41 protein-coding genes and 3 pseudogenes (2 of these 44 only partly in view) are annotated in these 57,671 nt (G+C 67.7%); 20 read left to right on the forward strand and 24 right to left on the reverse strand.

From position 1 onward, the window contains the following. Positions 1 to 3,149, reverse strand: the 5' portion of a protein-coding gene (locus ACZ63I_RS01490; RefSeq protein ID WP_469334261.1) for a CHAT domain-containing protein. It extends 2,059 nt beyond the left edge of the window; the window shows 3,149 of its 5,208 coding nt (coding positions 1-3,149); the start codon lies at positions 3,147 to 3,149; its stop codon lies beyond the left edge, outside the window. A gap of 140 nt (positions 3,150 to 3,289) precedes the next feature. Between ACZ63I_RS01490 and ACZ63I_RS01495 the strand changes: the two genes are divergently transcribed. Both ACZ63I_RS01495 and ACZ63I_RS01500 read left to right on the forward strand, forming a co-directional pair. Further along, complete coding sequence (locus ACZ63I_RS01495) at positions 3,290 to 4,003, forward strand: DUF3168 domain-containing protein (RefSeq protein ID WP_469334262.1); 714 nt, start codon at positions 3,290 to 3,292, stop codon at positions 4,001 to 4,003. Position 4,004: 1 nt separating this feature from the next. Further along, positions 4,005 to 4,682 (forward strand): RES family NAD+ phosphorylase, encoded by a 678-nt coding sequence (locus tag ACZ63I_RS01500; RefSeq protein ID WP_469334264.1) that lies wholly within the window; start codon positions 4,005 to 4,007, stop codon positions 4,680 to 4,682. Between the two features lie 163 nt (positions 4,683 to 4,845). Here ACZ63I_RS01500 and ACZ63I_RS01505 read toward each other — a convergent pair whose 3' ends face one another. After that, a complete protein-coding gene (locus tag ACZ63I_RS01505) occupies positions 4,846 to 6,090 on the reverse strand; it encodes a macro domain-containing protein (RefSeq protein WP_469334266.1) in 1,245 nt (414 codons plus the stop codon). Between the two features lie 161 nt (positions 6,091 to 6,251). Here ACZ63I_RS01505 and ACZ63I_RS01510 point away from each other — a divergent pair. The 5 genes and pseudogenes from ACZ63I_RS01510 to ACZ63I_RS01530 all read left to right on the forward strand — a co-directional run. After that, a pseudogene (locus tag ACZ63I_RS01510) lies at positions 6,252 to 7,354 on the forward strand (ABC transporter permease); the annotation flags it as partial. Positions 7,355 to 7,500: 146 nt separating this feature from the next. Further along, complete coding sequence (locus ACZ63I_RS01515; protein ID WP_469334268.1) at positions 7,501 to 9,912, forward strand: PA14 domain-containing protein; 2,412 nt, start codon at positions 7,501 to 7,503, stop codon at positions 9,910 to 9,912. Positions 9,913 to 10,297: 385 nt separating this feature from the next. Continuing rightward, the gene (locus ACZ63I_RS01520) at positions 10,298 to 17,281 is read left to right on the forward strand and encodes a glycoside hydrolase domain-containing protein (protein WP_469334270.1); all 6,984 of its coding nucleotides are present in this window, start codon (positions 10,298 to 10,300) and stop codon (positions 17,279 to 17,281) included. Between the two features lie 131 nt (positions 17,282 to 17,412). Next, positions 17,413 to 18,213: a class I SAM-dependent methyltransferase gene (locus ACZ63I_RS01525; RefSeq protein ID WP_469334272.1), complete on the forward strand. Its 801-nt coding sequence runs from the start codon at positions 17,413 to 17,415 to the stop codon at positions 18,211 to 18,213. 228 nt (positions 18,214 to 18,441) lie between these two features. Next, a complete protein-coding gene (locus ACZ63I_RS01530) occupies positions 18,442 to 18,912 on the forward strand; it encodes a VOC family protein (RefSeq protein WP_469334274.1) in 471 nt (156 codons plus the stop codon). An 8-nt stretch (positions 18,913 to 18,920) separates the two neighbouring features. Here ACZ63I_RS01530 and ACZ63I_RS01535 read toward each other — a convergent pair whose 3' ends face one another. The 7 genes from ACZ63I_RS01535 to ACZ63I_RS01565 form a co-directional block, all read right to left on the reverse strand. Then, a complete protein-coding gene (locus tag ACZ63I_RS01535) occupies positions 18,921 to 19,670 on the reverse strand; it encodes an SDR family NAD(P)-dependent oxidoreductase (protein ID WP_469334276.1) in 750 nt (249 codons plus the stop codon). 91 nt (positions 19,671 to 19,761) lie between these two features. Next, positions 19,762 to 20,385, reverse strand: a complete 624-nt coding sequence (locus ACZ63I_RS01540) for a TetR/AcrR family transcriptional regulator (protein ID WP_469334278.1) — start codon at positions 20,383 to 20,385, stop codon at positions 19,762 to 19,764. 223 nt (positions 20,386 to 20,608) lie between these two features. Next, complete coding sequence (locus ACZ63I_RS01545) at positions 20,609 to 21,118, reverse strand: DinB family protein (protein ID WP_469334280.1); 510 nt, start codon at positions 21,116 to 21,118, stop codon at positions 20,609 to 20,611. After that, a complete protein-coding gene (locus ACZ63I_RS01550; RefSeq protein ID WP_469334282.1) occupies positions 21,108 to 21,620 on the reverse strand; it encodes an SRPBCC family protein in 513 nt (170 codons plus the stop codon). The genes ACZ63I_RS01545 and ACZ63I_RS01550 overlap by 11 nt, the downstream gene beginning before the upstream one ends. A gap of 136 nt (positions 21,621 to 21,756) precedes the next feature. Further along, positions 21,757 to 22,503: a D-Ala-D-Ala carboxypeptidase family metallohydrolase gene (locus ACZ63I_RS01555; protein WP_469334284.1), complete on the reverse strand. Its 747-nt coding sequence runs from the start codon at positions 22,501 to 22,503 to the stop codon at positions 21,757 to 21,759. Between the two features lie 155 nt (positions 22,504 to 22,658). Further along, on the reverse strand, positions 22,659 to 22,928 hold the full coding sequence (locus ACZ63I_RS01560; protein ID WP_469334285.1) for a hypothetical protein: 270 nt from the start codon (positions 22,926 to 22,928) through the stop codon (positions 22,659 to 22,661). Between the two features lie 143 nt (positions 22,929 to 23,071). Next, positions 23,072 to 23,881 carry a hypothetical protein gene (locus tag ACZ63I_RS01565; protein ID WP_469334287.1) on the reverse strand — a complete coding sequence of 270 codons (810 nt, stop codon included), beginning with the start codon at positions 23,879 to 23,881 and terminating at the stop codon, positions 23,072 to 23,074. Positions 23,882 to 24,234: 353 nt separating this feature from the next. On the opposite strand from ACZ63I_RS01565, the gene ACZ63I_RS01570 reads away from it, so the two are divergent. Beyond that, positions 24,235 to 24,552 carry a hypothetical protein gene (locus tag ACZ63I_RS01570; RefSeq protein WP_469334289.1) on the forward strand — a complete coding sequence of 106 codons (318 nt, stop codon included), beginning with the start codon at positions 24,235 to 24,237 and terminating at the stop codon, positions 24,550 to 24,552. Between the two features lie 1,013 nt (positions 24,553 to 25,565). On the opposite strand, the gene ACZ63I_RS01575 is transcribed toward ACZ63I_RS01570, so the two are convergent. The 5 genes from ACZ63I_RS01575 to ACZ63I_RS01595 all read right to left on the reverse strand — a co-directional run bounded on the left by ACZ63I_RS01575 (position 25,566) and on the right by ACZ63I_RS01595 (position 32,371). After that, complete coding sequence (locus ACZ63I_RS01575; RefSeq protein ID WP_469334291.1) at positions 25,566 to 25,943, reverse strand: DUF7919 family protein; 378 nt, start codon at positions 25,941 to 25,943, stop codon at positions 25,566 to 25,568. A gap of 4 nt (positions 25,944 to 25,947) precedes the next feature. Next, positions 25,948 to 30,726, reverse strand: a complete 4,779-nt coding sequence (locus ACZ63I_RS01580; protein ID WP_469334293.1) for a putative T7SS-secreted protein — start codon at positions 30,724 to 30,726, stop codon at positions 25,948 to 25,950. Positions 30,727 to 30,764: 38 nt separating this feature from the next. Further along, positions 30,765 to 31,409 (reverse strand): hypothetical protein, encoded by a 645-nt coding sequence (locus tag ACZ63I_RS01585; RefSeq protein WP_469334295.1) that lies wholly within the window; start codon positions 31,407 to 31,409, stop codon positions 30,765 to 30,767. Next, the gene (locus ACZ63I_RS01590; RefSeq protein ID WP_469334297.1) at positions 31,409 to 31,942 is read right to left on the reverse strand and encodes a hypothetical protein; all 534 of its coding nucleotides are present in this window, start codon (positions 31,940 to 31,942) and stop codon (positions 31,409 to 31,411) included. The genes ACZ63I_RS01585 and ACZ63I_RS01590 overlap by 1 nt, the downstream gene beginning before the upstream one ends. A 177-nt stretch (positions 31,943 to 32,119) precedes the next feature. Further along, positions 32,120 to 32,371 carry a DUF6243 family protein gene (locus ACZ63I_RS01595; protein ID WP_469334299.1) on the reverse strand — a complete coding sequence of 84 codons (252 nt, stop codon included), beginning with the start codon at positions 32,369 to 32,371 and terminating at the stop codon, positions 32,120 to 32,122. Between the two features lie 253 nt (positions 32,372 to 32,624). On the opposite strand from ACZ63I_RS01595, the gene ACZ63I_RS01600 reads away from it, so the two are divergent. Both ACZ63I_RS01600 and ACZ63I_RS01605 read left to right on the forward strand, forming a co-directional pair. Then, entirely contained in the window at positions 32,625 to 34,073 is a 1,449-nt protein-coding gene (locus ACZ63I_RS01600) for a DEAD/DEAH box helicase (protein WP_469334301.1), read from the forward strand. Positions 34,074 to 34,094: 21 nt separating this feature from the next. Further along, the gene (locus ACZ63I_RS01605) at positions 34,095 to 34,433 is read left to right on the forward strand and encodes a thioredoxin family protein (protein ID WP_469334303.1); all 339 of its coding nucleotides are present in this window, start codon (positions 34,095 to 34,097) and stop codon (positions 34,431 to 34,433) included. Positions 34,434 to 35,398: 965 nt separating this feature from the next. On the opposite strand, the pseudogene ACZ63I_RS01610 reads toward ACZ63I_RS01605, so the two are convergent. The 4 genes and pseudogenes from ACZ63I_RS01610 to ACZ63I_RS01625 all read right to left on the reverse strand — a co-directional run. After that, positions 35,399 to 35,672: pseudogene (locus tag ACZ63I_RS01610) on the reverse strand (response regulator); the annotation flags it as partial. Beyond that, positions 35,669 to 36,964, reverse strand: a complete 1,296-nt coding sequence (locus tag ACZ63I_RS01615; RefSeq protein ID WP_469334305.1) for a sensor histidine kinase — start codon at positions 36,962 to 36,964, stop codon at positions 35,669 to 35,671. The gene ACZ63I_RS01615 and the pseudogene ACZ63I_RS01610, both read right to left, overlap by 4 nt. Positions 36,965 to 37,173: 209 nt before the next feature. Next, a pseudogene (locus tag ACZ63I_RS01620) lies at positions 37,174 to 39,406 on the reverse strand (MMPL family transporter). A gap of 172 nt (positions 39,407 to 39,578) precedes the next feature. Beyond that, the gene (locus tag ACZ63I_RS01625) at positions 39,579 to 40,451 is read right to left on the reverse strand and encodes an SDR family NAD(P)-dependent oxidoreductase (protein ID WP_469334307.1); all 873 of its coding nucleotides are present in this window, start codon (positions 40,449 to 40,451) and stop codon (positions 39,579 to 39,581) included. Between the two features lie 58 nt (positions 40,452 to 40,509). Here ACZ63I_RS01625 and ACZ63I_RS01630 point away from each other — a divergent pair, with 58 nt between their 5' ends. The 5 genes from ACZ63I_RS01630 to ACZ63I_RS01650 all read left to right on the forward strand — a co-directional run bounded on the left by ACZ63I_RS01630 (position 40,510) and on the right by ACZ63I_RS01650 (position 45,702). After that, on the forward strand, positions 40,510 to 40,962 hold the full coding sequence (locus tag ACZ63I_RS01630; protein WP_469334309.1) for a MarR family winged helix-turn-helix transcriptional regulator: 453 nt from the start codon (positions 40,510 to 40,512) through the stop codon (positions 40,960 to 40,962). A 220-nt stretch (positions 40,963 to 41,182) separates the two neighbouring features. Beyond that, positions 41,183 to 41,671 carry a hypothetical protein gene (locus tag ACZ63I_RS01635; RefSeq protein ID WP_469334310.1) on the forward strand — a complete coding sequence of 163 codons (489 nt, stop codon included), beginning with the start codon at positions 41,183 to 41,185 and terminating at the stop codon, positions 41,669 to 41,671. 67 nt (positions 41,672 to 41,738) lie between these two features. Beyond that, on the forward strand, positions 41,739 to 42,161 hold the full coding sequence (locus tag ACZ63I_RS01640) for a hypothetical protein (protein WP_469334312.1): 423 nt from the start codon (positions 41,739 to 41,741) through the stop codon (positions 42,159 to 42,161). A gap of 336 nt (positions 42,162 to 42,497) precedes the next feature. After that, on the forward strand, positions 42,498 to 43,634 hold the full coding sequence (locus tag ACZ63I_RS01645) for an AAA family ATPase (protein WP_469334313.1): 1,137 nt from the start codon (positions 42,498 to 42,500) through the stop codon (positions 43,632 to 43,634). Between the two features lie 1,141 nt (positions 43,635 to 44,775). After that, on the forward strand, positions 44,776 to 45,702 hold the full coding sequence (locus ACZ63I_RS01650) for a phosphotransferase family protein (protein ID WP_469334315.1): 927 nt from the start codon (positions 44,776 to 44,778) through the stop codon (positions 45,700 to 45,702). Between the two features lie 10 nt (positions 45,703 to 45,712). On the opposite strand, the gene ACZ63I_RS01655 is transcribed toward ACZ63I_RS01650, so the two are convergent. Next, positions 45,713 to 47,098, reverse strand: a complete 1,386-nt coding sequence (locus tag ACZ63I_RS01655; RefSeq protein WP_469334317.1) for a helix-turn-helix domain-containing protein — start codon at positions 47,096 to 47,098, stop codon at positions 45,713 to 45,715. 252 nt (positions 47,099 to 47,350) lie between these two features. Here ACZ63I_RS01655 and ACZ63I_RS01660 point away from each other — a divergent pair, with 252 nt between their 5' ends. The 3 genes from ACZ63I_RS01660 (at position 47,351) to ACZ63I_RS01670 (ending at position 49,249) form a co-directional block, all read left to right on the forward strand. Next, on the forward strand, positions 47,351 to 47,914 hold the full coding sequence (locus tag ACZ63I_RS01660) for a bifunctional DNA primase/polymerase (protein WP_469334319.1): 564 nt from the start codon (positions 47,351 to 47,353) through the stop codon (positions 47,912 to 47,914). 6 nt (positions 47,915 to 47,920) lie between these two features. Further along, positions 47,921 to 48,214 (forward strand): hypothetical protein, encoded by a 294-nt coding sequence (locus ACZ63I_RS01665; protein ID WP_469334321.1) that lies wholly within the window; start codon positions 47,921 to 47,923, stop codon positions 48,212 to 48,214. A gap of 702 nt (positions 48,215 to 48,916) precedes the next feature. Further along, positions 48,917 to 49,249: a hypothetical protein gene (locus tag ACZ63I_RS01670; protein WP_469334323.1), complete on the forward strand. Its 333-nt coding sequence runs from the start codon at positions 48,917 to 48,919 to the stop codon at positions 49,247 to 49,249. Between the two features lie 380 nt (positions 49,250 to 49,629). Here ACZ63I_RS01670 and ACZ63I_RS01675 read toward each other — a convergent pair whose 3' ends face one another. Further along, positions 49,630 to 50,487, reverse strand: a complete 858-nt coding sequence (locus ACZ63I_RS01675) for a DUF4062 domain-containing protein (RefSeq protein WP_469334325.1) — start codon at positions 50,485 to 50,487, stop codon at positions 49,630 to 49,632. 420 nt (positions 50,488 to 50,907) lie between these two features. Here ACZ63I_RS01675 and ACZ63I_RS01680 point away from each other — a divergent pair, with 420 nt between their 5' ends. Both ACZ63I_RS01680 and ACZ63I_RS01685 read left to right on the forward strand, forming a co-directional pair. Continuing rightward, complete coding sequence (locus ACZ63I_RS01680) at positions 50,908 to 51,357, forward strand: hypothetical protein (protein ID WP_469334327.1); 450 nt, start codon at positions 50,908 to 50,910, stop codon at positions 51,355 to 51,357. Between the two features lie 74 nt (positions 51,358 to 51,431). After that, positions 51,432 to 53,027, forward strand: a complete 1,596-nt coding sequence (locus ACZ63I_RS01685) for a hypothetical protein (RefSeq protein WP_469334329.1) — start codon at positions 51,432 to 51,434, stop codon at positions 53,025 to 53,027. A gap of 470 nt (positions 53,028 to 53,497) precedes the next feature. Here the strand turns inward: ACZ63I_RS01685 and ACZ63I_RS01690 are convergent, their stop codons facing one another. The 4 genes from ACZ63I_RS01690 to ACZ63I_RS01705 form a co-directional block, all read right to left on the reverse strand. After that, positions 53,498 to 54,238, reverse strand: coding sequence for a GntR family transcriptional regulator (locus tag ACZ63I_RS01690; RefSeq protein WP_469334331.1), 741 nt, complete (start codon positions 54,236 to 54,238; stop codon positions 53,498 to 53,500). Between the two features lie 650 nt (positions 54,239 to 54,888). Beyond that, positions 54,889 to 56,082, reverse strand: coding sequence for a helix-turn-helix domain-containing protein (locus ACZ63I_RS01695; RefSeq protein ID WP_469334333.1), 1,194 nt, complete (start codon positions 56,080 to 56,082; stop codon positions 54,889 to 54,891). Continuing rightward, positions 56,079 to 56,882: a hypothetical protein gene (locus tag ACZ63I_RS01700; RefSeq protein WP_469334335.1), complete on the reverse strand. Its 804-nt coding sequence runs from the start codon at positions 56,880 to 56,882 to the stop codon at positions 56,079 to 56,081. The genes ACZ63I_RS01695 and ACZ63I_RS01700 overlap by 4 nt, the downstream gene beginning before the upstream one ends. Before the next feature lie 657 nt (positions 56,883 to 57,539). Beyond that, on the reverse strand, positions 57,540 to 57,671 hold the 3' portion of the coding sequence (locus tag ACZ63I_RS01705) for a C39 family peptidase (protein WP_469334337.1). The gene runs 480 nt beyond the window's last position; only the last 132 of its 612 coding nucleotides appear in the window; its start codon lies beyond the right edge, outside the window; it ends in the stop codon at positions 57,540 to 57,542.

The raw sequence follows: 57,671 nt of genomic DNA on the forward strand, positions 1-57,671 counted from the left end.
GAGAAGAGGGCGGCCTCGGCGGCCCGCCGGGCCGCGCGGTCGCCGTCGGTCCTGGCCTGCTCCACCGCGTAGCGGCCGAGTTCCCCGCGGACCGACGGCAGGCGGTGGTGCCCGTGCGGCAGTGTCCGCTCCGCCTCACGCAGGTGTTCCAGGGCGAGCGGTACGGCCTCCCGGTCCTGGTGCGGCTCGCGGAGGCGGGCAAGGAGCGGACCGGTGGTTCCGGCCGCGGCGAGCAACTCGGCCCTGAAGGAGCCCACTTCCCCGGTGGGCGGAAGGAACAGCCCGCGCAGCCGGTCGCGTTCATCGGGATCGGCCGCCTCGGCGAGAAGGGTCGGCAGCGCGGGCGGGCGGACCCGCGGGGGCACTTGGCGCAGCAGCGTCCGGTACATCCCGTCCGCCGCTTCCAGATCCGTGTGGTCGCCCAGGAGCAGGTGGCGGTCGAGCAGCATGCCCGCTTGCAGGGCGGCGAGCCGGCCGGCGAGGGCGCTCCTCGGCCGGCCGGCGGTGAGAACGGCCGCCGCCTTCCGGACCATGCCGACGGCCGCGACGAGATCGCTGCCGTCCCGCTCCTGCAACCACCGGCGGTAGCGGACCATCGCCAGGACGACCAGGGTCGGTGCACCGGGCTCGCCGGGGCCGCCGGGGCCGCCGGGGCCGCCGGACAGCAGCTCGATCGCGCGTCCCGCTGGTACGGCGAAGGGATCGGGCGAACCGTCACCGACCAGGACGGCGGCCTGGAGGTCGAACTCCGGCGCTTCGGACCGGTCGCCGAGCACAGCGGGTACGCCTTCGCCGGCATCGCTGCCGCCCCCGCCAACTGCCTCGTCGGCGAGCGGGGCAGGCGGGTCGGGCCGGATGGCGGGGTCAGGTCGGGTGGCCGGGTCGGGTCGGGTGGCCGGATCGGGCCGGGTGGCCGGGTCGGGCCGGGTGGCCGGGTCGGCATCGAAGAAGCCTCGGACCAGGCCGAACAGGTCAGGCCGGCCTACGGTCCCGAGCATGCCGTCGATCCCCGCGCGCAGCGGCGTCTCGGGCGGCGCCACGTCACGTGCCTCGTACAGCGCCGCCGTGGCGGCGGCCGACTCGGTCGCCGACGCCTGCCCCCGGCGGGCGAGTTCGAGTCCGAAGGCGCCGGACAGCGCGAGCAACACGGCTCTGTGCGTCGACGAGTCAGGCTCCGTCAGATCCGCTGCGTGCCGCAGCCGTACCTGCCAGATCCGCAGCTCACCGGCCGGCGGGAGACCGCCGGGCGAGCGGAGCACGATCAGCAGGGCCCGCAGGAGGTCGTACCCCGGCTCGCGTTCGTCCTTCTGTGCGTCCAGCAGACCGTCCAGGAGCTGGAGGTCGTCCTCGACGCTGGCGAATCCGGTGACGTCCGGTATGCCCGGAGTGCCGTGGTCGGCGTGCGCGGCGTTGAACGGTGCGCTGTACCACACGGTGTACATCGTGCCGAGCAGGAAGATGCCGGTGAAGTCGTCGCCCCGCAGCTCGCTCCCGGCCGGCAGCCGCTCCAGAGCCGCTCGCAGCCGCCGCATGCCCTCGTGCAACTGCCCGATCCGGACCTCGGGCAGGCGTACGGCGAATTCCATGACCTGCAGGATGCCCAGCGCCAGGACGGAGCGGAGATACAGGTCGTTGTCGTAGTGGTAGAGACCGGTACCCGTACGGAGCAGCTCGACCGCGGTGCGCAACTCGGCGGCGACGCCGGGGAGTCTGCTGTCGAACGAGGGAACTCCGGCCGTATCGTCGCCCGTTGTCAGGCGGTTCGACAGCACTTGGACGTACGGCAGAGCCTGCGCGTGCACGCGGCGGCCCAGCGCGAGGCCGACCCGCAGCGTCTCCAGCGCCCGGTCCTCGTCGTTCAGGTCGATGAGCGCGATGAACTCCATGCCGCGGGTGATGAACCGGTCCAGTACGGACGCGTGGTCGGGGCCGTCGAGCCGCTGCCAGAGAAGCTCCATGACGGCGGTGAGGCAGCTCAGGCGGCCCTCGTCCGGCTCCATGGCGTCGACGAGGCCGTCGAGCAGATCCAGCGCCTCGGCCCGGTCGGTGCCGGGGTCGGGTTCCCCCGGCGTCTGTGCGCCGCTGTTGCGCTCCGCCCGCTCGGCCAGCGCCAGGCCCAGGCTGACGCCGATCTCGATGCCGGCCGCCGGGGCGAGTGCGGGGTGGGCCAGCGCGTCGCGGTACCAGTCGTACGCGACCCGCTGCGTCGGTTCGCCGACGGCGTACGCGCACAGGGCCTCGGCGATGTCGCCGCCCAGTTCGGCGGCGCGTCCTCCCTCCTCCTCCCGGTCGTCGAGCAGGGGGCGCAAGAGGTCGAGCAGCGGCCCGAGTTCCGCCGCGACCCGCTCGGGACCGTACGCGTCCGGGTCGGCCTCCCGGCGGTCGGACCAGTCGCAGAAGGAGAGCATCGCCAGGTCGAAGGCGACCAAGGAGCGCAGCCAGGGCGCGAGTTCGCCGTCGGTGTGGGCCGCGCGCAGATGGACGAGGGCGGCGGCGCGGTCGGCGAGGCGCTCGGGGTCGGCGTGGTCGGGGCCTCGCCAGCGGTCGGACAGCACCAGTCCCAGACAGCCGTGGCAGTACGCGGGGTCCTCGGCGGCGACGCCGTCGGAGCCGTCGAGGAGGGGGGTCAGCAGGCCGACGATCCGGTCCGCGTCGGGCCGTCTGTCCCCGGCCGGGGCGAGGGACCAGCGTGAGACGAGATTCAGGGCCAGCTCGCCCCGTGCGTAGCCGCTGTCGGCGTACTCCCACCAGGGATCGTCGGCGGCGAGGTCCTCGTCAGGAGCGAAGGCCGCGGCGGCCCTTTCCCACCAGCCGATGAGGGTGTCGAGGTCCTCCGGGCTGTCGGTGATCCCGTACCGGATCGCGGCGGCGTGGGCGGAGAGCACGCACAGCCTGCGGTACTCGCCTGAACCCGGCCCGGTGGCCCGCAGGTTGTCGATGAGCGACTCCGGTTCCGCCAGACCCCGCAGCGTGCCGACGGCGTCGGCACCGGAGTCGGGGCCGTCGGCGGAGTCCAGTAACGCCGCCGCGAGTTCTGCGCTGCGGCAGCGCCACAGGTATGACCCCTGGGGTGACTGGGCGACGAGGGAGCGCAGTTCGGCGATCATGGCCGCGCCGGGCCCGTCGTCAGCGTCGTACGGCTCTGACACGGTTGCACCCCTTGGCCCTATGACCGATGGCTTTACCGGAGCACGCCACACGGCGTACTTCCGAAGGCCGATTGCGCTTCCGATGGTAGCTGGCTACTGTGCGAATACATAGAACTTCCGCAATTCCCCGGGGGGAACGCGTGGATGAATCCGAGCAACAAATTCTGGCCGTCCTCGACCTAGATCCGGAAGGCTTACGCAGCCAGCTTTCGGATGCCGACAGGGAACAACTCGATTTCCTTCTGGGACTCTTCACCGCCGGTGGGGACGAGCGACGGGTCACCGGCGTCGCACGCGCGGTCGCGGCCCATCTGCTCCGTGCGCTGCCGCGGCTCGGCGAGGAGACGGGCGGGCGCCGGTTCACGGCCTCCGCGCTGCTGGACGATCCTCCGCATCTGCGGCTGGCCGACCGGTACGCGCTGGGCGGCTCGGCGGAACAGGCGTGGGGAGCGGGGCAGGGGCAGCGGCCCGGTGCCTCCGGACCTGCGGATACGGCCGGACCTGCGGAACTGTTCCAGGCCATCGCCGGCCGGCTGCTGGCAGAGCCGTCGCTGACGGCCGAGCAACTGCGGGACGGCCTCGGGCGGGATCCGGACCACCCCGATCTGATTCGGCTGCGATCGGCCGCAGGCGAAGCGGTCCTGCCTGCCTTCCAGTTCGACGTCAGGGGCGACGCCTCTCCCGTGGTGCTGGAGATCAACAGGAAGCTCGGAGCCGGCCGGGACCCCTGGGGCGTCGCCGACTGGTGGCTGGCGCCCAACATGTGGCTGAACGCCGTCCCGGCACAGTTGCTCGGCCGCGGGGTCGACGCCCAACTGCTCGCCGCCGCAGGCGCCGTACGCGAGGAGGACTGACATGGCCAGAGGCGCGAACCTGCCGCCGCGCGGCATCGCCCAGGCGCGGGAGGTCCGGTGGCCGGAGGGCACGGCGCTCTACCGGGTGCACTCCCGCTCCTTCGAATCCCACGAGTTCAACACGTGTGAGCAGGACCCGCACTTCGGGGGCAACCGCTTCGGCAGCACCGCCAACGACCGCTACTCGTACCTGTACGCGGCCCCGCGGCAGGTGACGGCCCTGACCGAGACGCTGGTACGGGCCGTGCCCTTCCACGACAAGCCGGGGCGCTTCCTGCAGCGCGACGCCATCGAGAACCGGCGGCTGTCCCAGGTGGAGCTGGCCAGGGACGTACGGCTGGTGTCGCTGTTCTCCGTTCCCGACCTGGCGAGGGTGCAGCAGCACGACGACTGGCTGGTGGGCTCCGAACCCACCGAGTACGCCTTCACCCGGCGCTGGGCCCACTGGCTGCGGCGCGAGGCGCCCTGGGCCGACGGATTCGTCTGGATGTCCAACCGGGACAGGCCGAACGAGTCGCTGGTCCTGTTCGGCCATCCCGACGGCGACAGCGCCACCGTCCGGCCGGGCGCCGAGCCGTGGGTCGATCTCGACGGCGAAGAGGGCGTTGGCTGGCTCAACGAGACATTGGCGCCTTATCTGGTGCATGTGGCGCCGGACGAATCCGCGAGCCGAGTGTGAGGTGAATTCCGCTGCCCCGGACATTTCCCGGGCATTTCCCGGGCATTTTCTGGACACCTTCCGGGAAATGACCGGGAGATTCCGGGGTGTGTCGAATGTGCGCCGGGTGTTCGCCGAATGTGCGCCGAACTCGCGCCGGAATTCAGTGCGAGGTGCTGCTGCGTCAATCGGCCGTGCGCGCCGTGTTCGCCGTGTGCGCCGTGTGCGCCGTGCTCTCCGGGCCGGCCGGCCCTCTCCCGCGGCGGGCCTCCAGCACGTCGAGCGCGACGGACGCCGATTTCGGGTTGCGCGTCACCAGATGCACCGACCAGCCGGGATCGGCGGCCAACGCCGGGTCGAGGCCGCTCAGCAGCGCCTCGGTGCTGGCGCGGGGGCTGAGACCGCCCCGGCCCGCGCCCAGCAGGGGGAAGGCAACCGACCGCAACGGGCCTTTTGCCGTGTGCCGTTCAGTGCGGAGCAGGGCGCAGATCCGGCGTACCGCGGTGGCCACCACCCACGGAGTGGTCTCGTAACCGTCGGTGCCGACGAGGGGCGTGGTCACGGCGGCGTGGTAGATGCGGCGGACCCCGTTGCCGGTGAGTTCCCCTGGCGAGGTCGGTACGACGGTGCCGGGCGCGACCGGCAGCCCCTGGGAGCCGAACGTCCGCATCCAGGCGGTGAGCTGATCGGCGATCACATCGTCGAGGATGCGTCCGGCGGCATCCTTGGTGGCGCCCGCACGCCGCAGACTGCCGGAGACGGTGGACCGGAAGGTCTTGGACATCTCGAAGTAGGTGTTCTCCGACGAGACCAGGACGTCGATGCCGGCGAGCAGTTCGACCGAGGTGACGTGCACGGTGATCGGGACGGTGCCGTGCGAGAACTCGACGGGCACCACACGGCGTCCCGTGATGGCCGAAGACGGGGCCGCCACCGGCGACGGCGCGGGGACCGGGTCCGGGGCGGGGACCGGGTCCGGGGCGGGGCCCGGGGCGGTCGAGGGCCGGTCGGCGCGCGGGCCCTCGGCGGACACGACCAGGATCGCCTGCGCCATCTCCCGTACCACCAGCCGCTCCTGGTGCTTGCGGAAGCGGTCCGCACCCACCTTGAAGGCGCTCGCTGCGCGCTCCCTGCGGTCCTTCGCCGACAGATCGCGGGTGTCCGTCGCAAGACCGAAGGTGTGGCGGGCGGCCGGCTGGAGCCGTTCCCCGTCCAGCCGGTCGGCCGCCGCGGTCAGCAGCCCCATGACGGCTGACGGCTCGACCTCGTCCGTCGGGCCGTTGCCCAGCCAGCGCGTGGCCGCCCGGCGGAGGACGGGAAGATCGAGGTCGCGCAGCCGGAGCAGCCCCTTGGACCGCACATCGGACAGTTCGGTGACGAGCGCCGTCAACGCCGCTGTGTCCCAACCCGTTTGGTCCGCTTGCGTCATTTCCCCAGCATGGCAGGGCACGGGAGCCGTGTGGCCGATTGTGCGAAGAAAGAAGTTCGTCGCCAGTTGTCCCTGATTGCCGTCCGCTGTCGCAGTCCTGCCCCGCATAGGGTGGAGGCGTGGAGGCCAGGACGCCGGTGGAGGAGAAACGCCCGCGCGCGCTGCTCGGGCCGCTGGTGGCTCGGCTGTGCGCGGGCCTCTTCGGCCTCCCGTTGCGCGGGGCCGGCCCGGCGGGGCAGCTCGCCGCCGCCAACTCCCGTACCAACGCCCGCCGTCTCGCCTCCGCGATCACTCCGATCGTGCTCGCCATGGCCTTCGCCTCGACGCTCGTCTTCATGCACACGAGCGAGAACCACGTCGCCGACGAGCAGTTGCGCGCGGGCATCACGGCGGACCATGTGGTGAAGGACCCGGCCGGGCTCCCGGTGGGCGCGGTGGCGCAAGCCGCCCGTACGCCTGGTGTGGACGCGGCCGTCGGCCTGCTGAACACGCAGGTGCTCGTGCCGGTCGGCTCGGGCGAGTTCACGTCGATGCTCGGCGCGGCGACGCAGGGCGTCACCGGCTCCGGTGCCCAACTGGCCGCGGTGCAGGACCTGGACGTACGCGAAGGCAGCCTCGACCGGCTCGGCGCCGACCGTATCGCCGTCGACCGGACCCTCGCGACTTCGGCGTGGGGGACAGGCTGCCGCTCTTCCTGCCCGACGGCACCAATGCCGCCCCCGAGGTCGTCGCGGTCTACGGCCGCGGCCTCGGCCTGGCCACCGTGACCATGGACCGGGCGGCCCTGGCCGGGCACGTCACCTCGGGTTTCGACGGCACCCTGCTGGTCCGCGGCGGCTCGGAGAAGCCGCTGACCGCCCTCGGCGACGTCACCGACGCGTCCGGTTACGCCACCGAGCAGAACCTCGACGCGAAGCTGGGCGCCTGGACCAACAACATGATGGCCGCGGTCCTCGGCGGCTTCGCCGCCATCGCCGCCGTCAACACCCTGTTGATGACGGTCCTGGACCGCCGCCGCGAGCTGGGCACCCTGCGCCTCGTCGGCTCCACCCGGCGCCAGGTGCTCCAGATGCTGCGCTGGGAGGGCCTGTTGGTCGCCGCGGTCGGCGTCGTCCTCGGCTCGGCTATCGCCGCGGCCACGCTGATCCCGATGATGCGCGGCACGACCGGCGAACTTCCCTACGTGCCATCGCTGTTGTACGGGTCCGTCGTAGCCGCGGCCGGCGGCATGCTGGGCACGCTGATTGCCGACTGCGCACCCTGACCGCTGCCGACCGCGGTGACCTGCTGAAGTCCGGAGAAACCGATAGCCCGTACAACTAAAAATTCATACAACCAACAGACCTTCTTGCCGGTCCTGTTCTGCAACGTCTGATCGACATCTGTCGCCGACCAGGACTGAAGGACTCGATGAATCCAGCCAGACGCACCACCGCCGCCGCCTTGGTTCTGGCTACGGCAGGGGGAGTGCTCTGCACCACCGCCGTACCCGCCTCCGCCGCGGTGAGCTGCGCCTCCCCCGTCTTCCAACGGCAGTTCTTCGCGAACACCACGTTCTCCGGCACACCGAAGAAGACGGACTGCGACTCCGCGATCGACCAGAACTGGGGTACGGGCGCGCCCGTACCCGGCGTACCGTCCAACAACTTCGGTGTGCGCTGGTCGGTGACGCGGGACTTCGGCTCCGGCGGCCCCTTCGCCTTCACGGTCTCCGCGCAGGACGGCGTACGGGTCTACGTGGACAACGTCCGCAAGGTCGACGTGTGGAAGAACGTCTCCTCGACCGTCAAGAAGACGGTCAATGTGACGATCCCCAGCGGCAAGCACACGCTCCGCGTCGACTTCGTCAACTGGACGGGCACCGCCAACGTCAAGTACGCCTACGCGCCGCGCACTTCCGTCGGGGTCGACAAGGTCAAGCCGCTCGCCCCGACGGGCGCCGTCGTCTCCTACTCCACCGCCACCGGCGCCGCCAAGTTCGCCTGGTCGGGGAACAAGGAGCTGGACCTCGCGAACTACCGGGTCTACCGGCGGCTGAAGGGCTCGTCGTACGGCAGCAAGCCGCTCGTGACGACCACCGCCACGTCGTACACCGACAGCTCGCTGCCGAAGACCGGCGCCGGCTACTACTACGAGGTGCGGGCCGTCGACAAGTCGGGCAACGTCTCCGGCGGCAGCGCCGACCAGCTCGTCACCACCGTCGACAAGACACCGCCCGCCGCGCCGTTCGTCGAGTGGGACGCGTGCCCGTCCGACCAGCCCTTCGCGGCCCCCCAACTGGTCACCACCCCGGCGAACGCCGCCGACATCGCCTGGTACGAGATGCAGCGCCTCGACGCCGCGACGAACCGCTGGAGCACCGTCTACTCCGGTGCCAGGGGCGCGATCTGCGACACCGGCTATCCGGCCGACGGCAGCAAGGTCACCTACCGGGGCCGGGCCCGGGACGCCGCCGGGAACTGGTCGGCGTACTCGGCCGCCACCACGTTCACCACCTCCGACCTGACCCCGCCGGCCGCCGTCACACAGCTCCGCACCGAGTACCGGTCGGGCGTTCCGCATCTGCTCTGGTCGCCCGTCACCGGGGCCGCCTCGTACCAGGTGCTCCAGTACGACCCCGCGGCCGGCGGCTACCAGGACGCGCTGCCCGAGGGCGCCGGCCCCGCGCAGACCGACGTGGTGCCGCGCCAACTGGCCGCCGTCGCCGACAGTTACCGGTACGCGGTGCGTTCGGTGGACGCCAAGGGGAACGCCGCAGCGCCGGTGGAGATCACCCTAAGGATGGCCGAACGGCCGGACGCGATCCCCGTGTTCAAGACCACCGCGCACCGGTTCGACGAGGGCGTGATGGTCGCGTGGAGCGGTGTCGACCCGTGGACCGTGGACGAAAAGCCCCTTCCCGCGTACACGATCGTCCGCACCGACACCGCGACCGGCGAGACCAGCGTCGTGGACAAGTGCAAGCCGTTCACCTCGGTCGACCAGCCGCTGACGGACCCCGACACGTACTGGACCTGGGCGGACGACGACGCCCCCTGGTCCGCGCGCAAGCAAGTCAACGGCAGTTGCTGGGACGTCCGGGGCGCGTCGGAGACGACGTACGAGTACCAGGTCGTGACGACCGACCGGTACGGGCACCGCTCGCAGCCCGGCCCGGCCGCCACGGAGACAACCCCGGACACCGTGCGCCCCGCGCCGGTGCGGGACCTGGCCGCGGAACGCGTCCCGCTCGGCGTCCGGCTGACCTGGACGCCGCCCGCCGACGACGACGTGACCGGCTACCACGTGTGGCAGGGCGTCACCGACCCGGACAGCGGTGCGACGGTCTGGCAGGAGAACTGCTGGACAGGCAGTTCGCTGGCCAGGACCGAGATCCTCTGCCCGACCGTCCCCGACGGCGCGACGCACGTCTACAAGGTGGCCGCCACGGACGACCGGCTCCAGTACGACGACGAGGCACTCGACGTACTCCGTCCCGCCGAGGTCGCGGTGGCCCTGCCCGACACCCGGCCGCCGGGCTGGACGGAGACCGCGGTCCGCGAGGACCGGTACCCGGAGCTGCGCACCGGCTGCTCCGAAAGCTCGGGCCTCGGGGACTGCTCGCGGTTCGCGAGCTACCGGGTGGAGCGCTGGGACCCCGCCACGGCCGGCTACGTCACGGTGGCCGAGGGCGCGCCGGGCAACACCGCGTTCTGGATGGACACCACGGTGTACGAGGACCTGCTCGGCCTGTACTACTACCGCGTCGTACGCCTGGACGCCTCGGGCGCCGAGGTCGTGACCCGGTCGACGGCCTACGGCATCTGGGAGTCCTGGCTCTGACCGGGACGCGGAACGCGGTGCAGGGGGACGCGGTGCAGGGGGACGCGGGGCAGAGGGACCGGGGGCAGGGGGACGGGGGGAACGGGGGAACGGCGGAGGTGCCTGGCCGCGACGGCAGCGGTCAGGCCCGTGGCGGCCCGGCCGGGCCGGAAGGCCGCCGGCGCGCATCTGCTGTGCGAGTTCTGTTTGCCCGCTGTATTCCTTTTCCCTGTCTGATGGCGCACGGTCGTGAACGCCACGGGCGCGATCCCGTGCGTCCACTTCCGCCTTTGCTCCGCACGTTCCGGTGTTTAGTCTGACAACGTTGTCTTCCTCTTGTGGGGCGGACTGTGCGGACGCAATACGACACTGGAGAGGTTACGTGCCCATCAGATCTCGAACTCCCTTGCCCCGCGCGGTTGTTCCGCGCACCACCCGAAGACGGCACCGGCAACTGCGCGGCACGGTCGCCGTACTGCTGAGCGGCGCGCTCGGTCTCGGCGCGCTCGCCGGAGCCGGCACCGCCGCCGCGGCCGCCGCGGCCGCCGCGAACAAGCCCACGTCCGCCACCAAGTCCCCCGGTACCACCAAGTCCCCCGGCACCACCGGCGGTACGGACTACACCAAACTCGTCGACCCGTTCGTCTCGACCGCCGGCGACGACGGCAACGACCTGCCCGGCGCCCAGGCGCCGCACAGCCTGGCCAAGGTCAACCCGATGACCACGCCGAACCGCAACCACTCCGGGTACGACTACAACGAGGACCACATCGCCGGGTTCACCGCGACGAACCTCGACGGCGTCGGCGGCTCGGGCGGCGGCGGCGACCTGCTCGTCGTCCCCACGTCCGTGAAATACGACGGCAGGCCCGCCGCCGGGACGTACGCCCACCCGTACAGCCACGACGACGAGAGCGCGACGCCCGGCTCCTACCAGGTGGGCCTCGGCGCCATCTCCGGGACCGGGTCGGCGGTGAAGCAGGACTCCGGCACCGTCAAGGCCGAGATGACCGCGACGACGCGCACGGCGCTGCAGCGCTACAGCTTCCCCGCGGGGTCGGAGCCCGAACTCGTCCTCGACCTCGCGAACAACTACACGAGCCGCACCCGCTCGACCCTGAAGGCGACGACGCTCCCCGACGGGACGACCTCGATCACCGGCCTCGTCGCCGGATCGTTCAACGGCGCCTCGTACCAGATGTACTACAACGCCACCACGAACGCCCCCGTCACCTCCCTCAAGAGCTGGGGCGGCGACGGCAAGTTGAGCGACGCGGCCACGCAGGACGGGTCCGACACCGGCGCCGTCCTCGGGTTCGACAAGTCCGCGGGCAACGACATCGAGCTGCGTATCACGCTCTCGCCGATCAGCGCGGAACAGGCCGTCACCGACCAGCGCAACGAGGTCGGCGGCCTCACCTTCGACCAGGCGCGCGCCCGGACGAAGGCGGAGTGGAACAGCGCGCTCGGCGCGGTCGCCGTGCGCGCGTCGGCGAAGTCCGACCCCGGGTCGACGCTCACCAAGGAGTTCTACACCCACCTGTACCGCATGTACGCGCTGCCGGTGAACGCCACCAGCACCAGCGGTACGTACCGCGGCGCCGACGGCGCGGTGCACAAGGCGAACGGCTTCACGTACTACGACGGTTGGTCCACCTGGGACGACTTCCGCAAGTACTCCGTCGAGGCGTACATCGACCCGGCCACCTACCGGGACATGATCCAGTCGCTCATCGTGCTGTTCGCCGACGCGCGCGCCTCTGGCAAGAGCCTCGGCAGCATCACCCACTCGGTCCCGACCGTGCGGTGGGAGCGTTCGGCCGTGCTGGTCGCCGACGCGCTGTCGAAGGGGTACAAGAACTTCGACCGGCTCGACGAGGCGTACCCGGCGCTGCTGTCGTACAGCGGGTACTACACGGGCGCGCAGTTGCGCCAGGGGTACGTCAGCGGGGATCCCGGTACGACGGTCCAGCGCGGCTACGACCAGTGGGCGCTCGCCGTCGTCGCCGACGCGCTCGGCAAGAAGGCGGACGCGAAGAAGCTGCGCGACCAGTCGACCATGGCGATCGACAACCTCGTGAAGTCCGGCGCCTGGAAGGCCGCCGACGGCACCGAAGTCGGTCTGCTCACCCCGCGCGCCACGGGCGGTGACTGGCAGAGCGCCGACTACGAGAAGTTCGAGGCGGCCGGCCTCTACCAGGGCACGCTGTGGCAGTACCACTGGTACGACGCCTACGACATGGGCGGCCTCATCGAGGCGATGGGCGGCCCGAAGGCAGGAAAGGCCGCCGTCAAGCACATGTTCGGCGAGGACTCCACCGCCGACGACGGCTCGACCATGCTGCACTCCAACGCGAACGAGATCGACCTCCAGGCCCCGTACCTCTTCAACTACGTCGGCGAGCCGAGCCTGACGCAGAAGTGGGTGCGCGCCATCTACACCGGCACGACCTGGAACCGCTACATCGCGACGGGCTCCACGAACGAAGCCCCCAGCTCCGGCGGCGAGTTCACCCCGCCGGTCAAGACCCAGGTCTACAAGCTCTCGCCGAACGGCTTCCTGCCGACCATGGACAACGACGCCGGCACCATGTCGACGATGTTCGTCGGCGCGGCATTGGGCCTGTTCCCGGTGACCGCCGGTTCCAGCCAGTTCCAGATCGGCAGCCCGTTCTTCGACTCGACCACGATCACCTATGCCAACGGCAGTCAGTTCACGGTGAAGGCCGATGGCGTATCGCCGAGCAACTACTACGTGCAGAGCGCCACCCTCAACGGCAAGCGGTTCGACAACACGTGGCTCGACTACTCGCAGATCATCGCGGGCGGCACCCTGGACTTCACGATGGGGTCCAAGCCCTCCCAGTGGGGCGCGCGCACGGCCCCCGCGTACTCGCTGAACACCGACGCGGGCGACACGGGCGGCGACTCAGGGCCGGGCAAGGGCGACACCGTCGTCTCCGCGCGGCCCGGCACCGTGGCCACCTCGGCGGACGGCACCCTCAACGGCAGCGTGAAGCTGACCCTGGACGGCCCCGCGTCGTTCGCCGCCCGCAACGGCACCAGCCTCACCAGGACCGGGGCCGCGGTCGTGACCGGCCTGCCGGGCGGTGTCACGGCCGACCTCCGCGTCACCGGTTCGCGTACGGCGACGCTGTCGCTCAGCGGCAAGGCGACGGTGGACGCGCGCTTCGGCATCACGTTCCACGACGCGGCGTTCTCGCGCGGGACGCGGGCCTCGACCGTGCGCGGCACGGGAGTGTCCCCGACCGACCCGCTCCTCATCTCCGCAGCCGCCGTGCACCGCAAGGCCCTTGCCGCACTTGTCGACCAGGCGTCCCTGGTACGCGGCGACAACTACTCGGACGGCTCCTGGACGTTGTTCAGGTCGGCGCTCGAACGCGCGCGAACGGCCCTCGCTGACGGTACGTCAGCGTCGGGCACGCTCATGGCCGCTGACGACGCCCTGCGCTCGGCCGTCGACGGGCTCACCGTCGACGAGGGCGGCTACGCCGTCCTACAGGCCGAGAACCCCGCGCAGATGGAGGGCCCCAGCCTCGTGAAGGAGGCGTACTACTCGGACGGCGACCTCGGCGGCGTCACCGAGGGGGCGTGGGAGCGGTACAACAAGCTGGACTTCGGCGGGGTCGCGCCGAAGAGCGTGTCGGTCCGCTACGCGAACTCGGTGGCGACGGACGCGAAGCCGAGCAGCGTCGACATCCACGCGGGCGCGGCCGACGGCCCCGTCGTCGCCACCGTCCAGCTCCCCGGCACCGGCGGCTGGCAGTACTACGCCACGGTGCAGGCGGCCGTCACCGACCCGGACGCCCTGCTGGCGGCGAAGAGCGCGACGTTCGTGTTCCACGCCCCTTCGGGCCAGGAGTGGGTGTCGAACTTCGACTGGTACCAGTTCTCGCCGTACGAGGTCTCCGCGTCGCCGACGACCACGCTCGCCACGCTGACCACGGCCAACACCACCACGACCGGCGGCGGTTCGTCGCCGCTCAACCTCTCGAACGGCATCTTCGAGAACGTGACGAACGGCGCGTGGGCCGAGTGGAAGAACACGGATCTGCGCGACGGCGCCGACACCGTCACCGTCCGCTATGACAAGCCCCAGTCGCGCGCGGCTTCGGACTCGCACATCGAGCTGCACCTCGGCTCGAAGGACGGCCCGAAGAGCGTCAACATCCCCCTGGACTACAGCGGTTCGGGCTGGGGGACCGTCGCCACGGAAAGCGTGCGGCTCGACCCGGCCGTCTTCACCGGCGTCCAGGACGTGTACGCCGCGTTCGTCTCCACCACCCAGACGGACGCCCAGCCCTACGTGGGCAACATCTACGGGCTGACCCTGACGCAGGACGCCGACGCCCCCGTGGGCTTCGACGCCACCGCGTTCCGCTCGAACAGCGGCGGCGGGCTCAAGAGCGAGCCGGTCGGCTGGAGCGGGTCGGGTGCCACCACCGACCTCGGCGGCACGTACGACGGAGCCTGGCTGGACTACGGGGACATCGACTTCGGCAGCTCCGCCAAGAGCACCGTGACGATCGCCTACGCCAACAACTCCGCCCGCTGCGGCACCGGTTCGGCCGTCCAGCTCTACCTGGACGCCTTCGACGCCGCCAACCCCGGCACGCCCTACGCGACCGTACCGCTCCCGGTCACGGGCAGCGCGTGGTCGTCAGGAGGGACGACGAGCCTGACCCTGCCCACGGCGATCACCGGCAAGCACGCCGTCCATCTGCGGCTGACGACGACCCCGGACGCCGCCCACCCGTACGTCGCGAATCTGGCCCGGATCACCTTCGACCACGTCGAAGCACCCGCCGTCACGGACAAGTCCGCCCTGCGGAAGGCGATCGACCAGTACGCGGGAGTCTCCGGCGACGCTGAGCGCTACAACGCGATCGACTTCGGTGTGTACCTGCGCGAACTCGCGGCGGCACGCGCCCTCGTCGAAGCGGACGACGCGACGCAGCTCGAAGTCGACACCCAGACGCGCCGTCTCACCCTGTCCGCCACGCAGTTGGTCCCGCTGCCGAGGCTGCGTCTTGAGGACCTGGTCACGACCGCGTCCGCCCTCACCAACGACCGCTACACGGACGCGTCGTGGAAGGCGTTCAGCACGGCACTCGCGGCGGCGAAGGCCACGGTCGCGGACGACGCGGCAGCGGACAAGACCCTCACCGCCCGGTACACGGCCCTCGACCACGCGATGTCCGCGCTCAAGTCGAAGCCCAAGTCGGTCCCGGCCGCGCCCGACGCGGTGTCGGCGACGTCGTCCGGCTCCAGTGTGACCGTCGCCTGGTCGGCGCCGGCCGACACCGGCGGGTCACCCCTTACGGGGTACCGGATCAGCCTCAGCGACGGCCACCAGGTCGAGATCCGCGAGCCGAACAGCCGCAGCACGACGTTCACCCGGCTGCGGACGGGCCGGTCCTACACGGCACGCGTCGCGGCGGTGAACAAGGTCGGCGCCTCGCGCCCGAGCGCCGCGACGGCACCCGTGGTGACCGGCGGCGGCAAGCCGCAGCAGCCGCGGGTGGCGGGTGTGCTCACCGACGGCAAGCAGGTCCGCGTGACCTGGCGGGCCGCGGGCGACGGCGGATTCCCGATCATCGGCTACACCGTGGCCCTCGGCGACGGGACCACGGCGCATGTGCCGGCCACGGCTGACACGGCGCTGCTGACGACGACGGGCAAGGCGAAGGCGCAGACGGCGAGGGTCACGGCGGTGACTTTGGCGGGAACGTCGGAGGATGCCGCGGCGACCGGGTCAGCGACGGGACGGACCACCTCTGACTCGACGTACGACTCGACGTACGACCCGACGTACGAACCGTCCCCGTTCCCGGACGACACGCTGAACGCGGCCTACGCGTCGGACAAGTGGCCGGGCGAGGGCGACGGCACGGACTACTTCAACAGCCTGCTCAACGGTTTCGACGACCTCAGCTCCGACATCCTCGGCGCCAACACCAAGGTGCCCAACGGCACCGAACCGAGCGCCGAGAACGACCAGATCGCGGTCCGCATCAACAACGCGGCCACACAGAAGGAGGTGGACAGGGCCGAGGTCGACGCGACGAACAGCGCCACCGTCACGATGGCCGACGGCCTCGGCTCCCGGCTCGGCAAGATCTACAGCGACGCGCTGAGCGGCGGCCAACTGCCCAAGACCAACGCCCTGTTCGGCCGCGTCACGCAGAACCTCGACAAGGTCGACGCGGTGAAGAACCACTACGGCTACCAGCGCCCGTACGTACGGCTCGGGTTCGTCGGTGACGGCGGCGACATCTACGAGTCGCAGGACGGCTCGTACAGCGGCCTCGCCACCAGCGGCTCGTACCCGAGCGGCCACACGTACGGCGGCTACGAGGCCGGGACCGTACTCGCCACGCTCCTGCCGGAGTTGGCGCCGTCGATCCTCGCGCGCACCTCGGAGTACGGGGACAACCGCATCGTCCTCGGGTTCCACTACCCGCTCGACGTCATGGGCGGCCGTATCGCGGGACAGGCGACCGTCGCCCACCGCTGGGCGGATCCCGACTTCGCGAAGCTGCTGACCCAGGCCCACACCGAGATGGAGAACGTGCTGCTCGCGCAGTGCGCGAAGGAGGGGTACGGCGACACGCTTGCTGCCTGCGCCGGCGACTCGTACGGCGGCCTGAACGGGACGCAGCAAGTCGACCTGTACACGCGGCGGATGACGTACGGCTTCTCCCAGGTGGGGAAGTCGGGGCAGGCACTCAAGGCGCCGTCCGACGCGGCGGCCCTGCTGATCACCGCGTTCCCGAACCTCACCACCGAGCAGCGCACCCAGATCCTGGAGCAGACGGCCACGGACTCGGGGTACCCGCTCGACCTCACGGGGGACGGCGGGGCGAGCTGGGAGCGGATCAACCTGGCGGCGGCGATGACGGCGCACGTGGTCGTCAACGCCAACGGGTCGGTCACGGTCAAGAACTTCCCGGACGCGACGAAGGCGAGTGCCGCGGACGCGAAGGCGATCACCGTCGGGGGCGCGGCGATCGACGGCTTCGACCCGAACGTGTCGACGTACGTGGTCGACTGGCCGAAGAACACGCGGATCCCGGCCGTCTCCGCCGCACCGGCCGTGCCCGGCGCGCGGGTGAAGGTCACGGACGGCAGCACGGTCCTCTCGTCGAACGGGTCACGCTTCACCACCCGTACGATCAAGGTGACCTCGGCCAACGGCTCGGCGACCCGGACCTACACGGTCGGGTTCGCGCTGACGGACCGCGACACCGGCGGTCACGCGGCCGTCGCGGGACCCGGCTTGCCCGGCCTGTCCGGCATAGGCGGCGGCCATGGACTCAGTGTGCCGACCCCGCCGTGGCTGGAACCGAGGAGCCCGCTGGTCCGCTGACCACGACGTACCATCGAACCAACTGAACCAACTGAACCAACTGAACCAACTGAACCAACCGGACCGGCCCCTCCGGGCGAACGCTTGACGTTCGCCCGGAGGGGCCGCGTTGTTTCGTACGGAGGAGATCGATGACCGGGACCCCCGAGGAGCGAGCGGGCCGGCCGGAACTGTTCGACTACGACGCGGAATTGCGGCGGTACAACGAACACTTCCGCGCGGCTGCCCGCGTCGGCCCCCGCGACCGTGTGCTCGACATCGGCTGCGGCACGGGCCGGACCACGCGCGACGCGGCCCGCGCCGCGGTCGACGGAAGCGCGCTGGGCGTCGACATCTCGGCGCCGATGCTGGCACGGGCCCGTCAACTCACGCACGAGCAAGGGCCGTCCAACGCCACGTACGAGCAGGCGGACGCCCAGGTCCACGGCTTCGAACCGGCGTACTTCGACGTCTGCGTCAGCCGGTTCGGCACGATGTTCTTCGCGGACCCGGTCGCCGCGTTCACCAATGTCGGCCGCGCGCTGCGCCCGGCGGCGCGCCTGGTGCTGCTGGTCTGGCAGGACCGCGACCGCAACGAATGGGCGTCGGCGATCCGCGGGAGCCTCACCGGCGCGGCCACCCCTGCCACCTCAGGACCGAACGCGTTCTCACTGGCCGACCCGACCAGCACGGCAGACATCCTGACGGCGTCGGGCTTCACGGACGTCACGTTCACCGACGTACACGAACCCGTCTACTACGGCCCGGACACCGCCACCGCGCTCGACAGCGTGCTCCGGCTGCTGAAGTTCCAGGACCTGCTCGCCGACCTGGACCCCCCAACAGCCGCCCAGGCCCGCACCCGACTCCACACCACCCTCGCGGCCCACGACACCGGCGACGGCGTCTTCTTCGACTCGCACGCCTGGCTCGTCACGGCCCGCCGCGCGTAGCGAGAACACTGCTGCCGGCCCAGATGCCACACACGTCCGCCCCCGCCACCGACTGACCGTGTCCGGTGATCGGCTCGTTCCCGCGTAAGGGGGTCACTGACGTCGGTCGCGGCCGTTCGGGCGGCAAGCGAAGGCGCACCGATGAGTTCCGCCGGTCGGGCCGGTCTCACAGGACGTACACCATCGAGCGCCATCGGGCGCCGTCGATCCAATGACCGGAGACCCGACATGAATACTCCCGCACACGCCGGCCGCATGCTGTTCGTGAACATGCCCGTAGCTGACCTCGCCCGCAGCAAGGCGTTCTTCGCGAAGCTCGGGTTCAGCTTCAACCCGAACTTCACCGACGAGTCCGGCGCCTGCATGCTGGTCGGCGAGCAGGCCTTCGTCATGCTGCTCACCCGCGAGAAGTTCGCGGAGTTCGCGAAGCTGCCGATCGCCGATCCCACCACGCACGTGCTGGCGCTGTACTCCTTCAGCGCGTCGTCCCGCGAAGAGGTCGACGCGGTCAGCGCCGCCGCACTCGCGGCGGGCGCCACCGAGGCGGACGGTGCCGAGGACTACGGCTTCATGTACTCGCGCAGCTTCTTCGACCTGGACGGCCACGGCTGGCAGGTCATGTGGATGGCCCCGGCGGCGGCTGAGCAGGGCAACGAGGCATTCGCGGCGGCCGCGCAGAACGCCGCCGACCCGGCCTGACGTGATCCTCAGACGGCGGTGCCGCCGCCGTCGGCGGCGAGGGTGGAGCCCGTGAGGTAGCTGGCGCGGGGTGAGCCGAGGAAGTAGATGGCCTCGGCGATCTCGACGGGGGTGGCGGTACGGCGCAGGGGGAGGCCCTTGCCGAGTTCGGCGACGCCGTCGCCCCACTCGGCGAGCACGCCGTCGGTGATGGTCGGGCCGGGGGCGACGCTGTTGACCCGTACGCCCTGCGGGCCGAACTCCGCCGCCCAGGTGCGGGTGAACGACGCGAGGGCGGCCTTCGTGGCGCTGTAGACGGAGGCGCCGGGGACGCCCATCGAGGCGGCCATGGTCGTGACGTTGACGATGCTGCCGCTGCCCTTGGCCAGCATCGCGGGCACGAGCGCGGCTGTCAGGAAGAACGCGCCGCGCACGTTCGTGTCGAACATCCGCTGGAAGCCGGCGACGTCCTGCTCGACGGTCGGCGCCACCGGGAACGCGGAGGCGTTGTTGACGAGGATGTCCACCGGCCCCGCCGCTTCGGCCAGCGCCTCGACCGACCGCAGGTCGGCGAGGTCGGCGGCCACGAAACGGACCGTTCCGGGCCCCTGGCCGATGTCGGCGACGGCCTTGGCGCCGCGCTCGGCGTCGCGGCCGGAGATGACGACGGTCGCGCCTGCCCCGGCGAAGAGGCGGGCGGCTTCGAGGCCGATACCGGCGGTGCCGCCGGTGATGAGTGCGACCTGATCGTTGAGTTCCATCGTTCTGCCTTCCGTCACGTTTTTAGAGTGCTCCCTCTATTTTGAGTCGCCGCAGAGACGCTGTCAAACGTTCAGGGGGTTACTTCGGCTCGTGCCGCCGACGAACGGCTCAGCTCACGGCGTGGCAGCGGATCCGCTCGATCATCGCGGTCAGGACGGCGTCCAGCGCGATCGTGTCGCGGCGGGCCTGGGTCATCAGCAGGCCCCCCTGCAACGCGGTGAGCGTGGCCAGCGCAAGCCGCTCCGGGTCGGCGTCGGGACGCAACTCGCCCCGGTTCTGCATCTCCTGGAGCCCCGCCTGGATCGCGTCCTGCCACTCGCCGTACCCCGCAGCGAGCTGGGCGCGGGCCTGCGGGTCGCGGTCGGAGAGTTCCACGGACAGCGACCCGATCGGGCAGCCGCCCTCGCAGCCGTTCGCCCGCTGCGCCTCGATGATGGCGTCACGCCACGCCTCCAGCGCCTCGAAGCTGTCCAGCCGGCTGAGCAGCGGCCGCTGGAAGGCGAGCACGTACTCGGTCTGGTACGTGATGACGGCCTGGACCAGCGTCTTCTTGTCGCCGAAGTAGTGGTAGATCTGCGACGGGCTGGTGACGCCGGCCGCCTTCTGTACGTCTTCGGTACTGGTCCCCGCCACACCCCGCTCGAACATCAGCCGGGCAGCGGCGGCCACGATACGATCCCGGGTCGCCCGCCCCTTGGGGGTCAGGCGCTGCGTGGTGGTACGGCTCTCCATACCACCAATTTACCAAATTCTGGAGCCAACACTCTATTGGGGTGCCCCAGCCACCCGAACCACCCGTCACCGAGACCTGAAGAGCCCGGCGAAACCGGCCCCGCGAACCGGCCCCGCGAAACCAGCCCGGCGAACGAGCCCGGCGAACGAGCCCGGCGAAACCGACCCGGCGAAACCGACCCGGCGAAACCGGCCCGGCGAAACCAGCCCGCCCACACGACACCTAGCCGGCGTACGGATTGCCGCCGAGCCAGACTCTGCCGTCGATCAGTTCGCGTGCCGCGTCCAAGTGGCCACCATGGCAGGCGACTTCGGTGAGGACGTGGATCAGGATGTGCCGTACGTCCGGCAGCCGCCAGGTCGGCCAGATCTCCACGGGCCAGGCGGCGGGCTCCTGTTCGGGTCTCGCGGCGGCGAGCACGGCGTCCGCGCGGGCCACGGCCGTACGGTAGTCGGCGAAGACCTCCTCGGCGCTCATCCCCTCGGGCACGTACCAGTGCGCCTCCGCGCCCGCCTTGAGCTGTCCGGCCACCTCAGGATCGCCCGCGATCACCCCGGGAAACCAGAAGCGCTCGACATCCAGGGTGAGATGGCGCAGCAAAGCGAGGCAGCACCAGCCGCTGGGCAGCACAGGCCGCCGCAGCTCGTCCTCCGAGAGCCCGTCGAGGATCCCGAGCACGTGTGCGCGCTGGCGGTCCAAGGCGCCCTTGAGGGCGCCGAGTTCAGCGTCCATCGGGCGCCCCGGTCGGGCGGCACAGCTCGGCGAGGCGTTCCAAGGTGCGCGCCATCTGGGTCTGCCACCAGTCACGCCCGCTCTTCACTTCGTCGCGTTTCTCCTCCGGCAGCCGCGAACCGTCGAAGATCTCGGTCACAACCGTCGCCCCGGGCCCGTCCGGGAGCAGGTCGAAGATCCACCGATGGCCCCACGCGGCCTCGCCCCCGTCGGCGTCCGGATGGCCGCGACCGGGCTGCGGCTCCCAGCCGATGCGGCGGTCCGGCTCGTACTCGACGATGTGGTTGCGCATCTCGTAGTCGCCGTGGCGCTCGTTGTGCATCCGCATCACGAAGACGTCCCCGACGCCCGAGACCACGCCGCCGCGCACGCCTCCTCGCAGCATCCCGGAGCCGTCGAGCTCCAGATGCCGTCCGGGGTCGGCCAGGATCCGGAAGATGTCCCCCGCCGGGACGTCGATGCGGCGGGACACCACCACGGACACCCCCGTCGTACCAGCCATCCGCACCCCTCCGTCAACCCGTGAGCATGAAGTCCGACACCGGCCAGGACGCTACACCGGGGGTACGACAACGCCCGCCGGACCCACCACTCCCCGGCCGGGGAGTGGTGGCCGGGCAGAGGAGGGCTCGGGAGCGTCAGATCGTGCCGTCCTGCCACCACCAGGCCCGGCCGAGGTCGGCTCGGCTGTCGACGTGCTGGTGGTCGACGGTGTACGTCTCGAGACCGGAGAAACCGCAGGTCTCGGCCTTCTGGTAGACGGTCCGGTTGGCCACGCCGGGGACGCCCAGGTCCGCTGCGGTGCCGTAGAGGTGCATGCTGTCGCTGGCGCCGCCGACCTGGGAGTTGTGCGCGATGCTGCGGAAGCCGGAGTTGACCGTGACGGGTACGTTGCCCAGCTTCTTGCGCAGCGCTTCGAGCTTGTACATCGCGCGCCGGGCGTTCTCCTTGGTGGCGGCGGTGCTCAGCTTGCCGCCCGCGAAGGTGCCGCTGACCCGGTCGGTGAACTCGCTGAAGTTGAAGTGCGCGGTCGAACCGTCCGCCTGCTCAAGGGCGTTGAGCTGCGCATGCGTCGCGGGTCCTGCGACGCCGTCGGCGCCGAGACCGTACGCCGCCTGGAACCGGCGTACGGCCGCGGCGGTGCCGGCGCCGAAGTTCCCGTCGACGCTGACCCTGCTGTGGCTCGGGCTGTCCGCGGCCCAGCCCGCGACCCGGATCTGCAGCTCGGTCACGTCCGCGCCGGTGGCCCCCTGGCTGAGCGTGCGCGACCAGGTGTACGCCTGGGCGACGCCCGACAGGACCGTCGGAACGAGCACGGCACCAACGCCGGCTGCCAGCGAACCCCGGATAACGGTTCGGCGGTCGAAAGAGCGGGATGGGTTCATCTTTGTCCTCTCACAAGCAGGTTTATCAGGTCCATGACAGAACACACGTCGGTGAAGCGCGACCGCGCCAGTGTCATGGCTCGACACGTCATGCGAAAGAGGGCAGCCACCGCACATTCCCCAGCAGCGCCCCCGAACTCGGCCCGGATACCCCGTCAGCGCGCGGCGAAGGTGCCGCCTGCGGACTCCGCGGCCCACGCGGCTGAGCGTTCGACGGTGGGTCCTTCGATACGCAGGGCACCGGCCGTGTAGGCGGCCCAGAGCAAGTCCTGGCGGCCGAAGAAGGATTCTCCCCAACTGTCGACCCAGACATGAACGCGGGAGGGGCCGGCCCGTGTGTCGTCCCACCACTCCCAGCCTCTGGAGTCGTCGTCGGGGTCGAAGCGGTAGAGCCAGTCCTGTAGCTCCCACGGCCTGCCGCTCATGTGGTCTACGTAGGCGTCGCGGCGGCCTTTCCTCGCGAGCTCAGTGGCCGGTGCGCCGACTGGGGAACTTACGGCCCTGAACCAGTCCGGAACGTCGTCGACGGGGAGGGTGTCGGCCCCGAAATCCGCGGTGTGCCCCATCCTCAGCTACCGAAGGAGCCGTTGTCGTGGCGAAACGCGTCCCACACCTCGCTGACGAAGTCGCGGAGTTCAGCGTCTGAAAGATCGCCGGGTTCACTCAGTTCGGGGTCGATCGAGTAGTTCTCAAGAATCATGAACACCCGGTCCAGGAGATCGGCGACCGATCCTCGTACCCGTTCTCCGTTCGCCTGTGAAGTGCGCCGGGCTTCCCACCATTCACGTGCGAAGTCGGGTGCGCTGCGGGTTCCATCCCTTAGCTCATCCAAGAGAGCCAACTGGCGCGCCGTCGCGCTCGCCGGATCAATGTCCGCCACGTGGGACCATGCCGTGTGCACCGGGCGGTAAGCGCCTGCCACGCCGGACAGCCCAGGGTGCCGACGGGAAAGGGTGCGCGCGTAACGGCCGAAGCGTGAACGAGCCGTGTCGATGCCTTCGGCGACGGCCGCCGTCATGAAGTCGGGGGTACCCGCGATGAGGGCGTAACCGGCTTCCGGGAAGAGAACAGCTCCTCGCAGATCCGGCGTAACGAGCAGAGAAGGCGGCCGGATCGCCCCATGACTCGTGACAGAGGGAAACGGGGACGTCGGAACGGTGCGGGCACCGACCTCTCCGGAGAGGTCCGCAACGAGCATGTGCGCTGACCCGGTTGCGCGGCAGCCGGCTTCGATCCGGCGGCTCAGTGCCGCATCCATCTGGGAACCGGCAGGCACAGGGGCCACCGACTTGTCGCGCAGCCAGGAGGACGCGAAAGCACCGCCGTCGCCAAGCACGGCCTTCCGGACAGTCACACTCTCCTGCTCCGAACTCGTCACCACAGATACCCTAGACAGCCAAGACCACTCAAGTCGATGAGCTGAGTATTCGTCGTGGAGCGAATGACGAGAACGGAACGCGCGCTCCGGCCTCAGGAATGCGAGACCGCAAGATGGCGGGCTTGAGTCAACTCGCAGTACGCGGTTGCCGGGAGTGTCCTCCCGCGGTACGACAGCGAGGCTAGCTGCGGAGGATCAGTCCTGGCGACATGGGGGCGGTTATGCAGTGGACAGCGATCGTGGCGGCTGCTGTGGGCGCCGTGTTGGGCGTGGGCAGCACACTTGTCGCGGACCGCATTCGGTGGCGCGGTGAGAGGTCGGAGAGGGATCGCGACGAGCTTCGCACTTGCTTCATGGAGTATCTCGCAGCCCTCGCTCGGGCGCGCGACGCTTTCTCGCGGATCGAGCCTTCTTCGGGCCACGTGGGTAGGGGACACATCGAGATCGGCGAGTACGGTGTCTACAGTGCCCAGCACCAATTGGAGCTGGTGGCACCGGTGTTCATTCTCGCCAAGGCCGACCAAGCGACTCTCGCGATGCTCGATTTCTATGACGCGGTGGTCGCTGGGTACGACCCGTACTCGGAGGAGTACCGGAAGGCGTGGCGTGCCGCCCGTGAGACGCGGGGCACGTTGGTTGAAGCGATGCGTACGACTCTGAGAAGCCGCTGAGGGGCAGCCACCGGCCTCCCCGTCGAGTGGGACGGACCTTCTCCCGATAGCTGCGCAACGGCGAAGGCGACACCACTCGATGACCGCTTCGTGGTGCACCCGTATGCCAGTTCAGCAGACAGCGGAGCTATCTTCGCCCGCTCTTGAACTCGGCCACGAGGCACGGGAATTCGACATGCGGTCTACGGTGGCGTGCCTGGCCGAGACGGCTGCAAGGCGATGAGCGGCCCGCCTCCGGCCCGTAGACAGGGCCGTGTTCGCGGGCGCTGCGGGGTCCCGGAAGGGCGCTGTCGGACGGGGGCGGTTGCAGGGATTGCGCTACCCGACTGACGTACCGGCGGTTTCCCGCGGAAGCTGTGGACACCTGCCCATGACAAATCTCGGCGCCCATACCGGTGTTGCCGCTGAGTACCTCGCGAGTTCCCACCTTCTCCGGCAGCAGAGTGGCACGGCAAACAGCCGTGCGGAAGCCGTTCCTGGGCCGCGCCCTGAGGCGCAGCCTAACCAAAACGGACGGGCGGTCTCACACCAGCCTGCAGATTGAAGTCCTATCGATAATTACCGTCAGGCTTCGGGGGCAGCGAAGGCTTGTGGGGATGGCGCAGTAGTGCTCTCGACCGCGCCGGCGGTCGTCAGACAGTCCAGTCCCTCAACAGAGGGAACCTGTTCGTCTTGGGCTACGGGGGGCCCGACCCCCGTGTCTCAAGGGGCGAATGGGCGAACGCACCCCTGTCTGCCAACAAGCAGGGTGCCGCGCTGCTCCAGCCGGGGGTCGCAGGGGCGGCCCACTTCGCTGACGCGCCGTCACCGGGCGAAGGCTCTAGAGGGCCGGACCGTCGCGGACTACGGCCCTCACCGGGCATCTTTCTACTACTGGCACCGCACCAACATCAGCGACTGAGCGTGGTGGAGTGCGGACCTAAGAGGTCGGCGAGCCCAGTGTGAACTGGGCCCTGAGGCCCGGTCGTGTCGGGCCTCAGGGCGGCCCGGCAGCCCTCAAGTGTCGGCAGGGGCTACTCGGACGCGAGAACTGCTCTGCAATAGTCGGCAGGCGGAAGGTAGTTGTGCTGCTCGACGTAGTGGACGACCATGGCCGGAGACACGTAGGTGATACCGCCGTGGTCGGTGATGCGAATCTCACCGCTTCCGATGAAGACGTTGCCACGTGAAGTGTTTTCCCTGGCGGTCTGAAAGTCCGGACAGAGCTCACAGAAATGCATGCCTCGCTGCACGTTCACCGATTCGCGCGCCATCTCGGCAAGGGAATCCACCAGGCCGGGAGGTGCGGTACCGGTGTTGAAAGGATGCTCCCGGGAAAGCCAGCCAATATTCAACATTTTTTCGTCGGACGAGTCGTAAGTGTACGGACTGAGATCCGGATAGTAGGTCATTGCCTCACCAGGGTTTCACGTGTTCGCGGCAGATCAGGACATGTACCGCCCCCATTTTATCGGTAATGATCTCGCTGAGCCTCGTAGGCGTGTTGACCGTAATGGATTTGCTGCTGATCGCGAGATTCTTGGGGGTGTCGACAGTGTAGTCAGGGAGTTTCTTTCCTGGACCGAACGTCTCCACGGCGGGATGATTCGCTCCGGTTTCGATATCGTGAGCGAATGCATCCCCGAGTCGTTCTCCGTCCTCCACGTAGAACTTGAGCCACGTCCCCGGCGGTACGTGCATATCTCCGGCTCCAAATTCGTAGTACCCGTGTCCTGAAATCACCCTGGAATTGTCTGTCCTGCCCTGTTGAGTGACGCTCTTGGCCCAGTCGTTTCCCTCTCCTGGGCCGTGCTTGGGCTGAGGCCGGCGGTCCTGCTCAGGAGAGCAGGGTGCTAGGCCATGCGGGTCGAGCCACATCAGGGGGTTGGAGACGTAGCTGACAGGGTTGGGTGCGGGGGTGAGGCCGAGGGGGTCCGGGGTGAGGTAGCGGGCGGTTTCCGGGTCGTAGTGGCGGAAGTAGTTGTAGTGGAGGCCGGTTTCCGGATCGAAGTACTGGCCGGGAAAGCGCAGCGGGGTGTACGCGGTGGAGGCGCGGGACCAAGTCGTCGTGCCCCACAGGGTGGTGCGGGTGCGCCAGGCGATGTCCCCGGATTCGTCGACGAGTTCGGTGGGCGTGCCGACGAGGTCGGTGGCGATGGCGAAGAAGCGCCGGTCGATCTCCTCCTGGGAGGCATCGGCCGCGATGACGCGTTCGGTCTGGTTCAGGGGACGCGGGCCGGAGTGGTCCCACGTGAGGACGATCTGGTTGGCGAACTCCGGTGAGGTGCTGGTCTCTTCGCAGACGGTGGTGCCGTCCCAGGTGAAGGTCGTCTGCTCGACCACCGTCGTGCCGTCGGGCGCGAGGCGTTGCTTCGCGGTGCGGCGGCCGAGGGGGTCGTAGCGGTAGCGCCAGCGGGTGCCGTCGGGGGTGGTGACGCCGATGAGGCGGTCCTCGGCGTCCCATGCGTAGCGCCAGGTGTCAGGGGTGCGTGACAGCCGGGTCTTCTGGCGCAGGACGGTGCGGCCGGCGGCGTCGTGTTCGTAACGGACGTTCCCGGCGCGGGTGATGCGGGTGCCGGTGTAGCTGCGCTGACCGGTCGTCTCCTGGCCGGGCATGGACGCGGGCCAAGCGGCCGCGGTCTGGTTGCCGGCTTCGTCGTACGCGTACGACTCGCTCCAGCCGTCCGCCTGGACCCCGGTCACGCGGTCAGCCACGTCGAGGTCGAAGCGGCGGGAACCGGAGAGTTCGTCGTCGACACCGGTCAGATTGCCGTCGGCGCGATAGGCGTAGGAGCGACGGTTGAGGCGGCGGCCGGCGGAGGAGATCTCCTGGCCGGTCATGCGCCCGGCAGCGTCCCAGGCGGTCGTGAAGGTGAGTATCTCCCCGACCTGGCGCGTCAGTTCGCGTCCTGTCGCGTCGCGATCGAAGCGCACATCATGGCCGCCGCTGCTCTGCTGTACGAGACGCCCGGCCACGTCGTACGTGTACGTGGTGACCAGTCCGGTGGGGGTCACCCGGCGGGTGCGCCGGCCCAGGCCGTCGTACGTGTAGGTGGTGGCGCGGCCGTCGACCAGTTCGGTCTTGACCTGGCCGCGGCGGTCGTACTGGTAGACCAGTTCGCTGTCGGGCCCTGCGGCGCGGACAAGCCGGCCCGCGTTGTCGTACGCGTAGGTGGTGGTCCGGCCGGCCGCATCCTTGTGGATCACCCGGCCGGAGACATCGCGCTCGTAGCGGATGGCCTCGCCCAACGGCGTGGTACGGCTTGTCACTCGGCCGAGGGAATCTAGCTGGTAGCGCAGGGTGCGGTCGTCGAAGTCCGTCTCGGTGACGACCCGGCCGGCCGCGTCGTAGCCGTAACTCCACGTCAGACCTTGCGGGTTGGTCACCTGGGTGAGGCGCAGCTCCGCGTCGTGGCCGAACTCGTAGCGGGCACCGTCCGGGCCGGTGCGCGCTGCGAGGAGGTCGAAGTGGGTGTACTCGTAGCGGGTGGTGCGGTCGAGGGAGTCGGTGTGGGCGAGGCAGTTGCCCTCGCCGTCGTACGTCCACGATTCGGTGGCCCCGTCGGGGCCGGTACGGCGGCCGAGTTGGCCGTCGGCGGTCCACTCGAAGCAGGTGGTCGCTCCCACGGCGTCGGTGACGCGTACGGGACGGCCGAAGGCGTCGCGCTCGTAGCGGGTCGTTGCGCCGAGCGGGTCGCTCACCGTCACGGGCAGGCCGGCGCTGTCGCAGCGTACGGTCGTCACCGCGCCGAGTGCGTCGGTGACAGCGGTTGGACGGCCGTACGCGTCGTAGCTGTAGCAAGTGGTCTGTCCTGCTGGGTCGGTGAGCGCGGTCCGGTTGCCGCGCCCGTCGAACTCCTGCTGCCACCGGGCACCGCCCGGCGCGGTGATCTCGGTCGTGTGACCCGACGGGTCGTGCACGGCGCGTACTTGGCTTCCGTCGGCGCGGGTGAGTGTGGAGAGCCTGCCGGCCTCGTCGTAGGTGAAGGCGGTGGTGCGACCGAGCGGGTCGGTGCGGGTCAGGAGGTTGCCGCGGGTGTCGTAGGTGAAGCGGGTGGTGTGCCCCAGGGGATCGGTGGTGGCCAGGACGCGTCCGGCCGTGTCGATGAGATGGCGGGTCTTGCGCCCGTCGGCGGTGGTGAGTGTGGTGACGCGGTGGCCGGTGGTCTGGTCAGGGGTGCTGTAGGCGAGTGTGAGCTGGACGTGCCCGCCTTCGCCACCCTCGTTGACGACCCGGTCCTGGTCGTCGTAGACGTAGTCGTAGCGGCGCTGGTTGGAGTCGATCCAGGCGGTGACGCGGTGGCGGTCGTCGTACGCGAAGGTGAGGGTGGCACCGGAGGGCTTGGTGACGGTGGTCAGATCGCCGTCCGTGTAGCCGTAGGACATGACGGGTTGGGTGGGTTCGTCGTCCGTGGCGGCCAGCCCGAGCGTGGTGATTCGGCTGTCGGCCGTTGCCAGTTGCAGGTGGTACCCGGCTGAGTGGACCATCGCCAGGGGCACGCCGCCGTCGGCGCGGTCGACGGTGATGGTGTTGCCGTTGCGGTCGCTTGTCTGGACGAGCCAGGCGTCGCCGTCGTCACCGGGTTCGGCGCCGGCGGGTGCGGCGAAATGCCGTACGAGCCCGGTGTCGGGGTGGGTGAGCGTGTAGTCGCCGATTTCGTCACGGGCCAGCAGACTGCGGGTAGTTCCGGTCTCGGGAAGTGTGGGGACGCCGGGGACGGGGTGGGGGTACGTGATCAGGAGTCCGTCGGCGGAGACATGGACGACTCCTGCGGCGTCGATCTCCAGGCGTTCGTCGACGGTGGAGGACCAGGACGGACCGAAGAAACGCCCTGCCCGGTAACCGGATTCGACGCGGCGCGTGAAGACCAGCGGAAGGACGCCGGGCAGCACCACGTCGGTCTGAGGGAGGAACATCCGCCCTGACGCGAGGTCGACGGGGTCGGTGCCGTCGGTGGGGCGTTCGGCGTCGGGGCGGGTGTGGGTGCCTTCGGGGGCGTCGTCGATCAGTTTGCGGGCGCGGTTGGCGTCCGCGGCCAGGTCGGCGGCCTCCTTCGCCGCCCGAACTCCCTTGACCCCGGCCCCGGCTCCGCCGGTGGCGGCCGTGAGGACCAGGTCGGGGACGAGCCGGCCGAGTCCTTCGGAGGGGTCCTTCGCGAATTCGGTGACCATCTGCTTGCCCGCGCCCCAGGGGTCGTTGGCGACCTGGAGCAGTCCGGCCGCGGTGCTGTTGAGCGACGTCGCGTACTCGGCGGGGTGGGTGATGTTGTACGGGTCGGTCGGGTTGAGGCTGCGGGCGAACGTGAGCAGCCCTGCGGTGCCCTTGATGATGCCGCCGCTGAAGTGGTCCCGCATGAGGTCGAGTTCTCCCACGCCCTGGACGGCCTGTTCGGCCCACTTGGGTTTCGGCGGCGCGGTGTCGCGGGCGGCCTGCACGGCGGTGAGGGCGGTCTCGGCGGCCGAATTGCGCTGGCGCCTGGCCTCGGCCAGGATCTCCTGCGCTTCCTGCATCTGCCCGGTGCCGGGATCGGTGAACGCTCCCGGACGCGGCGGGAGTTCGGAGGGGTCGCGCTTGTCGGCGGGTTTGGCGTTGTACTGGTTGACGGCCTTGTTGTACGTGTCGACCTTCGCCTTGTGCGCGTCGGCCGCGTTTTCGGACGCCTTCGTGCCCGCCTTCCACTTGTCGATCGCCGTCTGCGCCTGATCCTGGGCCCAGGTGACGGTTTCGGCGAAGGACTCCAGGGCGCCGCCGGCCTTCGCGAAGGCGTCGGCACCCTTGAACCACTTCGGCGGCTCGATCGCCACGGTCTCCCGGAACGCGTCCGCCGCCTCGCCCTTGACGGCGGACGAGTCGAGGCCCTTCAGGCCGCCGCCTACCTTGTCGAACGCGGCCTGGAAATCGCGCAGATGGGAGGCGGTCTCGCGGATCTTCGACGGACTGCCGTAGATGAGTTTGGTCTTGTCGTCGGTCTGCCCGAGGTCCATCTCGTCGACCTCGGCGCCCATCCGGTTCGCCACCGAGCGGGACTTCTCCCGCACCCAGTCGGCGCCGGACTCCCAGCCGACGTCATCGAGCCGGTCGGCGGTCCAGTTCCCGGCGTCCTCGACGCGGTTGCCGGCCCACTCCACCCCGTCCTCGACGGCGTCCTCGACGACGTCGGGGGTGAGGTCGCTGACGAAGTCCCCGATACCCATGACTCAACTTCCCCCGTGGTCCGACTGCCTCTGTGCGATTACCCGTTGCCCTGCGACTGCTGCCGGGCCCGCTCCTCGGGCGAGGGGCCGAACGTGTCATCGACCGACTGGTCGAAGTCGTCCTGGTCGATGCCGAGAGCTTGGTTCAGGATCTCCGACTGCCGACCCCCGGAACCCTCGGTCACCAGCGCACGCCCGGTGTCCTTCCAGGTCTGCCCCATGTCGTCCTTCGCCTTCTCGAACGACTCGGCGCTGTAGTCGGGGCTCAGGTAGTCGGGCGTGAACACATCGCCCCAGTTCTGCTTGATCACGTCGTCCTCGGAGGCGTGCGGATTTCCGACGGCGGCGTTCACGGCGACCTTGAACGTGCCCTGGAGGTACTGGTCTTCCTCCCAGACCAGCCCCGCGGAGAGCCCGAGGGTCGAGGCGAGGGTGTTGGCGTTCTGGATCAGGGCCCGTACGCCCCACTCCCAGCGCTCGCAGAAGTCCTCGAAGCCGACCGACAGGCCGTGGTGGCCCGCCTCCATCCCGGTCATCGCCAGCCCGGAGAAGCCCTTGCCCATCACGGCGCCCGTACCTGTACCCACGTCGCGCAGCTCGTCGACGGCGGCGCGCAGGCCGTCGGTGACGAGCTGGACGCTCTCCTTGTCGAACTTCAGATCCTCAAGCCCGCCGGCACCCATCAGCCCCGCCCCCTGTCGCGACCGCTTACGTCCCGCCTGCCGCCCTGCTCGCTTACGCCGTGCTGGTCAGCGTCGGCGGGGACCGCGCCCCGTTCACCCGCGTCCACGTCCACGGCGACCGCGCTCCGCTCACCCGCGTCCACGGCGACCGCGTCCGGCACGATGCCCACCACCGGCGGAAACATCATCGACCCGTCCGGGTCGGCGATGTTGAGAGCCACCCCGGCCGGCACGCCCATCGCCGGCACGATCTCGTCCAGCAGCCGCGCCCCGCGCAACTCGGCGAACTCCCACTCCCGGCCGGTCATCTGCCCGTTCCCGGAATCCCGCGCCCGCGCGAACCGCGCCAACGCGTCCTCATCCGTGAAACCGCAGATCCAGCGCACCCCGCCGAACGTGGCTGTCCACAACCCGCCCCCGTCCATCGGTACGAGCACCAAGGACCGCCGCAGCTCGCCCACCAACGCCCGCGGATCCCCAACCCCCGCCCGCCGCTCAGCTATTCGCTCGACCAGTGCCGACCCGGTACCCAACTCCCACACCCCCGTGCTGCCTCGCCGTGCGCCCGGACCTAGCACCGTAGGACAAGCCCCGGGGGACTGGCCACCAGTCCCGGGGATTCAACGACGGTCCCGGCCAGCTTCGACCGAAAGACGCGCAGCGACCGCCGGGCGGTTGCAAGCACGGCGACCGATGAGGAACCTGGCGCGTCAGCTCTCTTCGGTGCCGTTGCCCGTCTGCCCGGCGCCGCCGACTACCCCGTCGACTGCACCGTCGACTGAGCTGTCGGCCACGCCGGTCTTCTCACGCATCTTGCGCACCAGCTCCGCCTTCTGGTCGGCGGCGCCCTTGCGGTCGAGGTTGCGGTGCGGACCGTTGTTCTGCCGTTCGGCGCGGGACAGCCGCTTGCGCTGGCCGCCACCCATGCCCACGGGGTTGTTGATGTTCTTGCTCACGGTCATGGGTTCTCCCGGAATGAGGGGGCGGCGACGTCGAGGGACGTCAGCAGGGACCCATCACTCTCTCACCCGTAACCCGTCACGCTCTAAGTTGCCCAGCAGGACCCCAGACCCCAGACCCCAGACCCCCAGAACCGCAGGACGGCTGGCGCGAGGCCCGCGCTGGTAAGATAAGGGCACGCTTGCAGAGAGCCTGGGCCCGTGCCGGACAAGGTACGGGCCCGGTCCGTTCAGGGCGTCGAAACGAGGAACCCCCATGAAGGCGAAGCAGCCGGCCTCCGGCCGCTCCGGACCAGGCCGCTCCGGACCCGGCCGCCCAGGATCCGGCAGGTCCGACCAGGGGCAGCCCCTGCGGGGCGAGCTCTCGATGCCGGAGACAGTGGCGCCCGGTCTCCCGCCGGCCAGCTCCTTCGCGGAGCTGGACATGCCCGCCGAGCTGATGGACGTGCTGGCGCGGCTCGGGGTACGGGAGCCGTTCCCGATCCAGGCGGCCACCCTGCCGAGCGCGCTGGCAGGCCGGGACATCCTCGGCCGCGCGCGGACCGGCTCGGGAAAGACCCTCGCCTTCGGGCTCGCGCTCCTCGCACGTACGGCGGGCCGCCGCGCCGAACCGAAGCGCCCTCTCGCGCTGGTCCTGGTGCCGACAAGGGAACTCGCGCAGCAGGTGAGCGAGGCGCTGGCGCCGTACGCCGATGCGCTCGGGCTACGCTCGGTGACGGTGGTCGGCGGGCTCGCGATCAACCGGCAGGTGGCGGCGCTCCGGGCGGGTGCCGAGGTCGTGGTGGCGACGCCGGGACGGCTGGCCGATCTCGTCGCCCGGCGCGACTGCCACCTGGACCGGGTGCGGATCGCGGTGCTGGACGAGGCGGACCAGATGTGCGACATGGGTTTCCTGCCGCAGGTCTCGGACGCCCTGGACCTGACGCCCCCCGGCGGGCAGCGGATGCTGTTCTCCGCGACGCTCGACCGCAACGTCGATCAACTGGTCAGGCAATATCTGAGTGAGCCGGTGTTCGCCACGGTCGACCGGGCGGAGGGCTCGGTAGCGGCGATGGAGCACCACGTACTGAACGTCCATCCCGCCGACAAGTACGTGACAGCCACCGAGATCGCGGCCCGCGACGGGCGGGTGCTGATGTTCCTGGACACCAAGCACGGTGTGGACCAGTTCACCCGCCACCTGCGGAGCAGCGGCATACGGGCGGGTGCTCTGCACAGCGGGAAGTCGCAGCCGCAGCGCACGCACACGCTGGCCCAGTTCAAGGACGGCGAGATCACGGTGCTGGTGGCCACCAACGTCGCTGCCCGCGGCATCCACATCGAGCACCTGGACCTCGTCGTCAACGTGGATCCGCCCTCCGACCCCAAGGACTACCTCCACCGCGGCGGCCGCACCGCCCGTGCCGGGGAGTCCGGCAGCGTGGTCACGCTGGTCACGCCGGGCCAGCGCCAGGACGTGAACCGGATGATGTCGGACGCCGGCATCCGGCCCACGGTCGCTCAGGTCCACTCCGGCGAGGAGAGGCTGACCACCATCACAGGCGCGAAGCGCCCGCCGGTGCAGGACAGTGCGAAGACCGGCAACGCGCCCTTCCGGGGCATGGGCACCCGCGCGGGCCGCCCGCCGAAGGAATCCCGCAAGGCCGCGGAGGCGCGCACGATGGCAGAGGCCCGCAAGGCCGCCCGAGCACGCAAGGCCCACTGAGGGTCGGTGCGCGAGATGCCGATGGCGAACAGGGTCCAACGCCCCCAGGAAGACGCCGAGTTCGAGTTCATCCTGGCGAGGGCGGACGTGCCGGTGCTCGCGTACTTCCACGGCGTGTGGCCCAAGGCCGCAGCCGCCTGCAAGGAAATGGACCCCCTGGTACGGGAGATCGCCGACGCCTACCAGGGCCGACTGATCGTCGTAAGAGCCGACATCGCAAGGTGCCCAACCCCCGTACGACGGTACGGCGTCACCGGCGCGCCCTCCTTCGTACTGATCAACCGAGGCGAGGCACTGGCAGCCGCGACCGGCCCGATGCCCAGGCCCGCACTAGCCGAGTTCCTGGACGCCCACCTGTGAAGAGCCCCCACACCGGCCACCGAGGTTGAGCCCGTGGATGCGCGACTCGTCACCGAATTCGACGAATGCCCTGGCAAACTCCGCCGGTCCAGACAACAAACAACCCCCGGGCCGTTGACCTGGGGGTTCGTCGTATTCGTCCTCCTCGGACGTGACCGCGCACAGATGGCGTCCGTCCGCCGACAGTGCGACTAACTCCGGCGAGCCAGTCGCGTCTGCCACGCGGGACGGCAGTCCTGTTTCGACGGAATCCCTGACGAGGACCCATCCCGCAGAACTGCCGCCCCGTCCTGGCGGCACGATGAGGAATTCCCCTGTGCCCGACACCAGAGGAAACGTGACGGTCTCGGCCAGCCACTGACGATCCAACTCCGCCGCCGCGTCAGGCCGCGACTCCGGGACCGTCACGGCCGGTTTGACCTCTACCCCTGTCACAGCGCGGATGGCGGTCAGGACAGCAGGCACAGGACAGGGGGCTTCTCTCCCGACGACCAGCAGTCCACACGCTTCGAGGGTGTGTTGCCAGGCCGGCGTCGCCGCGGTGGAGGCCGCTTCCATGTGATTCCTTTCCCGAACGATCCGGACCGGCTTGCCATCAGTTCCCTCCGCAGAAGAAATGATGGTCCCCGCCCGGCTTGTTGACGGAGTCGATTCCTGTCGGCCGGTTGCAGCCCGTCGTATGTATACGCCGGTTCGCCGGCGGGATGTCCAGCAGATCCGCGAGTGCCATGGGGCGTCCGTGCGCGTCACCGTGGCTTCCTCGGAGTGGGTCCAGCGCAGGCCGTCTGCCTCGACGTAGCGGCCATTGCTGTCGCGGCGGACTCCGCGAGGGCGTGTGTAGCCGGGGCGTGAGTGGGGTGAACGGATGAACATGCGGCGTCCCATCATGACTTCGACCAGCCCTCCGGAGCGTAGTTCTGTGATGCCCTGTCGCACGGCTGGTCTGCTGACGCCGAACTGCTCTTCGTACGCGTACTCGTCGAGGTCGAAGGTGGTCAGGACCAGGACGCGGGAGCGGCCGCCCGATGTGGAGATGCGGCGGGTGGCCTCGATGCCGTTGAGGCCGGGCATGCGGATGTCCATGAGCACGACGTCGGGGCGCAGTTCGGCGGTCATGCGGACGGCGTCGTGTCCGTGGGCGGCTTCGCCGACGACGGTCATGTCGGGCTGGGCTTCGAGCAGCATGCGAAAGCCGAGCCGCTGCAGGGTCTGGTCGTCGACGACGAGGACGGTGGTCATGTGAGGTGCTTCTCCATGGCGACGGTGGGGGTGCTGAGAGCTGTGTGTACGCGCCAGCCGCCCGAGGGGGTGGGTCCGGCACTGATCCGGCCCTGGTAGAGGGCGGCGCGCTGGCGCATGCCGATCAGACCCTGGCCGCCGGGGTGTTCGGTGTCCGCGCGGCGTGGCGGTCCGCAATCCTCGACGCTCACGTGCACCGTGCTGCCGTCGGTGGTCACGTTCACTTGTACGCGGGTGTCGGATGCCGCGTGTTTGAGGGTGTTGGTGAGCGCTTCCTGGACGATGCGGTAGGCCGTGAGCTGCACTCCTTTGCTGAGCGCGGTCAGGTCGCCGTCGGTGCGCAGCGTGGCGGCGGGGCCGGCGGCCCGTACCCGGGTCAGTAGCGCGGTGAGATCTTCCAGAGTCGGCTGTGGCGCCAGCGGCGCGTCCGTTTTCAGAGCACGGTCGTCGATGACGATGAGGAGGCGGCGCAGCTCCGCGAGGGCTTCGCGCCCGCTGTCGGCGATGACGTGCAAGGTGTCGGCCGAGCGTTCGGACCGGATCTTGGCCAGGGCCGCGGCACCGTCGGCCAGGCCGACGATCACGGCGAGGGTGTGGCCGAGGATGTCGTGCATCTCGCGCGACACCCGGGTGCGTTCCCGCGCCGCCGCCAGTCGCGCCTGCTGGTCTCGCTCAATCTCCAGGGCCACGATGTATGCCTTCGCCAGCCGCCCGGTCAGGGCAAGGCCCGCGCAGGCGGTGACGGCCAGCATGGCGAGCAGGGTGATCATCTCGGGTCTTTTGGCGTGCTGGAGATGGTCACTGCCCCAGAACGCCGAGGCCCACATGATGAGTTGTGCCGCCGTGACGGTGCAGGCGGCAGCTAGCTGGCGCGGCGTGCCGTAGCGGCTGACGTTGTACAGCGCGACGATGCGGGCGGCGTCGGCACCGTTGAGTACGTGGAGGGGCAAGGCCAGTACCGAGGCGATGGTCGTCAGGGCGAACACAAGGCCGGGGTGCCGTTCGCGCCACAACAGAGGCACGGCGTACGCGAGGGTGAGGGCGATCTCGCTGGGCAGGTGGGCGCGGTTGGCCGGGTTGAGCAGCGAGGGCAGCGCCAACAGGGAGCAGAAGGCGGGCAGGGCCCACCGGCGCATCTGGGGGTGCCGTTGGTCGAGCATCCGCCACGCGGCAAGCCCGCTGATGATGGACACCGCCACGCGCTGGTCCGGATCGCTGGTCAGTGAGCGCGGCAGCCGGGCGGCGTGCATGGCCGTCCGGGAGGCGGGCACCGGGTTGATCGGCTCGGGCATGGCAGGGCGCCTTCGTAGTCGGGCCCTCGCGGTCCGGGTCGGTCCAGAGGGGAAGAGCCGCCCGCCGGCTCTCGGGGGGAGAGAAACCGGCGGGCGGGGTAGGAGGGGGGACCGGGCAGCTACCTGGTGGGAGGTCCTCCTGCTGCCCGGGTCCGGGCCGCCTGCCGGCCTCGGAGGGACAGGGCCGACGGGTGTGGCCCACCGGGCGTTCAGCCGACGGGGGCAGCCGGCTCCGGTTTCTGGCCCGCGGGGTCGGGCATGCCCGCCCCCCGATCTCGGTCGTCGAGGATGTGGCGCAGCTTTTCCCCCTCCACATCCACGTTGGGCTGGATCCGGTCCAGCCAGGCGGGAAGCGACCAGGCCCGGTCGCCGAGCAGGGTCATCACGGCCGGGACGATGGTCATACGGACGACAAAGGCGTCGAAGAGAACCGCGACGGCGAGTCCCATGCCGATCGACTTCACCAGAGCGACGTCGTCGAGGAGGAACCCGGCGAACACCGAGATCATGATGATGGCCGCTGCGGTGACCACGCGGGCTCCGTGCCGGAAGCCGGTGACGACGGCTTCGGTGGGCGAGGCGCCGTGGACGTACGCCTCGCGCATGCCCGAGACGAGAAAGACCTCGTAGTCCATGGCCAAGCCGAAGACGACGCCGATCAGCAGGATCGGCAGCAGACTGACGATCGGCGCGGTCTCGTCGACGCCGAACATGTCCTTGAGCCAGCCCCACTAAAACGGCAACCAGTACACCGAGGGTGGCGACCACGCTGAGCAGGAAGCCGAGGGCGGCTTTGAGCGGAACCAGCAGCGAGCGGAACACCAGCAGCAGCAGGATCAATGCGAGCCCGACGACGATGGCCAGGTAGGGGACCATCGCCTCGCCGAGCTTCGCCGAGACGTCGATGTTGAGGGCGGTCGTGCCGGTCACCATCACCTGCGCGCCGCTGTCATCCTCCGTGGCCGTGCCGCTCTCACGGATGTCGGCGACCAGATCCACGGTGGCCCGGCTGGTGGGGGAACTGCCCGGAACGGCGGTGATCAGGGCGACGTCACCGGCCCGGTTGAAGACGGGCGGTCGCACGGTGGCGACGTCAGCGAGTCCGTCCAGCAAAGCGGTGGTGTCTTTCGCCGCCGCCTCGGGATCGTCGCTGCTGCGCGCGTCGACGACGACGGTCAACGGGCCGCTGAAGCCCGGCCCAAAGCCCTTGCTGAGGGTGTCGTAGGCCATGCGCTGGGTGCTGCCCGGGGCGGCCATGCTGTCGTCCGGCAGGGTCAGCCGCAGCGACAGGGCCGGGAGGGCCAGCACGCCGAGGCCGACGACGGAGACCAGGAGCGTCTTCCAGGGGTGGCGGGTGACGAAGCGGCCCCAGCGCACTCCCATCGTGGTGCGGCGGCCGCGCTCCGCGGCGCGCATCCGGCGTGTGGTCAGGCGGCCGTTGGCCACGCGCGTGCCGGTGAAGCCCAGCAGCGCGGGCAGCAGGGTCAGGGCGACCAGGACCGCGATGGTGACGGCGAATGCCGCGGCCAGCCCCATGGTGGTCAGCATCGCGATGCCGATGACGGAGAGACCCACCAGAGCGATGATCACCGTCAAGCCGGCGAACACCACCGCGGATCCCGCTGTCCCCAGGGCCCGGCCCGCGGCCTCCTCCGGCCGGTGGCCCCGCAGCAACTCGCTTCGGTAGCGGGAGACGATGAACAGGGCATAGTCGATTGCCACCGCCAGGCCCAGCATGAGAGCCAGCGTCTGCGCGTTGGAGGCCATGTCGACGAACGACGAGGCGACGGTGATCCCGCACAGTGCGATTCCGACGCCGACGATCGCGGACAGCAGCGGTAGCCCGGCCGCGACCAGCGAACCGAAGGTGATCACCAGTACGAACGCGGCGACCAGCAAGCCCATCAGCTCCGCGGCGTTGTTCTCACCCTCGTCCAGAACCGCGTTGTCGCCCAGGCTGACGGCCAGGCCCGCCTCCGCACCTTGCCGCACCACCTCGCGCAGGGCGTCGGAGGCAGCGGTGGTTATCTCCGCCTGCGGTACCGCGTAGGTGACCTGGGCGTAGGCGACGCCGCCCGAGGCGGACACCAGCCCGCTGGAGAACGGGTCGGCGACAGTGGCCACCTGCGGCGCCGTGCGCAATTCATCGACCAGCGCCTCCACTTGAGCCTTGCGGGCGGCCGACGTCAGCTTCTCGCCGTCCGGTGCTTCGACGACCACGCGGGCGGTGGCACCCGAGGCGGATGCCTGCGGAAACTCCGCCTCCAGCAGGTCGATGGCCCGCTGCGACTGGGTGCCGGGAAGGGTGAAGTCGTCCGTCGTGCTGCCGGAGACGCTGCTGATGCCGACGCCGGCGGCGACCAGCACCGCGACCCAGGCCAACAGCACACGCCAGCGCCGTCGGAAGGCGAGCCGGCCGAGCCGGTAGAGGAAGGTGGCCACGAAAAGTCACTCCCACCAGGAGAAAGAGGATGTGTGAAAGCGGGCCTGACAGGCGCCGGATGAAAACGTAGAAGGCGGGCGTGGCCGACGTGAGCTACTCAAGGCTGAATCCGCGCCGGGGTCAGTACCCCCGTACCTGCCGGCGTCCTCCTTGAGACGGAGCCGCCAGGTCTCAGCCGAACGTGCCGCGGTCCGCCAGGAGCGCCATGGTCTGATCCCACAGCTCCTTCTGTACGCGGGGGTCCCGCCCGGGTTCGGGGCACTCCAGCGGCTTGGCGTCGCGTACGGAGAAGTAGCCGCCGCTGGTGTGGGCGAACGCGGGATCGGTGGCGAGCCGGACGATGATGCCCGCACCCTTGCGCGGGTCACCGATGGGCAGTGTGTTCAGCACCCGCCGCAGCACCTCGGATCCGGGCAGATCGCGTCCCAGGCCGGTGGCGTTGAAGCCGGGATCACAGCAGTTGACCGTGACCTTCGCGGGATCCAGGCGCCGGGCCAGTTCCTGCGTCCACATGATCGTCATCAGCTTGGTCCGCCCGTACAGCGGCATCGACGCCCGGCGGGTGTAAGGGGCGACATCGCGCAGGTCCTCCGCCGGTGCGATCGTCCTCGCCTGCTGGGACGCCTCGGACGCGACGTTGACAATTCGGGACGGCCCCGAGCTCAGGAGCCCGTCGGTCAGGGCCTGGGTCAGCACGAACGGCCCCAGATAGTTGACCGCCGTCATGTTCGCGAAGCCTTCGGTGGTGGTGCGCTGTGAGAAGGCGTGCAGCCCGGCATTGTTGACCAGCACGTCCAGACGCGGGTAGAACGCGGCGATCTCCTGTCCGACCCGTCGAGCGTGTGAGATCAGGCCCAGGTCCGCGTAGAAAACGTCCACCGGCACATCACCGGCCACCGCCTTGAGTTCGCTCCTGATGGCGTCGGCCTTGGTACGGGAGCGGGCCACCATGCCGATGCGGTAGCCGCGGCCGGCCAGGTCGAGGGCGGCGATACGGCCCAGGCCGGAGGTGGCTCCGGTGATCACAGCAACGGGACGGGTCATCACTTCACTCCATTCGTGAGGTACCTCATGACCTCAGTGTGGGAGGATACCCGACACCATGAGCGAGTACGAGGCGATCACCGCCGACACCGGCCCTGAGCAGGTAGGACTGACCTTCCTCACCATCGCCCACGGCCTGCGCGGAGCAGTGGACCGGCACATGCAGTCGACCGTGGGACTCTCCCTGTCCCGCACCAAGGTCCTCCAGGCCCTGGCCACGCACGGCACCCTGCACCAGGCCCAACTCGCCGACGCCCTCGGCCAGGCCCCCCGGTCCGTCACGCAAATCGTGGAAGGACTCGAACGCCTCGGGCTGGTCTCCCGCACCGACGACACCGACGACCGCCGCCGCAAGACCGTCTCCCTGACTGCCGCAGGCAGCACCACGCTGGCGGCAGCGGAGGAGGCGGGCTCCCATGTCCTGCGCAAGCTCTTCGGCTCGCTGGACCCGCAACAGATGAAAAGCCTGCAGGCATCGCTGGCTCGCCTCGACACGGCACTCGCAGACTGACGAGGCCCGCCAACTCCCATCAATCGGCCTGCTGTCTGACCGATTTCGCCATTGACCGATGGCGCCGCGCACGTCCGGTCATGGCAGAAAGGGCAGCACCAAACCCTGTACCCAGGAAACCGTCGATGCCTGCGGCTGGTGTGGGGGGTGGCGAGCATCGGTTCCGGCAGGGACCAGGTCAAGGACGCGGTCGGCGCCTTTGAGCAGGCGCGCATGTCTGATGGCCGCGAAAGGGAAGCAGAGGCGCTTCGGCCGTACCGCAAACTACCGTCCGGCCACCCTCAGGCGGTTCACTATCTGGGCCCTGGACGGTGTGGACCGGCCGACGCCCGAGACCTTCGCGACGGCGGGTGATGCTGACGATTGGCTCGCCGAACAACAGGTGGAGGTCCGTGGCGGTGACTGGCGGGACCCGGCCGCCGGAGCGGTCAACTTCAAGGCGTACGCCGTGCAGTGGATCGAGGAGCGAGGCCTGCCGGCCACCACTGATGAGCTGTACCGGCGGCTGCTGCGGCTGTACATTCTGCCCACGTTCGGTGCCATGGACCTGGACGAGGCCCAAGTCGCTGACTTGGGCCTTCGTCGTGGAGCGGGTGACGAGAATCGAACTCGCGCTCTGAGCTTGGGAATCACCGGCCGGAGGGCCAGCTTTGGCGCCCTGACCAGCTTTTATTGTCGGATTGCCACCCGGCCGGCTCGTCGGGTATGACCTGCTCGTATCCGTGAGTCGCCGGACGTTCTGGCACGGTTCTGGCACGGCGGGTACCGTCGATCACATGACCTCGCAGGCGGCTGACCGACCCGACGAACGGCCAGAGTTCACGGCGGAGACGGCTGATGCGGCGCTGCGTGAGGCGTCGGGCGTGGCCGATGTCGACGTGTCCGGGGCGGAGCTACTACGGCTCGGTTCGAACGCCGTGTACCGGCTGTCGTCCGCCCCGGTCATCGCCCGAGTCGCGCGGGATGTCGACGCGGCGGGGGAGATGGAACGTGCCGTCGCGGTGGCCCGCTGGCTGGAGGAGCAGGACTTCCCCGCGACCCGAATGCTGCCCGGCGTTGAGCAGCCGCTGACTGCCGGCGGCGGAGTCGTGACGTTCTGGGAGACGCGCAGGAACGCGAGGAGTACGCGAGGGGCACAGAGTTGGCCGACCTGCTCAAGCGCCTGCACTGGTTGGAGGAACCAGATTCGTTGCGCCTGACGTATTTTGATCCGGTGGGCAAGCTGCGGGCGTCGCTGGGGCGCGATGTGCGGAGTGGGGGCCGGGGACATTGCTTTCCTGGAGCAGCGGGTTGTACGACTGGCCAAGGAGTACGATCGGGTGACTCATCCTGCCCTTCGGGATGATCCACGGTAACGCGAATGCCGCAGATTTTTCTGCGCGCACAGAACTCGATACTCCAGGGAAATCCCACAACGAAGCGTTAAGGCGATATGATCCCGGAAGAAAGCTAAAGTAGAGAATCACCTATCTCAGGGCGGATGTATGGATGAAATTAGGGGTGAGACTGCCCCCGAGCCTCTTGAGCGTAGAAATATGCGCTTTACGAGTCTTCAAGTTGCCAACTGGCGAAACTTTACAAGCTTCTCCGTTGACCTGCAGCAGAGGATGTTCTTGGTTGGCCCTAACGCATCGGGAAAATCGAACTTTCTTGATTGTTTCCGTTTTCTCTCTGAAATCGTTTCGGTGGGCGGTGGGTTTGAGGCTGCGGTCGGTAGGCGTGGCGGAGTGAGCATGATCCGCTCCTTTGCCGCACGGAGGTACCCTTCGATCTCGCTGAAGGTGACACTCGGGAATGACGCAATCCCTAACGAGTGGCTTTATGAGCTCAAATTTAAGCAAGATAACAACCGGCGACCGATCATCGAATCGGAAGTCGTAAAGTACCGCGGGAAAGATGTGCTTCGCCGTCCGGATTCAGGTGACCGGGATGATGTTGAGCGATTGAAGCAGACGCATCTGGAACAAGTGAATGTGAACCGGAAATTTAGGACTGTTGCCGAGTTTTTTTTGAGTCTGAGCTACATGCACATCGTTCCACAGCTCGTCCGTGAGCCGGACAGGTCCGTGGGAAAGAAGAACGATCCATTCGGCGGCGACTTCCTTGAGCAGATCGCACGAACGCCAAAAGCGACGCGTGATTCCAGGCTCCGAAAGATTGTCGATGCGCTGAAGGTTGCTGTTCCTCAGCTGCAAACTTTGGAGCTGCAGCCAGATATTCGTGGTGTTCCTCACCTTCGAGGGAAATATCAACATTGGAGGCCGAATGGGGCGTGGCAATCGGAGGATCATTTTTCTGACGGAACTCTGCGTTTGCTCGGTCTTCTCTGGTCTGTAGCTGATTCGAAGGGGCCGTTGCTTCTTGAAGAACCTGAGCTTTCGCTTCATCCTGAGGTAGTTCGCTATATTCCACAGATGTTCGCCAGAGTCCAGCGCAGGTCTGCCCGTCAGATTCTGGTCAGTTCACATTCCCCTGAGATTTTGAATGATTCTGGCATTGCGTCAGATGAAGTGCTGGCTCTAATTCCGGAATCAGAAGGAACTACAGTCACTTCCTTGTCTGAGATGCCGGATCTACAGGCACTTCGTGAAGCGGGGGTTCCGCTGGGAGATATTCTTAGAGAACTCACAGCCCCTGAAGAGGCCGGTCAGCTAAGTTTCTTTGTGGGGTAGGCGTGAGTCAAGTTATGGTAGGAGTCGAGGGAATTTCCGACGAGGGCGCGGTCCGCTCGATACTACGCGAATTCGGGCTAACGGTAAAGATGGTCCAGGGTAAGAACGGAAAGGACTCTCTGCTCAAGAAGCTATCGGCTTACAACAGCGCTGCACGACATTTCCCCTGGTTTGTGTTGGTCGACATGGATTCGTCTGATAGCTGCGTCGTGGAGAAGCTTGGCGTGTGGCTTCCACAGCCCGCTGAAAACATGGTTTTTCGTGTCGCAATCGCGGAACTTGAAGGCTGGCTTCTTGCCGATCGAGAGGCAATAGCAGAATTCCTCGGGGTTTCTGAGAGTAAAATCCCGAGAGACTCTGAATCGTTAAATGACCCGAAGCAAGAGATCATCAATCTTGCTCGAAGGTCCCGGAAGAGAGACATTAGAGAGGGATTGGTTCCGAGGCCAAAGGGTGGTGCCGCCGTAGGACCCACTTACGCATCGGATATTCGCCATTTTGGGCAGAATCACTGGAGGCCGCGAGTGGCTGCTGAGGAGTCGCCCAGTTTGGCCCGGTGCCTCCTAAGAGTGGAGCAGCTTGCTGCTCGACTGCTTACCTGAGCCTTGCTTCTTGCCGGGGCTAACGCAAAGAGCTGGATGAGTCCCTGCGGGCCTGTCCATGGCGGGAGTTGAGCGTTCGGGTTGGTATGGGTGCTGAGCCGTGGATCGCGTCCGATGGCGCCCGCGCCCGCGAATGGCGTCCGAAGACATGTTCTTGGTTTGACCTCACCCTCCATAAGTCTCCTTTCGTTTCCTCGTGCCTGTCCGCAGCGCTGCCGTGGCGCCTTGATCAGATGGTGGGGATCAAGTGAGGGTGCGTCGACCAAGCCGGTCAGCCATCGGGCACGAGGCACCTAAATAGGTCTAGACAACAAACAACCCCCGGGCCTTTGACCTGGGCCTTCGTCGTGGAGCGGGTGACGAGAATCGAACTCGCGCTCTGAGCTTGGGAATCAACGGCCGCACAGCCTCGATATATGCCCTGACCTGCTCGGATACCTCCTCTCGGCATCTCTGTCACGGGGCCTGATTGTCGGCCTCTGGCCGTCTTTAACCGCTCGTTCTGGTGCGCATCTGGTGCGGCGGGTACCGTCGTTCGCATGATCTCGGAGGCGGGTGACGAGGCGGCAGAGCGGCGGGAGTTCACGGCGGAGACAGCTGGCGCGGCTCTGCGTGAGGCTGCTGTCATGGCCGGTGTCGAGGTGTCCGGGGCGGAGTTGCTGCGGCTCGGTTCGAATGCCGTCTATCGGCTGGCGTCCGCTCCGGTGATCGCCCGCGTCGCGCGGGATGTTGACGCGGCGGGGGAGATGGAACGTGCCGTCGCGGTAGCTCGCTGGCTGGAGGAGCAGAACTTCCCGGCGACTCGGGTACTGCCTGGTGTTGAGCAGCCGCTGACCGCCGATGGGCGCGTGGTGACGTTCTGGGAGAGCGCGCAGGAGCGCGAGGAGTACGCGACGGTCACGGAGTTGGCTGACCTGCTCAAGCGCCTGCACTGGCTGGAGGAACCGGAGTCACTGCATCTGACGTACTTCGATCCGGTGGGCAAACTGCGGTCGTCGATGGGTGCGATGCATGGAGTGACGGCCGAGGATGCCGCGTTCCTGGAGCAGCGGGTTCTGCGGCTGGCCAAGGAGTATGAGCGGCTGGACTTCGTCCTGCCCTTTGGATTGATCCACGGGGACGCGAACGTCGGCAACGTCCTGCGGCATCGCGACGGTTACGCGATCCTGATCGATCTCGACGGCTTCTCGCTCGCGCCTCGGGAATGGGACCTGATCCTGACGGCGATCTTCTACGACCGGTTTGACTGGCACACACGGCAGGAGTACGAGGGCTTCGTTCACCACTACGGCTTCGACGTCATGAGCTGGCCCGGCTACTCGGTCCTGGCGGATGTGCGCGAGCTGATGATGGTGCTGTGGCTTGGTCGGCAGGTGGCCGACAGCGAGAAGTCGGCAGCGGAGTTCGCCCTCCGAATGGAGACACTGCGCACCGATGGCAGCCGTACAGGCTGGAACGCCTTCTGAGCGTTCGGCCTCAGACGGACGCACGGGGGCTGGTTGTGGCCCACAACCTGTTGTCGGTCGCCTGCTCCGTGAATTCTCGTAGCGCGGCCGATGGGCCTAGGGATTCGAGATGCCGGCGGAACTCCGCGAGATAGGCGACGCATCGGGCTGACTTCAGCTGTTCGCCCATGTCCAGGGCGTCAAGGGCCACCCGGCACGCCTCCTCGCTGTCGCCGGCATGCAGGTGGGCGTCCGCTAGCACCATGGTGGCGAAGAAGTCACTGCGCACGTGGCTCCCGCTCATCGCGTTCTCGGCGTGGGCCACGGCGTCGCGTGCCCGGCGCACATCGCGAAAACAGTGTGCTGTCTCTGCCGCCAGTTCGGCGGCGTCGAAGTAGGTGATCCATTCGGGTTCGTCGTCTTCGTTGGCGCTGTCGAGGGCTTTGGCGGCCTCGTTGAGAGCTATCTCGGTTGCCCGGTGGTTCCCGGTACGGGCGAGGGCGCGGGCCTCCATCGCGTGGAACTGCGCGCGCAGAGTCGGCGTTGCCACTCCGGAGATCCCCATGAGCGCGGCGCGGGCCAGGGTCGCCCCATGTGTGTACTGGCCCAAGAAGGTGGCCTGGTGGCTCATGGCGGACAGGATGCTGCCCGCGAGGCGGCGATCATCGCCGTCCTGGGCAAGTCTGAGGGCCTGGAGGAAGTAGCGCTGGGCGAGCCCGTGACGCCCTGAGTCGTATGACATCCACCCGGCAAGCAAAGTGGCTTCCGCGACCGTTGCGAACAGCGCACGTCCGACGGCTTCGCTGTACTGGCCGGAGAGCAGCGGAGCAACGTCGCTGCTGAGGTATTGAATGACCGCCTGCCGTGCGTGGTCGCCGCCGAACTGGTCGTCGAGTCGAGCGAACGTATCACTCGTCGTTTTCACCACGGCCACATCCGTGAGCCCAACTCGCGGGCCCCGTCCCTGTCTGGGCGCTGGGAAAGACGCCTCGGGAGCGACGAGCCAGCGAAGGGAGGCTTCGTTCCAGGCAGGTTCGGAGGGCTCGGCTTGGAGCAGCGGCTCGTACCCGTTCAGGTCGGCACGCCACAGCCGGTCGACAGTCGTAATGGCCGCGTCCGGACTGGCCGGGTAGCCGGCGTCAAGCAGGGCGAAGTCGTGGCCTGTGAGGTTGCTCAGCCCGAGTTCGGCAGCCGAAAGGCCGAACGCTTCGCACAGGAGGGGACCATAGAACTCGTCCGGCGTGCTGTGCCCGTTCTCCCAACTCGCCAGCCGACGCTTGACGCTGGCCTCGGCGGGCAGGGTTTGGCCGTGCTGCCCTGCGATTCGCCGCAGTTCGCTGACCAGGCGGAGTTGGCTCCAGCCGCGTCGTGTGCGGGCGTCTCGTAAGAGGACGCCAGTCGGCTGCGTTGCCAGCACTCGTCATCGCCCCCCGAAATCCTCGGGCACGGGCACGGCGCCCGTGCTGCCCAACGAATGTACGTAATCCGTGCACCACTTGAATACCGTCTGTGCGGATTGGAGCGCCCATTGTGACCCTGACGGGGGATGACGCGCGCTCTCCTGCCTCGTCATCCCCCGTCACCTCTCGTCATCTGCCCAGTTCAGTGGCGGCGCAGCAGTCTGTTCGTACGGCGGCCGAGCGGGCCGATGACGGAGTGTCAGACCGAGGTGGATGACGTGCAGAGGATGACGAAGCGGGGCATGCAGTGGCTGTCCGCTGTCGCAGACGACCCGGAACTGTGCCGCAAACACTGGGCGGATGATCCGAGGCGACCGTACGCACTGCAGGTGGGCGTCGCCTTCGACGTAGTAGTGATCGAACAGCGCCTTGGCGTTGAGACGTTCGATCAGTTGGAACGACGGGGGATGGCTGTCGGGCCGGTCCTGGCCGACCGGGCTTCGCGCCAGATGGGCTTCTTCCTGCCGCCGAATTCGAAGGGTCGTTTTGCACGGGTGGTCGCTCAGGAGACGAACACGCCACCGGTCTACCGCTACCTCCAGCGCGAATCCATCATCGTCGTACCAGGCCCCATCCCTTTGGCCGGTGACCGCCACCAGTGGCTTCGCGCTCCCAACCATCGCCCCGAGTCAAGCCCGCTGCGTACGGTCTCTTTGGCGGTCATGCTGGTCGCCTCGGCCGCGCTGATGGAACGCGCCGACCACTACGGCGAGCAGTACACCGACGACGGCGCCAGCTATGCCGAGGGTCTGAACGACGAGTTGGACCGGTGACCCGTGATGGCGAACAACGACGAGAACCCCGATGCTGCCCATTGGTCGCCGCTGGACACGGCGGAGTGGTACGCCGCCCGCGACGCAACCTCGGCACTGCGTGACGTACTCACCGCTGCAGGCATGGCCCGCGACTTCCCCTATTTGCGCGCCGATCTCAATGCCTTCGGCCACGGTCTCATCGATCTCGGCCGCATCTCGCCGGCCACCGCCGAACGCCTTGCGGAACTGCTCCGCCGAGCCCTGCTCTGCAGACGCGATGAACGCGACACCGCGAACACCTGCCACCCCAAGAACTGACGGGAGAGACGACATGGCCGACGCAATGGGACTCAGCCGGGTCGTGGCCCGACGAGCGGAGAACTTGTCCGAGGCACGCACCTACGTCCGTGGTTGGGCTCAGGTCAGGCGTGCCGCCGAATCCTTGGCGGAACAACTCCGATTAGCGGGCCTGGAGACAGACGTCCCCGGCCTCAAGGCCGACGTGTCGGTATTCGGAGACGGTCTTGTCTGTCTTGGCACGCTTCGACCTGACGCGGCCGAGCTGCTGGCCCGGCTAGTTGCCACCGGTCTGACGGCGGAGATGGCAGATCGAGCGAACTCGCAGCACTGACCGAACACCCCGGCTGCGTAGTCGCTGGTGGACACGAGCCCCGCTGTGCGAACCAGGCACGCAGCGGGGCTCTCGCTTGCTCGGAGATGTGCGGCGCAGGCACGTCCGGCGGCTGGCCGGGACCGGCGCCCCAGCGCCGCAGCCCGGACGAGTCGCCGGAAGCTCCTACGGAGCGGGGAAGTGCACTCTTTCCAACTGTGGTGGTACCTCACGTGGCCGCGTACGGGTCCGTTCACCTGCGTTCATGGCCGGTCGGTCGCGGGAGCGGCTACGGGCTACGGTCTCGTCTGAACGGCCGTGAACGGCCGTGAACGGCGCTGAATGAGACGGAAACTGAGACGGAGGGCGGGGCCGGGCTCGCTAGCATCGTTGCTGCTGAAGGGGGAGACATGGCACTGGTCCGCAAGGGGTCACGACAGATCGATGTTGACGGCACGCCCTACCGCTGGCGGCTGCGAGGCAGGCCGACGTACTCCCAGGGGCTGGCCTGGTCGCCGTGCACGTTCGCGGTCGAGCATGCAGACACCCCGGGCATGACACTCGTAGTCATCACCGACCAGCCCCATCCGAGCAACTGGATCGACCGCGAGGCTGAGCCAGTACAACCGTCCAGTGTTGTCGCGGCCGTTCGGCTTGCCCTGCACATGGGGTGGACTCCGACGGCGGCTTCCGGCTCCGCGTTCCATCTCGACCAGTCCGCCGGCTTCACGTCCTCCTCTTGATCGGCGTAAAGGGTAAGCAGCGCTTTAGGAGTTCGATTCAAGACCCTTCCGGCTACTGCTGGTGACTGCTGTGACGGCCGGACAAGGATGTTGGTGTGCACCCCCGGCCAGCGTGATTGATGTCAGCTGCAGGTGTAAGGAATTCTGATTCGTATTCGCATGCGAGACTTCCATGGATTCTAGAAGTTCCATAAAGTCTCAATGTGTCCAGGTTGGCGCCGCGAATTCTTTACCAATGCATGCGGTTCGTAAAATGCCTGTGAGAGACCGCGCAGTCCAGCGAATGGTTATCGAGCTGGATGGGCCGCCTTATAGTGCTACGGGCCCAAGTGGTGCCTGGAGAATGGCGAAAGGCATATGCTGGAAGACGGCAGGAGTCATCAGCCAACATGAAACTCGCGATCCTTGTTCTCGCTATTCTCTTTCCAGCGAATCCGAAGAATATCTGGATCGCCGCCGCCCATCGAGTGGACAATATTCAGGAGGCGAGTCTGTCCGGCATGGATCGTTGTTGGAGTGCCGTCTGTTGCCAAGTGAAGGCTGACGCTTTCCCCTACGGGCTCGAACACGACCTCCTCTGCGTCCTGGCCACCGTCGTTGGTGATCTCAAGCCAGTGACGCGTTGAATATCGCGGCTTTCCTTTCTTGTCGTAGGACCGGATTTCCCTCTCCTGTCGCGGCTGGACAGAGAATCTCACTCCATGATCTGCCACCTTCAGAACAGGAACACCAAGCGAGAAACTTGCGATGTCATACTCGATTGCCTTCCAAACCTGGTGTTCAAGCTGACTAACGTTGGAGAACTCACCGAGAAGGCCACGCTGGCTAATTTCACTCCTAAATGTACGCAGTCCGTCAAGCTGTGAAGTGTCCACGTCGTTGGGAAGTTGTGCGGTTGAGAAGTACAGATGAACGGGCTTACTCTGCTCTATGGCGCGCTCAATCTCCTCGACCGTTCCAGAAACAGCGTCCGCTGTAGGTGACCCGAGACGGCTACCAAAGAGTGCGAACACAATGTCTGATTCGTCGACTCCCTGCGAATTGATCAGTGATTGCGGATGGCCGCCGAGAATAGGAACTGAGGAGGTTTCCCAACGCCACGACTGAAGGATGATCTGTTTGGTCTGTGCGTTGGCTCCATTCCAGCCGTGGATAGCATTTTCCACGGCGTCACGCGCTTCGGTCGTGTCTGAGGGCGAGGCAATCATCACTCGCAGAACATTCGCTGTGTAGGCCATGGCCCAACGCTACTTGGAAACCGAGGTACTGTCACAAATTGGCGACTTGCTTGCCGATAGATGGCATCGCTGTGCACGTCTGTGACAACCCCGCACTGGTCAGTCTCCTCTTCCTGAACAACCACTTTAGGAGCGAGGTTGGGCGACTTGGCGGCTGACCTGCGGAAGGAGGGATCCCGTGGACGAGGTGCACATGTCCTGCCGGCGCCTGCTGTTCCCCGTGGTTCCCCGCTCGTTCTGGCACGGTTGTGGCACGGGGGGCATCTGATCCGTAGCTCTATGCAGATCGGTCGCCAACGGTCTTACCGGCCGCACCAGAGCCCTAAGAAGACAGGACAAGTCTCTAACGACTGCTGTGGTTGAGGTACTTCGCTGCTGTACTTCTGCTGGGAGCCGATCGCACCAGCAAGGGGGGATCGCATGCAGTGGTCGACGCTCGTGGCGACAGCGGTGGGCACGGTGCTTGGTGTACTTGCCGCGCTCATTGCCGATCATGTCCGCTGGCGGCACGACCGTTCGGAGCGTGAGCGTGACACGCTGCTCGCCGCCTTCACTGAGTACCTCACGGCCCTCTCAACAGCCAGGGACGCATTCTCCCGGGCAGAGGCTTCCCCTGCACTTGTCGGCAAAGGGCATGTCGCGCTCGGCCAGCACGGTGTCTACGCAGCACAACAGAGACTGGAACTAGTGGCGCAACGAGCACTCGTCGACAAGGCGGGTCGTGCCACCCTTACCGTGCTGGATTTTCATGACGTTGTGGTTGCCGGACATGACGCGAACTCCCATGAGTATGTCGGTGCCTGGCGAGCATGCCGCCAAGCCCGATCAGCATTGACAGAGGAAATGAGAAACGTTCTGCGGCGAGTTTGATGCATTGAGCGGTAGAGCAGAACGCGCTGACGGTTCCGTTAGTTCTGGCTCTCAAAACTAGAGGGAGTGAATCGATGAATGGATACGAAAGACTACAGGAGATAGCTAGGCACGCACCCGCCGAACTCTCCATTTGGAGATCAGGGAAAATGGCGCTACATGCGTTGCTGCTTTCGGTTTCCGCTCGATACGTTCGAGAAGTCCGGAATGGTTCTCCCGGTTCTCAAGAATGGGAGGCAAGAGGACCTGGAGGCGCAACGCGAGACTGGGCTAACATAACCGCCCGTCTCGTCGAATGGAGCTTCCTGTACTGCGACCCTTCAGCCACCGGCGAGCCCAATTTGCAGGAAATTGACGAGGCTTTCGAGTTGGCGCAAAACTGGGGAGTCATTCAAATTGGACTGGAAGGCGGCAGGGCTGGTCGCATCCGGATTGAAAAGCAAAGCAAGGGAATAGTTATTGAACCAATCGTCAATCCATCCATTGAGGTCCTAGACGTTCTCCTTGAGGAGATCGACACCGAGAATGTGGACGAAAATACAGTCGGGCCAAGCTTGGAGCCGGCGCACGCCTTCTTTCGGACCCAGCAAGGACGGAAAAACGTTCATCAGAATGTTCCCGTCTGGGTCGGCGGCCTGTACATCCAGCACATGAAGAACTATCTTGCAAATAAGCCGTGGGAAATACCACGCGACGCCGACCTGGGTGGGTTGACTCTCGGAGAGGCCATTCCGCTGATGGGTACGCTCAAGGGGATGTCGCTCCTTCAGCTGTCCCTGTTCAGGGGCGAGCCGAACCTAGATACGGCATGTATCGCAATGCGACCAGGAACGATGATTCGATGGCTGAAGAAGTATAACCCGAAGAGTACCGTCGTAGAGACTTTCATCGAATTGCTTACCTATCGGGGGCCTAAGGGGAAAACTCCGTTCTCTGCCCCCATCATCCCGTGGGATGAACAGCTGCTGATGCCCTTCGCCTTGATTTCGGACGGCCTTGAGGAGCGGATGCTACTCCGTGCAGCCGCATCCAATCCCAGCACGTCCGGAAAACTTGGCGCATCTCTTGGGCGCTTGTCTAACAAGTGGGCTTCGCGTCTTGCCGAGATACCGGGAGTTAAGGTTGCGACAGAGGTTAAGGTTTTGGCTTCAAATCGACGGAAAATCGGGGACTTGGATATCGTAGCCCTCGATAGCGACCGTAAAAGCGGGCTGATAGTCGAAGCGAAATGGCCGATTGATGCACGAGTCCTAGCGGACGCCTGGAAACAAGAATCCGCAATAGGCAAGGGTAAAGAGCAGGTCGAGCGACTTCAGAGAGAAATTTCAGACGGCGCGATTGTTAAACTTCCGCAGGGGTGGCCTCCATTCTCAGACATTGAGTGGACCTGGATGGTTGGCACTGCCCGCTATTTGGATCCACGTAAATCGGTGGACGGCCCTCCAGTCACCTGTCTCAGGCTAATCGAGCAACTATTGCCAGCTTCTTCCGTGCGTGATTTGGTGCAAAGGTTGGCAGATTTGCAGTACCCGCAAGAAGGCCGAGAGTTTCGTCTTTCCTGGAAGCGGGTGGTGGTGAGTGGCGTGAAAGTAAAGGCGAGGGTAATTGAGATACTTCCCTACGCACCTAAACCGCCGACGGAAAGGAGACGCTCACAAGGTTGGACGTGAGGTAAGCGCCGCTGCTTTCCAATCCACCCTCCCTGCTCCCATCCCGTCCGCCGTCGACCCACACACCGTGGAGCGGGCGTGGTTCATGGCGTCCAGGTGGAGCGCCCCACTGGAGGAACGACCTGGACGCCATGGGCCGCGTCTGCTCGGCTCTGCCTGGGTCGACGGTGGACGGGATGGGAGCCCCCCACGCTCGCCACGATGTGCCCGCGGCCGGGAACGGCGCTCCTCCCACCCGGTGCCGGCCGATCCCCCGCCGGAGGCATGTCCCTGACCGTGGGCCGTGTTCGTCGGGTGCTCGGCTCATGCCTCCGGGCCTATCCACAGTGGGCGGGCGTCGGCGCAGCGGGGCGGAGCGGGCCGAAGGCAGGAGCGGCAGCCCCAGCGGAGCCGGGAAGCCCGCCCGGCGGAGCGGAGCGCAGCCGGGTGCTTGAAGACGTAGAGAAAGTTTGAGCCGCTGGTCTCGTGGGTCAGAGGTGGTAGCTCAGCTCTAGTTCGTCGCCTGGGAGTTGGAACTCTTCCAGGGCCAGGGGTTTGCTGTTCGCGTTGAGTGTTACGCGGAGGATGTGCAGGAGCGGTACGCCGTCGGGGAGGCGCAGGGTCTCGGCCTCGTCGGGTAGCGGCATCCGGGTGCGTAGGTATTCCGTGAACTGGAGATCGTGCCCAAGGTCCGTGAGTGCCCTGTAGAGCTGCGGGGCCGGCGGGGGCGCTTCTTCCTCGTACTTGGTGTCGATGAGGATTGAGAACGGCACGTGGGTGCGGTGGAGTTGACGGAGCCGGCCCCTGTCGGCTGTCTGTAGCCCGTCGTACGTATACATCGGCTCACCTGGCGGGATGTCCAGTAGATCCGCGAGTGCCATAGGGGCGTCTGTGCGCGTCACTGTAGGTTCCTCGGCGTCCGTCCACCGCAAGCCGTCTGCCTCGACGTAGCGTCCGTTGCTGTCGCGGCGGACTCCGCGGGGGCGTGTGTAGCTGGGGCGGGAGTGGGGTGAGCGGACGAACATGCCGCGGCCCATCATGACTTCCACCAGTCCTGCTGCGCGCAGCTCTGCGATGCCCTGGCGCACGGTCGGCCGGGTCACGCCGAACTGCTTGGCCAAGACCTCTTCCGACGGCAGCGGTTGGCCGGCCGGGTAGGTGCCGTCCAGGATGCCCGCGCGCAGGTGCTCTGCGATCTGCCGGTACTTGGCTTGGGCCCTGTCGGGCGGCATGGCGTCTCCACGTGGGCGTTTTGCTGGGTCGGGCGTTCGGATTCAGAGACGTCTCGTCTCCAGTCTGGGACGGGGCCAGCATCCCTCACGCGATCTCACTTGACAACCCGTACTACGGGTCGCGCTCTAGTCATCGATCCGTAGCACCCGACCCGTCTCGAACGCCCGAGGTGGGTCGGCCAGCAAACATCGGTCCCCGGCGTGACACCACAACGTCTTCTCAGGATTGGCAGACTGGGTGCGTGGCGCCGTACGGCGGCACGCACTACCAGGCTAACGAGCGGCTCAGCCTATTGTGCGCGCATCCAGGTGCCGAAGGCGTCGACCAAGGCGTTGTAGAACCTGTCGCCGGGAACGGAGCCGGGGTTCTTGCTCGCGTCGTAGAAGGCGACGTTCGTGAAGCGGGCCGAGGTGGATGCGTTGCCGCCTTGGCGCCGGCATCTCCTGCGAGGCGGCACGCTGCCCGTAGACGAACGGGTGACGCAAGGACAGGAGGAAGGTAGGCATCCGTCCTTGGCGTCTGTCCGCCGGGGCCTGCCCAAGACGACAGGACCCTTGGTTTTCAGGTTGGCCCGGGTGTGCTCGAGCCACAGGGTCATGGTGGGGCGACGTCGCCCGTTTGCCAGTCGCAACGATCTGTGTGTTTCCCCCTATTTTCGTTTTCCGTGCTCCAGTAGCGAGATCACTCGGTTGCCGCTGTGTTGAGATGGGCTCGCGCTAGCAGCTATTGGAAGGGAATCGTTGTCAGGCGTGCGAGCCGCCACGATGCCGAACAGGTCCGGTGATACGCGACACTGATCAATCAGCCTTGCCTCGTCGATACCCTCTTGCGCCAGCAACTCCACCGCCCTCGGAAGAAGTGACGGCTGTTCGATGGTGCTGATCAAGCCTGGTTCTTTTCGGCGCCAACCACGGGAAGAGATAGTTGTCATGGCGTTCCGGTAGGACACGTCGCTTAGCCGTCCGAGCCAACGAGCTCGGTACAATAGAGCCTGGATACTGACGCCCCACTGCTCTTTCAGGCGGGCCAAGTCCCGCCAGGCGTTGCTGCCCATCGCACTTGGCAGTCGGTCACGAATCTGCCCGGCAGGCATGAGCAACTCGGCGGCGAAGCGATGGGCTTGGTCCTCGACAATCCGGCCTCCCGGTTCGGCGTCGCTGTGCATGATCAGGTGACCCAGTTCGTGGGCGACGTCGAACCGCTGTCGGTAGTAGTCCCGCTTGATCGGATTGAGGATCACGACTGGACGGAGACGGCTGTCGAAAGAGTAGGCGTCGACGGAGGCCGTCTGGGGCGGACTGAATACCACTAGGACTCCGTGGTTTTCCAGCAGTCGCACAAGATGGCCGACGGGTCCATTGGTGATGCCCCATTGTTCCCGAACAAGCCGCGCGGCTCGCTCTGGGCCGTCGCCAACCCGGTCGTCTACGGACACCGAGAAACTCGGCACATCTGGGCGAGGGAACTCAACGTGCCGCTCCAGGCTCGCTGTGATGTCCACGGCGAGTTGCCCGTAGGCGAACGCCTGGTCCCGTGCCAGCTGACTCGTTGAACGCAGGGAGCGGAAGTGCGGCGTGGTACTCAGTGCCGCGATGTCGTCCGGACGGACGGCGAAGAAGCCCGGATCGACAGAGAGGCTGAGTGCCAGCTGGGCCACCGTGGGAGCCGTGGGCCGCTTGGCTCCAGACTCCCACGCCGCCACGGCCGTTGGGCTCTTGTCGACGAGACCCGCGAGATCGGTCTTCCGTAGACCGGCCAGATGCCGGGCCAGCGTCAGGCGAGCACCATCGAAGAGGGCAGAAACCTCTGCTGCGCGGTCTGAGCTGGACGTGCGGGGACTCACCGTCCATCACTTGCGTGGTCGCCGCGCAGTTCTCTTGCCGGGCGACGCAGGCGAACTGGAGCATCCGGGACGGTGTTCGGACCAGTGGGCATAGGAGCATCGTCGATACGACGTCCGCCGTCGGCGGGCGGGGTCTTCATGAGGTTCTGGCGCCAGTACCATGCCTGACCGCCACCGGTGTTCAAACGAGGGCGGCCCAAGATCAGTTCGGACAGCCGACTGAGAGGGTCAAGGCTGTGCGCGACGACGTGAGTCGTCAGGTCAAGATCCTGTACTGCTGCCAAGGCAGCTTCCAGTCCCCCGACTTCGTCCATTTCGAAGTCGTCGAACAGCGAGGCTTGTGGCGGCTCGGGGCTGCGCTGGCGGGCCACCCGCTGCTTGGTCGGGCTCTTCTGTGGCCATGGAATCTGGTCAAGCTTGCCGAAGACGCCCGACGCGAGCAGAAACCGACTCGCCTCGTAGGCCCAGCCAGGGCTGCCGTTGAGATTTGCTCGGCGCACCTGGCCGGCGTCCAACCGCGGCATGGTCTCGATGTCCAGCTCGGACAACTGGTCGTACAGCACGTCCAGATCGGCGTCGTCGTTTCCCGCATGTACGGCGTACCGCTCACAAGCGAAGACGCGGTCGAGGCGGTCGCGGAACAGGGTGAATCGGGTGTTACCGAGCCAAGCGGCGTCGTGGCCATCTGCCTCGGAGTACGTTTCCAACGACCTTGTGGTCGCTGACACGTGCGCCCAACGCACACCGGCCAGCACCCCGGCGCTGCCGAGCTCCGCGATAACGTCCTCTTGTTCGCTCACGCTGTGAAACTTACACCATCACCAGTAATCGGCGCGGGAAAATAAACCATCCCGGCGGTTTTAAGTCGCAAAATGTGCCCCTTGCTCGTGGTGACGGGTCCCTCGGTGTGAGCACCAAGCATCCGGGGGCGGCAGCTACGCGTTGTGCCCCTTCTGAGGGATCACGAGCAGCCCAAGAGGCTTGGCGGTGGCCCGGCCTGCTAACGAGTCACATCGCTCGGCTTGAGTTCCCGGGACGAGATCGGGGGTCGCCGGGCGATGGAGATGTTGTCTGCTGACGGTCTGCTGCTTATGCCGTGGTTTCGCCGAGGCAGAGTTGGGGTGCCAGTTGGACGGCGCGGGCGTGTGGGTGCAGACGGACCGTGACACCTGGTCCCTCGCGCGGCGCGACGAAAGCCACGGTGGTTCCCCGGACGGGTGTCAGTGTCTGACGCGGTTACGGATGGCGAGGACCGTGAGGGTCCAGGAGGACAGGTTCAGTGACGCGGGAAACCGTATCGAAGTAGGTGCCGGAGGTGGTTAGGTCCTGGCCAGCGGAGCGGAAGACCACCGAATTGAGCGTGATGGACGGGCTTGAGGGAGGTCAGGGCGGCGATGACCGGGTCTTCCCGCCGTGCTGGCGTTGCGGTCCTGGTTCCTGGTGGGGTGCCGGTGATGTTAGGCCAGGGATACTCCGCGGTTGCCGAAGAATTCGGCGAACTCGGTCACGGGCAGGTTGGCGGTGCGGGCCTGGTTGGTGTGTCCGGAGGGGTTTCGGAAGTGCACGGTGTCGCCTTGGCGGCCGGTGAC

The sequence above is a fragment of the Streptomyces sp. NPDC087906 genome (assembly GCF_055584925.1).

Bases quoted from the DNA above. Each gene is read 5' to 3' on its own strand.
- ACZ63I_RS01500 (WP_469334264.1), top strand. From the start codon at position 4,005: ATGGCCAGAGGCGCGAACCTGCCGCCGCGCGGCATCGCCCAGGCGCGG.
- ACZ63I_RS01505 (WP_469334266.1), bottom strand. From the start codon at position 6,090: ATGACGCAAGCGGACCAAACGGGTTGGGACACAGCGGCGTTGACGGCG.
- ACZ63I_RS01515 (WP_469334268.1), top strand. From the start codon at position 7,501: ATGAATCCAGCCAGACGCACCACCGCCGCCGCCTTGGTTCTGGCTACG.
- ACZ63I_RS01525 (WP_469334272.1), top strand. From the start codon at position 17,413: ATGACCGGGACCCCCGAGGAGCGAGCGGGCCGGCCGGAACTGTTCGAC.
- ACZ63I_RS01530 (WP_469334274.1), top strand. From the start codon at position 18,442: ATGAATACTCCCGCACACGCCGGCCGCATGCTGTTCGTGAACATGCCC.
- ACZ63I_RS01540 (WP_469334278.1), bottom strand. From the start codon at position 20,385: ATGGAGAGCCGTACCACCACGCAGCGCCTGACCCCCAAGGGGCGGGCG.
- ACZ63I_RS01545 (WP_469334280.1), bottom strand. From the start codon at position 21,118: ATGGACGCTGAACTCGGCGCCCTCAAGGGCGCCTTGGACCGCCAGCGC.
- ACZ63I_RS01550 (WP_469334282.1), bottom strand. From the start codon at position 21,620: ATGGCTGGTACGACGGGGGTGTCCGTGGTGGTGTCCCGCCGCATCGAC.
- ACZ63I_RS01555 (WP_469334284.1), bottom strand. From the start codon at position 22,503: ATGAACCCATCCCGCTCTTTCGACCGCCGAACCGTTATCCGGGGTTCG.
- ACZ63I_RS01560 (WP_469334285.1), bottom strand. From the start codon at position 22,928: ATGAGCGGCAGGCCGTGGGAGCTACAGGACTGGCTCTACCGCTTCGAC.
- ACZ63I_RS01570 (WP_469334289.1), top strand. From the start codon at position 24,235: ATGGAGTATCTCGCAGCCCTCGCTCGGGCGCGCGACGCTTTCTCGCGG.
- ACZ63I_RS01575 (WP_469334291.1), bottom strand. From the start codon at position 25,943: ATGACCTACTATCCGGATCTCAGTCCGTACACTTACGACTCGTCCGAC.
- ACZ63I_RS01580 (WP_469334293.1), bottom strand. From the start codon at position 30,726: ATGGGTATCGGGGACTTCGTCAGCGACCTCACCCCCGACGTCGTCGAG.
- ACZ63I_RS01585 (WP_469334295.1), bottom strand. From the start codon at position 31,409: ATGGGTGCCGGCGGGCTTGAGGATCTGAAGTTCGACAAGGAGAGCGTC.
- ACZ63I_RS01595 (WP_469334299.1), bottom strand. From the start codon at position 32,371: ATGACCGTGAGCAAGAACATCAACAACCCCGTGGGCATGGGTGGCGGC.
- ACZ63I_RS01600 (WP_469334301.1), top strand. From the start codon at position 32,625: ATGAAGGCGAAGCAGCCGGCCTCCGGCCGCTCCGGACCAGGCCGCTCC.
- ACZ63I_RS01605 (WP_469334303.1), top strand. From the start codon at position 34,095: ATGGCGAACAGGGTCCAACGCCCCCAGGAAGACGCCGAGTTCGAGTTC.
- ACZ63I_RS01615 (WP_469334305.1), bottom strand. From the start codon at position 36,964: ATGCCCGAGCCGATCAACCCGGTGCCCGCCTCCCGGACGGCCATGCAC.
- ACZ63I_RS01625 (WP_469334307.1), bottom strand. From the start codon at position 40,451: ATGACCCGTCCCGTTGCTGTGATCACCGGAGCCACCTCCGGCCTGGGC.
- ACZ63I_RS01630 (WP_469334309.1), top strand. From the start codon at position 40,510: ATGAGCGAGTACGAGGCGATCACCGCCGACACCGGCCCTGAGCAGGTA.
- ACZ63I_RS01635 (WP_469334310.1), top strand. From the start codon at position 41,183: ATGGCCGCGAAAGGGAAGCAGAGGCGCTTCGGCCGTACCGCAAACTAC.
- ACZ63I_RS01640 (WP_469334312.1), top strand. From the start codon at position 41,739: ATGACCTCGCAGGCGGCTGACCGACCCGACGAACGGCCAGAGTTCACG.
- ACZ63I_RS01645 (WP_469334313.1), top strand. From the start codon at position 42,498: ATGCGCTTTACGAGTCTTCAAGTTGCCAACTGGCGAAACTTTACAAGC.
- ACZ63I_RS01650 (WP_469334315.1), top strand. From the start codon at position 44,776: ATGATCTCGGAGGCGGGTGACGAGGCGGCAGAGCGGCGGGAGTTCACG.
- ACZ63I_RS01665 (WP_469334321.1), top strand. From the start codon at position 47,921: ATGGCGAACAACGACGAGAACCCCGATGCTGCCCATTGGTCGCCGCTG.
- ACZ63I_RS01670 (WP_469334323.1), top strand. From the start codon at position 48,917: ATGGCACTGGTCCGCAAGGGGTCACGACAGATCGATGTTGACGGCACG.
- ACZ63I_RS01675 (WP_469334325.1), bottom strand. From the start codon at position 50,487: ATGGCCTACACAGCGAATGTTCTGCGAGTGATGATTGCCTCGCCCTCA.
- ACZ63I_RS01680 (WP_469334327.1), top strand. From the start codon at position 50,908: ATGCAGTGGTCGACGCTCGTGGCGACAGCGGTGGGCACGGTGCTTGGT.
- ACZ63I_RS01685 (WP_469334329.1), top strand. From the start codon at position 51,432: ATGAATGGATACGAAAGACTACAGGAGATAGCTAGGCACGCACCCGCC.
- ACZ63I_RS01690 (WP_469334331.1), bottom strand. From the start codon at position 54,238: ATGCCGCCCGACAGGGCCCAAGCCAAGTACCGGCAGATCGCAGAGCAC.